Raw genomic sequence first — 54270 nt, 5'->3', positions numbered from 1 at the left:
CGCTGCGGCTCCACCACCGCGTAGTCGCGGCGGATCAGCACACTGAGTGCGTTCGGCTCCTCGGGACCGCTGTAGGGCGGCAGGGAGTCCTCCGCGCCCGGAATCTCGAAGGGGGTGACCTCGTCGTGGCGGTCGTAGAGGAGTTCGTCATAGACCTCCGCCGCAGCGGCCAGTGCGTTGAACGCGTCGTAAACAGCGGGGTCGTCGTCCCCGGACCGGCGTTCGACCGCGTCGAGGTGACGGTCGAGCGCGACCTTGACCGCATCGGCGGCGGCGCGTACCTCGGCAGCAGATGGCTGCGCAGCATCAGACATAGGGCAGACGCTATCCGTACAGGGGCTCTGCCCGCACAATAGATGCGATGCCGGAATACGAATTTGTCGACGTGTACGTGCCGCGCGGGGTGTCCCGGAAGGAGACGACCCGCCTGCTGACCGACCATGCGGAGTACGGGCACTGGGAGTTGGACCGGCTGTCGCTGCGTCGCGACGGCAGCCGCCGGGTCCGGCTGCGCCGGCGGATCATCCGCCAGCTACGGGCCACCTGGTGAAACGGAGCGGGCCCCGCTGCCGCGGGGCCCGCTCCCTTCGCCGTTGCCTGGTGCCGGTTCTGCTAGGCGGCCCTGCCGCGGCGGTAGAGCACCGTGCCCGCGCCCGCCAGCAGCAGACCCACGCTCGCCGGGATCAGCACGTCGAGGCCGCCCGATCCGGTGTGTGCGAGCTGCGGGGTGCCCTGGGGCATGCTCCGCGGCTCCGGCACGTTCGGGACGGTGCGCGGTCCGGGCGCCGGCGGTGCCTCATGGGTGACCGGGGTCACCGGAGGCGGGGCCGGAACGTCGACCTGCGGCGTGCTCTCGTTCTCGCACGTGTTGCCGAAGCTGGGGTTCAGCAGCCCGATGACGTCGATGCTGTTCCCGCAGGCGTTCACGGGGATGTCGATGGGGACCTGGACCTGGTTGCCCGAGAGCAGACCGGGTGAGCCCTGTGCGTACCCCTCCGCCGTCGCCCCGCCCCCGTTGCCGCCGCGGACGGCCCGGTGCTTGCCGGTGCCCGTCCGCGCCCCCTGGCCGCGGTCGTCCGACGCGCGATTGCCGGAGGTCCGGCTGTCCGACGCGTGGGCGCCCGACGTACCCGCGGTCGATCCGGTCCGGCCCGCGGCCGCACCTCCCGAACCGTTTTTGCAAGTGTTTCCCATGGCCGGGTTGAGTAGTCCGACGACGCTCACGGAGTTACCGCAGACGTTCACCGGAACCTCGACCGGGATCTGTACCGAATTCCCTGAAAGCACCCCCGGGGAATTCGATGCGCCGCCGGACGCTCCCGCGTCGGCGTGCGCGTAGCCGCCACTGAGCGCGAGAACGCCGCCCGCGGCCGCCATGGTGATCAGGCCTTTACGCGTGACCTGTCGCATAGGTTGTTTCCTGCCTTCTGCCTTCCGGAATACCCCCGGACTTGACCGTGCGGAGGCAAAGGACCCGGCGGCCCCGGAGCACGTGGCGCGCACTCCGGGGCCGACCGGGCTCAAACCCTTGCGGGTTGACGCACAACGTCAGGCGTTGACGCAGGTGTTGCCGAAGGTGGGGTTCAGCAGCCCGATCACGGAGACGCTGTTGCCGCACAGGTTCACGGGAACGTGAACCGGAACCTGGATGACGTTGCCCGAGAGCACGCCGGGGCTGCCGATAGCGGCACCCTGGGCGCCGGAGTCGGCGACGGCCATGCCGGCGCCCGCGAGCACCAGACCACCGGTGACAGCCGCAGCGGCGACGATCTTCTTGATCATTATTCCTCCTAGTTGGCCAATGCGGTCCCAGCCGCGGACCGCATCACCTGTAACGAGGAGAAGGCAATCGGGCTACGAGCAGGAAGCCCCTTTCACTCATTCCGGTCTGTACGCACACGCTGTCGATTAAGTCGGCGCGAGGGTTCAGCTGTTGTCGATGAAACGGTCAAGAACCCGGACACCGAACTTCAGGCCGTCGACCGGCACCCGCTCGTCCACACCGTGGAACATGCCCGCGAAATCGAGCTCCGGGGGGAGCTTCAGCGGGGCGAATCCGAAGCAGCGGATACCCAGGTCGTCGAAGGACTTGGCGTCCGTACCGCCCGAGAGCATGTACGGGACCGCGCGGGCGATCGGGTCCTCCGCCTTGAGCGCGATCTGCATCGCGTCCACCAGCGAACCGTCGAAATCGGTCTCCAGTGCCTTGTCGCCGTGCACGTCCTCGCGCTTGACGCGCGGGCCGAGGATCCGGTCGAGGTCGGCCAGGAACTCCTGCTCGTACCCCGGCAGGAAGCGGCCGTCGACATGGGCGGTGGCCTGCCCGGGGATCACGTTCACCTTGTAGCCCGCGCCCAGCATGGTGGGGGCGGCGGAGTTGCGCAGGGTGGCGCCGACCATTTTCGCGATGCCGCCCAGCTTGGCCAGCGTGGCGTCCATGTCCTCGGGGTCCAGCGGGGTGCCCAGCGCGTCGGACAGCTCGTCCAGGAAGGACCGCACCGTCTTGGTCACCCGCACCGGCCACGTGTGCCGGCCGAGCCGCCCGACCGCCTCGCACAACTCGGTGATCGCGTTGTCGTCGTTGGTCATGGAACCGTGGCCGGCCGTGCCGTCCACGGTCAGCCGCATCCAGTGCATGCCCTTCTGCGCGGTCTCCACGAGGTAGAGCCGCAGGTTCTCGTTGACCGTGAACGAGAAGCCGCCGACCTCGCCGATCGCCTCGGTGACGCCCTCGAACAGATCGGGGTGCTTGTCGACGAGATAGCGGGCCCCGTAGGTGCCGCCCGCCTCCTCGTCCGCGAGGAAGGCCAGCACGATGTCCCGCGGGGGCTTGCGGCCGCTGCGCATCCGCTCGCGCACGACCGCGAGGGTCATCGCGTCCATGTCCTTCATGTCGACCGCGCCGCGGCCCCACACGCAGCCGTCCGCGATCTCGCCCGAGAAGGGGTGGTGCGTCCAGTCGTCGGCGTTCGCCGGGACGACGTCGGTGTGGCCGTGGATCAGCAGGGCCGGCTTGGAGGAGTCCTCGCCCTCGATCCGCGCCACCGTGGAGGCACGGCCCTTGTGGGACTCGAAGATCTGCGGCTCCAGCCCGACCTCGGCGAGCTTCTCGGCCACGTACTCGGCGGCCAGCCGCTCGCCCGGCCCCGAATGGTCCCCGTAGTTGCTGGTGTCGATCCGGATCAGATCACGACAGAGGTCCACGACCTCGTTCTCGGCGCTCTCGCCCGAGCCGGTCCGGGCCGCTCTGGTCTCGCTCACGCTGGTTCCTTCCACTGTCGCTGCGGTGCTCCCCCTCATCTTCCCGCGCCCGCCCCGCACACCCAAGGCCCCCCACCTCTCGTCATGCGCCCTTCACACAGACCCGGGCGTGATCGAGCACCTCTCAATGTTTGCTATGGTTTTCCACGTCGGAACGGGCACGGCCCGCGAGACAGACACCTGGTCCGGGTGGCGGAATGGCAGACGCGCTAGCTTGAGGTGCTAGTGCCCTTTATCGGGCGTGGGGGTTCAAGTCCCCCCTCGGACACCAGCAGGAACCCCACTTCGTGTGGGGTTTTTCTGTTTCTCGGGCTGCGCCGTGCCCGCGCGCCCGGCGGTCAGGACGGCTGGACCTCGTCGAAGACTGCGAGGGCCTCGGCGGGGTCCGGGCCCACGAGGCGTTCCAGACCGGCCGCCGTCATCCTCGCCCACCTGGCGGCCCGTGCCCACATCTGCTCCTCGAAGGCGCGGACGGTCTCGTCCAGGTCTCCGGCGCCGGTGGCGACGGACTCGGCGAGTTCGGCGCCTTCCAGCATCGCGAGGTTCGCGCCCGCCCCCAGAGGGGGCATCAGATGGGCGGCGTCGCCCAGGAGTGTCACCCCGGGGACATGGGCCCAGGTGTGGGACACGGGCAGGACGTGGAGAGGGCGGTGGGCGAAGGCGGTGCCGCGGCGGAGGAGATCGAGGACGGGAGCGGCCCAGCCGTCGAACAGCGCCAGCAGACTCGATCGCACGGCCTCGACGTCGGCCAGGTCCAGGTTCTCGTACCGGTCCAGCGGTGCGCGGAACTGGGCGTACACCTTGACGTGGCCGCCGCTGTTGCGCTGGGCGACGAGGGCCCGGTTCACACCGAACACAGCCAGGGAACCGTCGCCGACCAGCTGGGCGAGATCGGGGTGGCGGGTGTCGACGTCGTCCAGGGAGGTCTCGACATAGGTGACGCCGGTGTAGTGCGGTGTCGCCGACGAGAGCGCCGGACGGATCCGGGACCAGGCACCGTCCGCGCCGACCACCAGGTCGAACGTCTCCCGCCGCCCGTCCGCGAAGTGGACCAGTGCGCCGCCCCTGGTCCCCGGCACCACCCGCGTCACGTCCCGGCCCCACTGGACGTCGAGGGGGCCGAGCAGCAGGTCACGGAGTTGCCCGCGGTCGATCTCGGGATTGGCCCGGTCATCCGGACCGGGCCGCCAGTCGCGCAGGACGGCTCCGTCCGTGTCCAGGATGCGCATGGCCTGCCCCTCGGGGCGGGACAGCTTATGGAACTCCGCCAGCAGCCCCGCCTTGTCCAGCGCGAGCTGGCCCAGCTCTTCCTGCAGGTCCAGGGTGCCGCCCGGGGGGCGGGCGTCGGGGGCGGGATCGCGTTCGAGGACGGCTACGGGGTAGCCATGGCGGTGCAGGACACGGGCGAAGGTGAGGCCGGCCGGACCGCTGCCGACCACGGCGATGCGATGTCTCATGTCGATACACTGTATTGCCGCGATGCAATGTCTCGCAAGCGTACGATGTGGCCATGACTGTGTGGGACCGGCCGGAGCCGCCGATGCGCCCCGTTCCGCTCGACCGGGAGCGGATCGTCGCCGCCGCCGTCGCGCTGGCCGACGAGGGCGGGCTGGAGGCTGTGTCGGTGCGCAAGGTCGCCGCCCGGCTGAACGCGGGCCCGATGCGGCTGTACGGATACATCTCCACCAAGGAGGAGCTGTTCGACCTCATGCTGGACGAGGTCCAGGCGGAGATCCTTCCCGAGGAGCAGCCCCGGGACTGGCGGGAGGCGCTGCACGTCCTCGCCCACCGCACCCGGCGGGCCGCTCTCCGTCATGAATGGCTGGCCGATCTGCTCGGCGGCCGCCCGGCCCTGGGACCGAACGGCCTCGCCGTGGGCGAGGCCACGCTGTCCGCCCTCGACGGCCTCGCCGACATCGACACCGTCATGCGCGCCGTGGAGACCGTCAGCGCCTACTTCAACGGCGCGATCAGACGGGAGGTCACGAACCTGCGGGCCGAGCGCGCCACGGGCCTGTCCAAGCACGACTGGCAGCGCGCCCGCGGCCCGCATCTGACGAGGATGCTGGCCACGGGCCGCTTCCCGGCGCTGTCCAAAGCCGTGCACGACGGCACCGACGTGGACGCCGAGGCATCCTTCGCCACCGGTCTGGACTGGGTCCTCGACGCCGTGGCCGCCAGGCTCACCCTGCCGCCGGCCTGACGCCCGTCTCACGGTGGCGGCCGGGTCCGCGCCGCCACCTCAGTCGGCCATCGGCCAGGGTGCGGCCCAGGAGGGGCAGCAGGCTGTCCCAGTGGCACCGCAGCCCGGAGGCGCTGAACGCGTCCGTGTCGGACATGGTGAAGCCGTGGACGGTACCGGGGTAGATCTCGGAGGCGTGGCCGACACCCGCCGCGTCCAGGGACCGGTTGAGCTCACGGAGCGCCTCGGGTGTCATGTCGCCCTCGGCGTGGCCGAGGTACACCTCGGCGGTGAGCCCGGCGAAGAGGCCGGGCCCGTCGGCGCCCACGGGGGCGTGGAATCCGGCGACGGCGGCCACCTGTCCGGAGTGGGCGGCAGCGGTGCGCATCGCCAGGAGGCCGCCGATGCAGTATCCGGTCACCGCGACCGGACCGGCGCCCACCTCGGGCCGGGTGGTGAGGAAACGAAGGTAGGCGCCGGCGTCACTCAGGACGCGTTCAGCGGTGTGCGCCTGGATCAGGGGCATCACCTGGGCCATGACCCGGGGCCGGTCCTCTTCCCCGATGTGCTCGGGGAGTTCGATCACCGGCACCGGACCGTGCCGGTGGAAGAGATGGGGGACGAGCACGTAGTACCCGTGTCCGGCCAGTCCGAGAGCCATCTCCCGCAGCGCGGGCCGGATACCGAAGCCGTCCGCGTACATCAGCACCCCTGGGTGCCGCTCGCCGCGGTCGGGGAAGGCGGCGAAGGCGTCGGCCTGGCCGTCCGCGGTGGGAATCCGCAGCGTCTTGCCGGGCATGAGTCTCTCCTGTCGTGGTTGACGTATGGATCTGTGGTCAGCACGACAGGAGGCGGAGCCCGCGCGGCAGCGCCGGACCCTCGGTCGGACAGCGGGCCGATTCCGGCCCGTACAGCGCTCAGTGGAGCGCCGGGTCGCCAATCCGTGTGTGGCGCAAGGCCGTCCCGGTAGTCATCGCCGCGCAGCATGGCCCACCGGCCCGGAGCGGTGCCGGCAGCCGGCTCCAACCCTCCTGCCTGCCACGGCCGGTGACGCCGTAGCATCGGCGGCCTGCTTGTCCGTCGCGGTTCGCAAGGGGGAAATGTCATGGTCAGCGGGGGAAGACGGCGGGCCACGGTCCTTGCCGGGGTGGTCACCGGGGCGGTGCTCGCGTCCGGCATCGGCCTCTGGGCCACCGATAGCTGGCCGTTCCGCGACTCCTACTGCTGGGGAGCGTGGGAGCAGGACAGCGGCGCGTCGTTCCTCGGCGACGAGGCGCTCGGCAAGTCCGGATCGGAGCGGCGGGCCACCGAGTCCGCGCCGCCCTCAGCCGCTCGGCCGCACGGCACCTGCACCCTGGCGGTGACCTCAGAGGTCGAGGACGACGACTCGGACCGGCCGCTCACCTTCAAGGAGCAGATCACCCTGGAGTACGGGCCGGTCCCCGCCGGCGCGAAGGAGCGCCGGGCCTGGATAGCCCAGTACTTCCACGGCTCGGCCTCGCCGCTCCCGGACGGGCTCGACGGGCTGGTCGCCGGTGACCGGGCCATGCTGGTGCTGCCTCAGGAGTGCGACGCGGACGGCAGGCCGTCGGCCGTGACGATCCGGAGCGACAGCTCGGGCGACGGCCATCTCGGCAAGGTGGCCATGCCGTTCGCGATCGGCAGCACCGCCGATGTCGGCCGGATGCTGCTCGACGCCGCCAACACCACGATGAGGAAAGCCGGTTGCGCACCCGGCAAGCCGCTGCGCACGGCCTCGCCCCTCGTGACGGTGGCCGAGGACGACGAGCGGGCGGGCAGTCCGCTGTGCCGGATACCCGGCATGACCTTCGACTTCGGCGAGGGTTCGCGCTACCAGCAGCAGGTGGGCGCGGTCACCGACCGGCTCCAGACGTGTTCGGTGGTGTGGCAGACCGCGCGCGCACCCGACGAACTGTCGGCACAGTATGTGATGGCGGGCCGGCCGCGCATGGTCGCACTGTTCGACGGCCTTCCCGCGGGCGCCGCGCACGGCCTGCTGCGCACGACCTGCGGTGGCCGTCCGACGGTGTTCTACGGAAACGTCGAGACCGGTCTGAAGGGCCGGGGCAGACCCGACGACCGGCGGGTGTTCGACCGCTTCGCGGAGTCCGTGGGCCGGCGCATCGGGTGCGGGGACGGTGAGAACGCGTGAGCGAGGACAAGTACCCCGAGAACGCCGGCCCCGACGGAACCGCGCCCACCCCTCCCGAGGGCCCCGGCCCCGACCGGGAGGAGTCCGCCGTCCCGGCGGGCGACCGCCCCTCCTTCGTGCGCCGCCTGCTGCGGAGCCGTACGGCCCGTGCCGTCACCGCCGCCGGTCTGGCCGGCGCGCTGCTCGGCGCCGGTGCCGTCGCCTGGCGCACCGACACCCTTCCGTTCCTCGGGCCCGCTCCCTGCTGGGACTCGCTCGGCGACGCCACCGTGACGGAGCTCTTCGGTGACCGCAGGACCGAGGTCGCCGAGCAGTCGCTGCAGAGCGGCCGGCAGGGTGACGGGCTGTCGTACGGGCAGTGCCGCATCACCAGTTTCAAGAACGACCGGGCCGTCCGTCAGGTGACCGTCGACGTGCACCAGCTGGACGGTCTGCGAGGGACCGACGGAAGGCAGTGGCCCCGGGAGTTCCTGGCGGCCGGCATGGTGTCGCTGGGCGAGGGGCTCCCCGGCATGGCGTCCGCGTCGCGCGGCTGGCTGGCGCTGCCGCAGGGCTGCACGGGGCGCGGCGAGTTCTCCGGACCCACCGTGGTGGACGTCAGCATGGGCATGGCGGGTCTGGACGTCACGTCGGAGCTCGCACGGGAGGACCGTGTGGCCCTCACCGACACCCTGGTGGAGGCGGCCAACGGGGTCATCCGGTCCTTCGGCTGCTCGGGCAGCTACCGGTCACCGCGGACCCTGCCGGCTGTCGTGGCCTGGCAGGACACCGACGTGGCCGCCCTCTGCGGCACCAAGGGGCTCGCCCTGCCGGCGGCGTACCGCAAGGAGTTGTCGCGCACCCGGGTCAGCGGTGGCGACGACGGCCCGGCCCGGGTCTGCGAGGTCGGGGGCGGCTCCCGCGAGCCGGTGCTGCGGATGACGACGGTGGTGGACCCGGCGCTGGCCGAGATCTTCTCCTGGGACGTGCTGCGCTCCGGCGTTCCCGTCAAGGGCACCAAGGGCTACGGGAGGCTGGCCGGGGACCGGGCGGTGTACCGGGCGTCCTGTCAGACCGGTCCCGTGGTGTTCGTGGTGGAGCAGCTGTCGCAGACGGACAAGGGCGAGTTCGGGCTCACCGATGATCTGCTGCCCGGCTATGTCGCGGCGGAGGCCGAGCGCATCGGCTGCGGCACCGAGAAGGTGACGCCGCCGCGCGCCTGACGGGTCCGGCGCGCGGGGCGCCGTTCCTGTGGAAGGATTCTCCGCACCATGAGAACCAGCACCCCGGGGCCGGGCAGAACAGCGGGCGGGCTCCGGTGAGGGGCCGCGCGAAGCCTCCCCCGTCGCCGCTGCCGCAGCGTGACGGGATCGATCCGGTCCGGGTGCGGCTCCCGGAGGATCCGGACGGGCAGTGGCCCACGGTCCGTGATCATCTGCTGGCGCGGTTCGGCGAGGCGATCGGGGCGGACCGGGTCGACGCCATGCTCGCGGGCGGCCTGTTCGTCTCGGTCCGGGGCGCGGTGACGGGCCGGGAGCCGTACGGGGCGGGGCGGTACCTCTGGTTCCACCGGGACTTCGCGCCGGAGGAGCCGGTGCCGTTCCCGGTCGGTGTCGTGTACCGGGACGAGCACCTGGTCGTCGCGGACAAGCCGCACTTCCTGGCGACGACACCGCGCGGCCGGCACATCACGGAGACGGCGGTGGCCCGGCTCCGCCGCGAGCTGGGCGCTCCCCTGCTCCAGCCGGCGCACCGGCTGGACCGGCTGACGGCGGGACTGGTGCTGTTCGTCGTCCGGCCCGAGGAGCGGGGCGCGTACCAGACGCTGTTCCGGGACCGCCTGGTGCGCAAGGAGTACGAGGCGGTGGCTCCGTACGACCCGCGGCTGGTCCTCCCGCGCACGGTGCGCAGCCGCATCGTGAAGGAGCGCGGGGTGATCGCCGCGCGCGAGGAGCCGGGCGAGCCGAACAGCGAGAGCCGGATCGAGCTGCTGGCGCACCGGGAGGGGCTCGGGCGGTACCGGCTGCTGCCCGCCACCGGGCGGACGCATCAGCTGCGGGTCCATATGAACAGCCTGGGGCTGCCGCTCGTCCATGACCCGGTCTATCCGGTGGTCGAGGCGGAGGGTGCGCCCGACGACTGGTCGCGCCCGCTCCAACTGCTGGCACGGGTGCTGGAGTTCACCGATCCGGTCACGGGAGGGCCGCGCCGCTTCGAGAGCGGGCTGCGGCTCTCCGCGTGGCCGGAGGGGTGAGCGCCGGCACCCGTGCCGTCGTCAGTGGCCGCGGGCGATCCATTCGTCCAGGTGCGGGGCCTCCGCGCCGATGGTCGTGGAGTCGCCGTGTCCGGTGCGGACGGCGGTGGCCGGGTCCAGGGCGAGCAGCCGGTCCCTGATCGAGGCGACGATCGTCGGGAAGTGGGAGAACGACCGGCCGGTGGCGCCGGGTCCGCCCTGGAAGAGCGTGTCACCGGTGAAGACGGTGGACAGCTCGGGGGCGTACAGGCAGACGGCGCCGGGCGCGTGGCCGGGGGTGTGCAGGACGGTGAGGCTCGTCCCGGCGATGCTCAGCTCCTGGCCGTCGGCCAGTTCGCCGTCGGGGGCCCGGTCCGGGTGGGTCTGCTTCCACAGCGGCAGGTCGTCGGGGTGCAGCAGGATCGGCGCGCCGGTGGCGTCGGCGAGCGCGGGTGCCGCGTCGATGTGGTCGTTGTGCGCGTGGGTGCAGATGATGGCGCGCAGCGTGCGGCCGCCGAGTGCGGCCTCGATGGCGGCGGCGTCGTGGGCGGCGTCGATGACGACCGCCTCGGTGTCGTCCCCGACGATCCACACGTTGTTGTCGACGTCCCATTCGCCGCCGTCGAGGGCGAAGGTGCCGGAGGTGACGAGGTGGTCGATGCGGGCGGTCATCAGAACACCACCACCGAGCGCAGGACGTCGCCGTCGTGCATCCGGGCGAAGGCCTGCTCGATGTCGCCGAGTCCGATGGTCTCGGTGACGAACGCGCCGAGGTCGATCCGGCCCTGCTGGTGCAGGTCGATGAGCATCGGGAAGTCGCGCGAGGGCAGGCAGTCGCCGTACCAGGAGGACTTGAGCGAGCCGCCGCGGCCGAAGACGTCCAGGAGCGGGAGCTCGATCTGCATCTCCGGGGTGGGGACGCCGACCAGGACGACGGTGCCGGCCAGGTCGCGGGCGTAGAACGCCTGCTTGTACGTCTCCGGGCGGCCGACCGCCTCGATGACGACGTCGGCGCCGTTACCGCCGGTGAGCGCGCGGATGGCCTCGACCGGGTCCTGGGTGCGGGAGTTGACGGTGTGCGTGGCACCCATCTTCTTCGCCGTCTCCAGCTTGCGGTCGTCGATGTCCACGGCGATGATCTTCGCCGCTCCGGCCAGCCGGGCGCCGGCGATCGCCGCGTCACCGACACCACCGCAGCCGATGACGGCGACGGAGTCGCCGCGGCCGACCTCGCCGGTGTTGATGGCGGCGCCGATGCCCGCCATGACGCCGCAGCCGAGGAGTCCGGCGACGGCCGGGGCGACCTCGGGGTCGACCTTGGTGCACTGGCCGGAGGCGACCAGGGTCTTCTCGGCGAACGCGCCGATGCCGAGTGCGGGCGACAGCTCCGTGCCGTCCAGCAGGGTCATCTTCTGCTTGGCGTTGTGGGTGTCGAAGCAGTACCAGGGGCGGCCGCGCAGACAGGCCCGGCACTGTCCGCACACCGCGCGCCAGTTGAGGACGACGAAGTCGCCCGGTGCCACGTCCGTGACGCCCTCGCCGACGGACTCCACGACCCCCGCGGCCTCGTGGCCGAGGAGGAAGGGGAACTCGTCGTTGATGCCGCCCTGCTTGTAGTGCAGGTCGGTGTGGCACACGCCGCACGCCTGGATCTTCACCACGGCCTCACCGGGGCCGGGGTCCGGGATGACAATCGTCTCGACCCGTACCGGCTCGTTCTTTCCCGGTGCGATGACCCCTTGTACCTGCTGCGCCATTCCCGTGGTCTCCCTTTCCCGACTTTTACTGAGATCGATCACGAACAACCGTACGCGGTGCGAGCGTGTCACGGCGGCGCGCCGCGTTGGCGCGAACCGGGTGCCGTTCCCCGGCACGAACGCACCCGTTTCGGACAGAGGGTACGCAGCACTGAACTGTGCCCGGTTCCCCGACGTCCTTCCCGGTGCAGAGGGAGCCCGGAGCCGGTACCTGCGGGGGCAGGGGCCCGGGTTGTGAAGCTGACGGATCACGGGGGAAGTACCTTGACCGAGACTGCCGTACGCATGGGCGTACACACGGAGAAGATCAGCGGGGAACACGAGGACATCGGGGCGCGGGTCGGCGGACTCGTCCCCTACACGGACGCGTTGACCGTACCGCCGGTGCTGCGTCCGCACAGCGGGAACGTGCTCACGGAGACGGAGATCGCGCTCACCCCGGCCTGGGTGCGGCTGCACGCGCAGCTGCCGCCGACCCTGATGTGGGGCTACAACGGCACGGTGCCCGGTCCGACGATCGAGGTGCGGCGCGGGCAGCGGATCAGGATCGCCTGGACCAACCGCATCCCGAAGGGGAGCGAGTACCCGGTCACCGCCGTGGAGGTGGGCCCGGTGAAGCCGGGTGAGCCGGCGCCGCACAACCGGCCGGGCCGGGACGGCGTCGAGCCGGACGCGGACGTCGCGGCGCTGCCCGCCTGGACGGTGACGCATCTGCACGGCGCGCAGACGGGCGGCGGCAACGACGGCTGGGCGGACAACGCGGTCGGCCACGGCGACGCGCAGCTCTCCGAGTACCCGAACGATCACCAGGCCGCGCAGTGGTGGTACCACGACCACGCGATGAACATCACCCGGTGGAACGTGTACGCCGGTCTCGTCGGCACCTATCTGATCCGGGACGACGAGGAGGACGCGCTCGGTCTGCCGTCGGGCGGCCGGGAGCTGCCGCTGATCCTCACGGACCGCAATCTGGACACCGACGAGGACGGCCGGCTCAACGGGCGGCTGCTGCACAAGACGACCACGGTCGTGGAGGCCGACCCGGAGACCGGGAAGCCGGTCTCGCTGCCGTTCCTGGGGCCGTACACCACGGTCAACGGCCGCATCTGGCCGTACCTGGACGTGGACGACGCCTGGTACCGCTTCCGGCTCGTCAACGCCTCCAACGCGCGGATCTACGATCTGGTGCTGGTCGACGACGAGAACAACCCGGTCCCCGGCGTCATCCGGCAGATCGGCAGCGACGGCGGGCTGCTGCCGCGCCCGGTGCCGGTCGATTTCGACGAGGTGCTGCCGACGCTGCGGATCGGCCCGGCCGAGCGGATGGACCTGCTGATCGACTTCTCGTCGCTGGCGGGCCGCCGGGTCCGCCTGGTCAACAAGGGGAAGCTCGCCCCCGGAGTGCCGGACCCGGCGGCGGACGTGCCGTTCCCGCAGGTGATGGAGTTCCGGGTACGGGAGACGGGGCGCCGGGACGGCTTCGAGCTGCCCGAGGTGCTGTCCGGTTCCTTCCGGCGGTACGAGCACGGCCAGGTGGAGCACGGGCATCGGCTCGTCGTGCTGACCGCGCCCGGCACGCTCGGGGGCGGCGGCCACCCGGAGATCTGGGAGATGACGGAGGTCGAGGACGCCGCCGGGGTGGTGGTGCCGTCGGACGGCGTGATCCAGGTGCGGGGCGAGGACGGCACCGTGCGCACGTACCGCAGGACCGCGCGGACCTTCAACGACGGTCTCGGGTTCACGGTCGGCGAGAGCACGTACGAGCAGTGGTCGTTCCTCAACCTGGGTGTGCCGACGCATCCGATGCACATCCATCTGACGGACTTCCAGGTGATGGGCCGGGAGGCGTACAGCCTGGACGGTTTCGACCCGGCGGTCGGCGGGACCCGTTCCCCGGTGGAGTTCGACCACGGCACCGCGGTCCCGACGCCGCCGAACGAGCGGGGGTGGAAGGACGTCTTCCTGGTCCCCCAGGGGCAGCTGGTGAAGGTGCTCGGCCTGTTCGACGGGGCGTACGGACGGTTCATGTACCACTGCCATCTGCTGGAGCACGAGGACATGGGCATGATGCGGCCGTTCGTCGTGATGCCGCCCGAGGCCATGAAGTTCGACCACGGCGCCGGGCACGGCGGTGGCCACGGCGGCCACGAGGGGCACACCGGCTGATCCTGCCGGAGCCACGGCATCCCTCCGCGTGGCCGCGCGGAGGGATGCCGGGTGTCAGTCCCCGTACACCCGGCGGCCGCCCACGTACGTGCCGATGACCCGTGCCTCGGCGATCTGCTCGACGGGGGCGGCGTACGGGTCACGGTCCAGGACCACCAGGTCGGCCAGGGCGCCGGCGCGGATGCTTCCGGTGTCGTCGAGGTGGTTCACGTACGCCGAGCCAGCCGTGTACGCGGCGAGGGCGTCCGTGAGGGAGATCCGTTCCCCCGGAAGGAAGGCCGGTCCGTCCCCCCGGGGTGCGACGCGGTTGACCGCGGTGTGGATGCCCTGGAGCGGATCGGCGCTGCTGACCGGCCAGTCCGAGCCGGCGGCCACGGTGGCGCCGGAGCGCAGGAGCGCGCCGAACGGGTACTGGAGCGCGGCGCGTTCCTCGCCGAGGAAGGGGATGGTCAGCTCGTCCATCTGCGGTTCGTGGGCGGCCCAGAGCGGCTGGATGTTGGCCGTGGCCCCGAGGGCGCGGAAGCGGGGGATGTCGTCGGGGTGGACGATCTGGAGGTGGGCGAGGTGCGGGCGGGTGCCGGTGTGCCCGTTGGCGGTGCGGGCGGCCTCGACGGCGTCCAGCGCCTCGCGCACCGCGCGGTCGCCCAGCGCGTGGAAGTGGGTCTGGAATCCTGCGGCGTCCAGTTCGGTGACGTAGCGGCGCAGTTCGACGGGGTCGACGAAGCTGGTGCCGCTGTTGGCGGTGGCGCAGCCGCAGGCGTCGAGGTAGGGGGCGAGGAGCGCCGCGGTGCCGGTCTCCGCGACGCCGTCCTGCATGATCTTCACCGATCCGGCGCGGAACCGCCGGCCGCTCAGCGCCTCGCGCCGGGCGACGAGGCCGGGCAGCTGCTCGGTGCCGCGCTCCCGGTCCCACCACAGGGCGCCGACGACGCGGGCGGTGAGCGAGCCGTCGCGGTCGGCCGTCAGATAGGCGTCGGAGGCGTCGTCCATCGCGCCGTACTCGCCGACGATGGCGTCCTGCCAGGCGGTGATGCCGTACGCGTGCAGCAGCCGTTGGGCGCGCAGCAGGGCGTCGATCCGGTCGGCGGCGCTGGAGCAGGGGGTGTGGCGGGCGACCAGGTCCATGGCGCCCTCCTGGAGGAGTCCGGTGGGTTCGCCGCGGGCGTCGCGTTCGATGCGGCCGTCGGCCGGGTCCTGGGTGTGCCGGTCGATCCCGGCGAGGGCGAGCGCCCGGGTGTTGACCCAGGCCCCGTGGTGGTCGCGGTTGAACAGGTAGGCGGGGCGGTCGGGCACGGCGGTGTCGAGCTGCTCCCTGGTGGGGGCGCCGCCCTCGAAGGCGTCCATGGACCAGCCGCCGCCGGTGATCCACTCCCGTGCCGGGTGCGCGTCGGCGTAGGCCCGTACCGCGGCGACGGTGGCGGTGGCGTCCCCGGCGTCCGTGAGGTCGCACTGCGCGAGTTCGAGGCCGGCGGTGACCGGGTGGACGTGTGCGTCCTGGAAGCCGGGCAGCAGGAGGCGTCCGGCGAGGTCGACCACCTCGGTGCGCGGGCCGATGAGTTCGCGTACCTCGTCGTGGCCGACGGCGGTGATCCGGTCGCCGCTGACGGCGACGGTGGTGGCGCGGGTGCGGGCGGCGTCCGTCGTGTGGACGGGACCGCCGGTGAACACGAGGTCGGCGTGGGCCATGGGGGTTCCGTTCGGTGTGGTGGTGCGGTCGGTATGCGGACGGGCGGGGTCAGGCCGGGCCGGCGACGGGCTCCGCGAGGGCGTCCGGCGGCACGGACCGGCCGGTGACGAAGTAGGGGGACTTCCTTGCCCACTTGGCCCAGGCGGCCGCGACGACACCGGTCAGCAGCATGACGGCCGGGCAGAAGAGCATGAACCACCCGTTGTCGGGGCTGACCTCGAAGTGGTCGGCCGAGCGGTAGAACGTCCAGCAGAGGTAGCCGCCGAGGCCGAGCAGCACGACGGCGCTGGCCACGGGGAGCACCACGGCCCGCAACGCCGGTACCCAGCCCTCCCGCAGGGCGCCGCGGAAGCGCGCCGCGGCCGCCAGCGCGGTGAGGGCGTAGTAGAGCGCGACGACGACGCCGATCGCGTTCACGGACGCCAGGATCAGGTCACCGACCTTCGGGATGAGGAGCGAGAGCACGGCGATGGCGGCGGCGACGCACCCGATGACGACGGTCCCGGCGGCGGGGGTGCCGTACCGCGGGCTGACCTTCGTCCACAGCGGTCCGAGCGTGCGGTCGCGGCTCATCGCGAACATGCCGCGCACGGTCGGTATCACCCCGGACTGGAGGGAGGCGACGGCGGAGAAGGTGAGGGCGGTCAACGGCAGGGCGGCGAGCGGCTGATCGGCCAGCCGGTCGCCGAAGTAGGTGAGCCCCTGGGCGCCGTGGCCGGTCAGCTCGTCGAGCGACAGGACGCGCTGGAAGGCGAAGGAGCCGAGCAGGAACAGGCCCAGCATGGTGAAGAGCGTGATGATCCCGGCCCTGGAGGCGTCCCGGGGGTCACGGATCTCCTCGGTGACGCTGAACGTGGACTCGAAGCCCCAGAAGCAGAAGACGGAGAGCAGGAGTCCCTGGGCGAGCTGCTGCGCGGAGGGGATGGTGAACGGGTTGATCCAGTCGAGGCTGAACGGGTGCGGGCCGGCGAACAGTCCGTATCCGCAGAAGCCGAGCAGGACGACGTACTCGAAGACGAGCAGGTACTTCTGGAGGTTGGCGGCCGACCGGATACCGGTGATCGCGGTGAAGGTGACGGCGACCAGGACGACGATGCCGAGGGCGGTCGACTGGGCGGTGGAGTCGGGGTCGAGCCGGAGACCGGCCAGCCGGTGCAGCCCGCCCTCCCCCGCGAGCTGGAGGAGCGCGGAGCCGGTGACCGTCGTGGTGTAGGCCAGGAAGACGACCGTGGAGACGATGCCGATCCAGCCGACGAGGAAGCCGAGCCAGGGGCTCAGCGAGCGGCCGACCCAGACGTATCCGCTGCCCATGTTCGGCTCGACCCTGTTGAGCCGGGAGTAGGCACTCGCGATGCCCAGGATCGGCAGGAACGCCAGCAGCATGATGATCGGCAGATGCAGGCCGACCGCGCCCGCGGTGACACCGAGTCCGATGCCGATGCTCGTGGTGGCGGCGGTCGACGAGGCCGCGATGACGACCCCGTCCACCAGGCCGAGGCTCTTGCGCAGGGCCGCGGGTGCGGGTGGTCCGTCACCGTGGGGAGTACGAGAGGGCGTCACGATCGCTCCTTCACCGGGGGGCGCGTTTCGGCCCCGATGGCGGCACATCGAACTCCCCGGGGGTTCCACAGGTCAACACTGTTGTCATAAGGTGCCCGGCATGAAGGCGAGCGAGCGGGTGGTACCGGAGGGCGCACGGCGCCGCAGGCGGCCCACCAAGCAGGGCACGGTGCTCTCGGAGCAGCTGATCGTGGAGACGGCGCTGCGGCTGATCGGCGAGCACGGGGCCGCGGCGCTGACCGTGCGCCGGCTCGGCGCGGCCCTGGGATGCGATCCGAGCGCGCTCTACCGGTACTTCCGGGACACCGACGAACTGCTGCTGGCGGTCGCCGACGAGCTGATCGGCCGGACCCTGCGCACCTGGCGGCCGACCGGCGACTGGCGGGCCGATCTGCAAACGCTGGGGCTGCGGATGCACGCGGACTACCTGGCTCATCCGCAGGCGGCGATGCTGACCTGTGCCCGGGTGACGGGCCGGACGCAGGAGGTCGGGTCGGTCGAGGCGATTCTCGGGGTGCTGCGGGGTGCGGGCTTCCCGGATGCCGAGGCGGTGCGGGTCTACCACGTCTTCGTCGACCTGACGCTGTCGTTCGCGGCGCTGGACGCCTCGACGCTGGTGCTCTCGGAGCGGTCGCGGGCCCTGGAGTCCCGGGCCTGGCCGGAGATCTACGCCCGGCAGCCGGCGCGGACCCACCCGAACATCGCGGCGACCGCGCCGGTGCTGGTCGCGGAGATGGGCCGCAGTGGGTATCCGGCGGCGCTGCGGATGGTGCTCGCGGCGGCCGCCGCGCGGCTGCAGCACGTGGGGCCGTAGGGACGGCAGGCCGAGGGCGGCCGGATCAGGGGGCGAGCACGTCGAGTTCGTGCAGGGCGCCCACCGCGATCTCCTTCGTCAGCCGCTCCGCCTCCGCGGCGTCGCCCTCGCGCACCGCTTCGGCGAGCCGGACATGGAGGGTGACGGCCGCCGGGTCGGGGTCCTCGAACATCACCTGGTGGTGGGTGCGCCCCGCCAGGACCTCGGCGACGACGTCGCCCAGGCGCGCGAACATCTCGTTGCCGGAGGCGTTGAGCACGATCCGGTGGAAGGCGATGTCGTGTTCGAGGTACCCCTCCAGCTGCTGGCCGCGCGAGGTGGCGACCATGCCCAGGGCCCGTTCGGTGAGCTGTGCGCACTGTTCCGGGGTGGCGTGGCGGGCGGCGAGCGAGGCGGCGACGGGCTCGATCGCCGAGCGAAGGACCGTCAGTGAGCGCAGCTGGCGCGGGCGGTCGGCGCCGGCCAGCCGCCACCGGATGACCTGCGGGTCGTAGACGTTCCACTCCTCGGCGGGCCGCACGGTCACGCCGACCCGGCGCCGGGACTCGACCAGGTGCATGGACTCCAGGACGCGGATCACTTCCCGTACGACCGTGCGCGAGACATCGAATCGCTGGGCCAGTTCATCAGTACGCAGCACCTGACGGGGCAGGTGTTCACCCGCTGCGATCTCCAGACCAAGGGTGTCCAGCACATGTGTATGCAGCCCCTGGCCCTGTGTGGTCATGAGCACAAGAGTACGGGGAGCCTCAGGAGCACATTAAGTACGACGTTTATGTCACAGCATCTTGAATAAGTCGTACGTATAGGTTTCAGTAGCGCGACGGACCGATGTCGAGGAAGACATCGAAGAGAACAGCGAGGCACCGTAATGAGCACCCCCCACGTCGTCGTGGTGATGGGCGTGGCAGGGACCGGCAAGACCACGATCGGTCCCCTGCTCGCCGCCGCACTGGGCGTTCCGTACGCCGAGGGCGACGACTTCCATCCGCCCGCGAACATCGCCAAGATGTCGGCCGGCACCCCGCTGGAGGACGCCGACCGGTGGCCCTGGCTCGACGCGATCGGGCAGTGGGCACACGGCCGGGCCGGGCTCGGCGGCGTGGTGAGCAGCTCCGCGCTGAAGCGGGTCTACCGTGACCGGCTGCGCGGCGAGGCCCCCGGTGCCCTGTTCCTGCATCTGACCGGCGAACGGTCCCTGATCGAGGAACGGATGGCGGACCGCAAGGGCCACTTCATGCCGGCCGCGCTCCTCGACTCGCAGTTCGCCACCCTTCAGCCCCTTGAGGACGACGAGGCCGGCGTCGCCGTGGATGTGTCCGGCACCCCCGAAGAGATAACCCAGCGAGCCGTCGCGGCACTGCGCCGGCTGGACAGCTAAGGATCATCACCGTGACCAGTCTCAGCGTCGAGACGCTGGCAGCGGACGCCGTCGAACCGATCACCTCGGCCGGCAACGCGCAGTTGGGCATCGCCGTACTGGCGGGCATCGCCGTCATCGTCCTGCTCATCACCAAGTTCAAGATGCACGCGTTCCTCGCGCTGACCATCGGCTCGCTGGCGCTCGGTTCGTTCGCCGGCGCGGCGCCGGCCAAGACGATCGCGAGCTTCACCGCGGGCCTCGGCTCGACCGTCGCGGGCGTCGGTGTCCTGATCGCGCTCGGCGCGATCCTGGGCAAGCTCCTCGCGGACTCCGGCGGCGCGGACCAGATCGTCGACACCATCCTCGCGCGGGCGAGCGGGCGGGCCATGCCCTGGGCGATGGTCCTGATCGCCTCGATCATCGGCCTGCCGCTGTTCTTCGAGGTCGGGATCGTGCTGATGATCCCGGTGGTGCTGCTGGTCGCCAAGCGCGGCAACTACTCCCTGATGCGGATCGGGATCCCGGCGCTGGCCGGCCTCTCCGTGATGCACGGACTCATTCCCCCGCACCCCGGCCCGCTGGTCGCGATCGACGCGCTCGACGCCAACCTGGGCGTCACACTGGCCCTCGGAGTGCTGGTCGCGATCCCGACGGTGATCCTCGCCGGTCCGGTCTTCTCCCGCTACGCCGCCCGCTGGGTGGACATCAAGGCGCCGGAGAAGATGATCCCGCAGCGCCCGTCCGAGGACCTGGACCGCCGGCCCGGCTTCGGTGCCACACTGGCCACGATTCTGCTGCCCGTCGTCCTCATGCTGATCAAGGCACTGGTCGACATCGTGGTGGACGACCCCGAGCAGGGTGTCCAGCGGGTCACCGATGTGATCGGCTCCCCGCTGATCGCGCTCCTCGCCGCCGTCGTCGTCGGCATGTTCACGCTGGGCCGGGCGGCCGGATTCACCAGGGGCCGGCTCGCCACCACCGTCGAGAAGTCCCTCGCCCCGATCGCGGGCGTGCTGCTGATCGTGGGCGCGGGCGGCGGGTTCAAGCAGACCCTCATCGACGCAGGTGTCGGCCGGATGATCCTGGAGTTCTCCGAGAACTGGTCGATACCCGCCCTGCTGCTCGGCTGGCTGATCGCCGTGGGGATCCGGCTCGCGACCGGCTCCGCGACCGTGGCGACCATCTCGGCCGCCGGTCTGGTCGCCCCGCTGGCGGCCGACATGTCGACTTCGCACGCCGCGCTGCTGGTCCTCGCCGTCGGCGCGGGCTCGCTCTTCTTCAGCCATGTCAACGACGCCGGGTTCTGGCTGGTGAAGGAGTACTTCGGAATGGACGTCGGCCAGACGGTGAAGACCTGGTCGGTGATGGAGACCATCATCTCGGTGGTCTCGCTGGCCTTCATCCTGCTGCTGTCGCTGATCCTCTAGGGCCTTCGGCAGGGCTGATCCTCCAGGGCCTTCAGCAGGCCGGAGGACCGGTGGCCGGATCGTCGGTCACCGGTCCTCCGGCGGTTCGGCCGGGTCCGCGGGGATCCGCCACAGCGCGTGCTCGCGACGGGCCCACCGCCGCTCGACCGACCCGGTGCGCATACCGCGGCGGGCCTCCGGGTCGGCGTACGCCATCGCGATGTGGCCGCCCAGCACGATGCCGATCGCCAGCGCCAGCCAGTCGTGGACGAACGTGGCGCCGGTCCGCCACATCAGCGGGGCCGGCCCGGTGAACCACATCAGCAGCCCGGTGCCGGCCATCACCGGCACCGCGCCCGCGATCCAGGCCGCGTAGAGCTTCTGCCCGGCGTTGAACTTCCCGGCCGGCCGGGAGCCGGGCCGGTGGTCGCGGTGGCGCACGGCCCGCAGCCACGTCCGGTCGTGCGGTCCGAAACGGTTGAGCCGCGAGACGTCGCCCCGCACGGCCCGCGAGAACAGCCCCGCCAGCAGCGGTACGGGGATCAGCAGACCGGACCACTCGTGCACGGTGACCACCAGATGGCGGCGCCCGACGAGTTCGGCGAGCTGCGGCACGTACAGGCAGGCGGCCGTGGCCACGCAGAGCAGCGTCAGTGCCGCCGTGCCGCGGTGCACCAGGCGCACCGGCCGGCCGAACCGCGGTACCCGGCCGCGCGCCTCAGGTCGTGGGGGCGTCGTCACGGCCGTTGGACCGGCCGACCCAGGCGTCGACGTCATATCCGAGCTCCTCCCAGTAACCGGGGCGCACGGAGTCCGTGACGGTGATCCCGGAGAGCCACTTCGCCGACTTGTAGAAGTACATCGGGGCCACGTAGAGCCGGACCGGGCCGCCGTGGGAGTGGGACACCGGCCGGTCCTGCATGCGCAGTGCGACCAGTACGTCGGCGCGGCGGGCCTGGGCGAGGGTGAGGCTCTCGCTGTAGGTGCCGTCGAAACAGGTGAAGCGGATCGCCTTCGCCCCCGGCCGGACACCCGCCGCGTCCAGCAGCGCCGAGAGCCGTACGCCCTCGAACGGGGTCTCGGGCACCCGCCAGCCGGTCACGCACTGCACGTCGCGGACCATCCGGGTCTGCGGCAGCGCCTTCAGGGCGTCCAGGGTGTACGTGGCCGGGCGGTCGACCAGCCCGTCGACGGTCAGCCGGTAGTCGGCCGCGCCCTTCGACGGTACGGACGAGGCCACGGAGTAGTACCGGAAGCCGCCGCCGTTGGGCAGCAGCCCGGTCAGCCCGGTGGGGTCCTTGTCGGCGAGCGCGCCCAGCCCCGATTCCATGGTCCGTTGCAGGACCGGGGCGGCGACGAGCCCGGCGGCGCCGAGGCCGAGCATCGTCAGGACCAGGCGGCGGCCGACGGGGGCGCCGACCGCGTCGGGATCGGGGCCCGGCTCCGCCGGTTCGGGTCCGGCGCCGGGAGGGGGACTGTTCACTCCTCGATTCGAGCACTCCGGGGCGCCGGATGCCAGGGGCGGCGGCGGTCCGTCACCGGCCCGTCAGATTCTCCCGGCCACGGACGGACCGCGAGTGCCAGACTTGCGCCATGCCGAACCGTGAAGCCCTCAAGCCCTTCCTCCTGGTCTTCCCGGGACCGCTGCGCGATCAGCTGGTCGCCGCGGTGCTCGACGGGCGGAAGGTGTCGACCACCGGACTGCTGGCGGAGTACGAGACGGAGAAGGAGGAGCCGCCCCCGGTGGGTGAGCGGTCCGCCCTGATCGATTCGGACGGCCGGGAGATCGCGGTCCTGGAGGTCACGGAGGTACGGATCCTGCGCCTCGGGGACGTCGACCTCCAGCATGTGCTGGACGAGGGCGAGGGCGACACGTCGGTGGCGCGGTGGCGGGCCGGCCACGAGCGGTTCTGGCACAGCGACGAGATGCGGGAGGGGCTCGGCGACCCTGAGTTCACGGTCGACGACGACACCCTGGTCGTCGCCGAACGCTTCCGGGTCGTGGAGCTGATCGGCCCGGCCTGAGCGGGAGGACGGGGCGGCGGGCAGCGCGGCGGGGCCGCGCGGCCCTCACCTTCCGCCCGCGGCGGCCTGCGCCTGGTTCGCGCGCCGGACGAGGTCCAGCCGCCGCCTGAGCGCGAGCAGGCGGGGATGGCGCTCGTGCATCTCCCCCGAGCGGCGGTCGAGCTCCTTGCCGAGGCGCTCCGTGCGCTTCTCGATGTCGAGCTCGTCCAGAATGCGATCGACCTCGGCGAGCAGCGCTCCGTGCAGCTGCCATTTCCTGGGGTGGTCCTGGACCGCCGCCAGCAGCAGGTCCGCCACCCGGTCCCGGGTCGTGCGGCTGACCGTGAGCGCGTCGGCCAGCCGTGCCTCCGCGCCTTCGGCGCTCGCGGCGACCGGGGTGGTGATCAGCATCGAGAAACTCTCGACGGCGTCCGCCAGTTGCCCGAACAGTTCCGTGAGCCCGGAGGCCACATCGCCGGGGAAGAGGGGTTCGTCGACCCGGTCCTTGGCCAGGTCGGTCAGCGTCCTGGCCAGCACCCGGAGCACCACCGCGCAGATCTCCAGGGTGTCCAGACCGGTGCGGAGCACGACGCGGTAGAGCAGCCCCTGCCGGACCCGGGGGTTGAGCATGAGGCTCTCCTCGGCCTGTCGCAGCGAGGCGTCCACGGCCACGATGTCGTGGTCGATGCGGCGGGCCCGGTGCAGCCGCTCGGCCGCCTGTCCGACGGTGACCCGGCCGCCCAGGTCGCCGCCCAGGTCACGGAGCATCTCGCCCATCTCCCGGGCGAGGCCGTCGATCGACGCCCCCGCCGACTGGACCCACACGGGCGGGGCGAAGAGCAGGTTGAACAGCAGCCCCACACCCGCGCCGATCAGCGTTTCGAACACGCGCTCCCAGGCGGTGTCGGCGACCTGCGCGACACCGAGCACCAGCATGGCGCTGATCGCCACCTCGGGGACGAACTCGTTCACCCGGACCAGCCGGCCGATGATCAGTGAGGTGAAGATCGTCAGCCCGAGGCTCCACCAGGTCAGCCCGACCAGGGAGCTGAATCCGCTCGCGATGAGCACCCCGACGACCACGGCGTTCACCCGCCGGATCCCGGTGGTGAGCGTGGCGTACAGGGTGACCTGGACGACGAGCAGCGCGGTGAGCGGAGCGGTCAGGGGGGCGGGCTGGGACAGCGTCGACGTCGCCACGACATAGGCGATCACCGCGGCACCCGTGGAACGCAGGGTCTGGACGCGCACGGACTCGGTGGTGCGCCGGACGAGGTTGATCACGGGTTCGGCTACTCCTGGCATCTCCTTCCTCTGCCCGCATCCGGTGCCCCCGTACGGTTTCCGGCGCCGAACCCCACCGGACGGACGCGTGATCCCCGCCCGTGATCGATGCGGCTATCCGACCGCTTCCGCCGCGGCCCGGCCCGCCGCCCGGCCGGAGAAGATGCAGCCGCCGAGGAACGTGCCCTCCAGCGAGCGGTAGCCGTGCACCCCGCCGCCGCCGAAACCGGCCGCCTCGCCGGCCGCGTACACCCCGGCCAGCGGGGTGCCGTCGGCGGTGAGCACCCGGGAGGACAGATCCGTCTCCAGGCCGCCGAGCGACTTGCGGGTCAGGATGTTCAGCCGGACGGCAATCAGCGGCCCGGCCTTGGGGTCGAGGATGCGGTGCGGTGCGGCCGTCCGGATCAGCTTGTCGCCCAGGTAGGTGCGGGCGCCCCGGATCGCGGTGATCTGGAGGTCCTTGGTGAAGGGGTTGGCGATCTCGCGGTCGCGGGCGGTGATCTCGCGGCGCAGTCCGGCCTCGTCGATGAGTGAGTCACCGGTGAGCGCGTTCATGCCGCGGACCAGCGCGCCGAGGTCGTTCTCGACGACGAAGTCCGCCCCGTTGTCCATGAACGCCTTCACCGGAGCGGGTACGTCCGCGCGTGCCCGGCCGATCACGCCGCGGACGGACTTGCCGGTCAGGTCGGGGTTCTGCTCGGAGCCGGAGAGCGCGAACTCCTTGCCGATGATCCTCTGGTCGAGCACGAACCAGGTGTAACCGTGGCCGCTGCGCATGATGTGGTCGAGGGTGCCGAGCGTGTCGAAGCCGGGGAAGAGCGGGACGGGCAGCCGCTTGCCGCGGGCGTCCAGCCAGAGCGAGGACGGTCCTGGCAGGATGCGGATGCCGTGCCTGGCCCAGATCGGGTTCCAGTTCTCGATGCCCTCGGTGTAGTGCCACATCCGGTCGCGGTTGATGTGGTGGGCGCCCGCCTCCTCCGTGATGCCGAGCATCAGCCCGTCCACATGGGCGGGGACGCCGGAGAGCATCTTGGCGGGCGGGGTGCCGAGCCGCTCCGGCCACTGCGCGCGCACGAGGTCGTGGTTGCCGCCGATGCCGCCGGAGGTGACGATCACCGCCTGGGCCCTCAGCTCGAAGTCGCCGGCCGTCTCCCGGCTGCTCGCGGTCCCGCGGGCCGCGCCGCTCGGCTCCAGGATCTCGCCGCTCACGGTGTCGACGGTGCCCCCGGTGCGGCCGAGAGCGGTGACCCGGTGGCGGAAGCGGAAGGTGACGAGGCCCTTGGCGACGCCCTCGCGCACCCGGCGCTCGAACGGGGCGACGATACCGGGGCCGGTGCCCCAGGTGATGTGGAAGCGGGGGACGGAGTTGCCGTGGCCGTTCGCGTCGTAGCCGCCGCGCTCGGCCCAGCCGACGACGGGGAAGAACCGCACTCCCCGCTCGTGCAGCCAGGAGCGCTTCTCACCGGCGGCGAAGTCGACGTAGGCCTCGGCCCACTTCGCCGGCCAGTGGTCCTCCTCGCGGTCGAAGCCCGCCGTGCCCAGCCAGTCCTGGAGGGCCAGCTCGTGGCTGTCCTTGATCCGCATCCGGCGCTGTTCGGGCGAGTCGACCAGGAAGAGGCCGCCGAAGGACCAGTGCGCCTGGCCGCCGAGCGACTGCTCGGGCTCCTGGTCGAGCAGGATCACCGAGCGGCCCGCGTCGACCAGCTCGGCCGTGGCGACCAGCCCGGCCAGTCCTGCCCCGATCACGATCACATCAGCGTCGTACGCCATGGGTTCCATCCTTGTCGGGGCGGTCCGGACCGGGTCCGGCGGAAGGACCGCACATCACCCGTGCGGCGCCTCCCGAAGTTACTGGTGCGTCAGATCTTCGGTACCGGCCGCCCCGGCGTCAACCGCCCGGTCGGCGGCACTCCGGCCGCACCCCTGGCATCCAGGCGCTATCGTCGAAAACAATTCACTCTCTTCCGGCCTGACTTGGGGTAGAGAAGCGTGTCGGTGCTGGTTCTCGTACTCGCCGTGGGCGCGGCCTGCTGTCTGGGGTTCGGCTTCGTGCTGCAGCAGGCCGCCGCCCGCCACGCCCCCAAGAGCGACTACCTGTCGTTCCGGCTGCTGCTGGACCTGATGCGGGTGCGGAGCTGGCTGGCCGGTATCGGTCTGATGGTCTGCGGCATGGTGCTGGGCGCGCTGGCCCTGGGCAAGGGCGAGGTCTCCGTCGTCGAGCCGCTCCTGGCCACCAATCTGCTCTTCGCGATGACCCTGTCCCGCCACCGCACCGGCCAGCGGCTGGGCCGGCAGGGCTGGGCCGGGCTCTGGCTGCTGGCGTGCGGGGTCGCGGCGTTCCTGGTGGCGGGCGAGCCCAAGGGCGGCACGGCGGTGTCGAGCCCGTTGCGGCACTGGCTGGTCATCGGCGTGGTGGCGGGCATCGCCCTGGCGCTCACCATGTTCGCCGCGCGCTCGCGGGCGACGGCGGCCCCGGCGCTCCTCGCGGTGGCGGCCGGACTGCTCTACGGGCTCCAGGACGCCCTGACCAGGGTCAGCGGCCAGCTCATCGGGGACAACGGCTGGGCGGCACTGGTGATGAACTGGCAGCCGTACGCAGTGCTGGTGCTGGGGGTGACCGGGCTGCTCCTGGTGCAGAGCGCGTTCGAGACCGGTCCGCTGCGGATGTCGCTGCCCGCGCTGACCGCGGCCCAGCCGCTGGCCGGGATCGCCTGCGGCATCGGGTTCCTCGGCGACCAGGTGCGCACCGACACCGGCGCACTGGCCTGGCAGGCGGCCGGGCTCGCGGCGATCGTGGTCGGGATCGTGCTGCTGGGGCTGCATCCGGCGATGCCGGAGGGGCCGGTGGGCGGGCGGCGCGCCAAGACCCTCGAACCGCGCTGAGGCGCCCGCACAGGCGAGTGTCCTCTTTCTCACAGGTGGCCGGCCGGTTTCTCACAGGTGGCCGGCCGGTCCGCCCTGGCAATTAATAATGGCCAGTATTACAGTGTCGGTATGGCGAGAACGTCAGGACAAGAGACCAGGGACAAGCTGATCCGCGCGGCCGAGGAGATCTTCGCCTCGCAGGGCACGGACGGCGCCCAGCTGCGGGACATCGTCCGGCTGGCGGGCCAGAGCAATCCGTCGGCGGTCCAGTACCACTTCGGCTCCCGTGCCGGGCTGCTCGACGCCGTAATGGCCGGGCGCCAGGCCCGTACCGAACAGGTGGTGGCACCGCTGCTCGACGCGCTCCCCGCCGACTGCGGCGTACGGGAGCTCCTCACCGCGCTGGTGACGGCGGAGGCGAGCCTGCTCGCCGACGACCGGGGCCGGCGCTGTCTGCGGATCTCGGCCCAGCTGAGCCACGAGACCGGTCTGCGGACCGGTCCGCTGCACCCGGCCCTGGACGGCACCGCCTACGGCCGGCTGATCGGCCGGATCGGGGACCGCCTGGACGCCCTGCCGGAGCCGGTACGCCTGGAGCGTCTCGATCTGGCGCTCACCCTGATCGGCGCGGCGATGGCGGACCGCGCCCGCCAGGGGCTCGACGGCACGGAGCCGCTGACCGGCCAGGGTCTCTTCCTCGCCGATCTCGTCGGCACCACCACCGCGTTCCTGCACGCCCCCGCGCCGCACAGCGCGTGAACCACCCGCACCACATGAAGGACATGTCATGACCGACAAGAACAACCTCAGTGACCGGACCGTCGTCATCACCGGCGCCGCCCGCGGCCTCGGTGCCGAGGCCGCGCGCCTCGCCGTGGCCGGCGGGGCGAACGTCGTGATCACCGACGTCCTGGACGAGGAGGGCGCGGCCACCGCGGCAGCGCTCGGCCCGAAGGCCCGCTTCCACCACCACGACGTGACCTCGGAGGACGACTGGAGCCGCGTGGCGGAGTTCGCCCTCGCCGAGTTCGGACGGATCGACGGCCTGGTCAACAACGCCGGCGTCTCCACCGGACAGCCGCTGGAGACCGAAACCGTCGAGCACTTCCGCAAGGTCATCGACATCAACCTGACGGCCGTCTTCATCGGCATGAAGACGGTGATCCCGCTGATGAAGGAGAACGGCGGCGGCTCGATCGTCAACATCTCCTCGGCCGCCGGACTGATGGGCCTGGCCCTGACCTCCAGCTACGGCGCGTCGAAGTGGGGCGTGCGGGGGCTGACGAAGGTCGGCGCGGTGGAGCTCGGCACGGCGAAGGTGCGGGTGAACTCGGTGCACCCCGGCATGGTCTACACGCCGATGACCGCCTCCGTCGGCATCCAGCAGGGCGACGGCAACTACCCCAACACCCCGATGGGCCGGGTCGGCGAGGCCGGCGAGATCGCCGAGGCCGTCGTCTTCCTGCTCTCGGACGCCGCCTCCTACCTCACCGGCGCCGAACTCGCCGTGGACGGCGGCTGGACCGCGGGACCGACCGTCAAGTACGTCATGGGGCAGTGATCCCTCCCGCGGGCCTGCTGTTGGATGAGGTGCATGACACCTTCTGACGAGATCCTGGACATCGTCGACGAGAACGACGAGGTGGTCGGGCAGGCCGCGCGCGGCGAGGCCACCGCGCGCGGCCTGCGCCACCGCTGCGTGTTCATCGAGGCCAGGGACGCCGACGGCCGGATCTTCGTGCACCGCAGGACCGCCACCAAGCTGGTCTTCCCCTCCCACTACGACATGTTCGTCGGCGGGGTGGTCGGCGCGGGCGAGACCTACGACGAGGCGGCCCTGCGGGAGGCCGAGGAGGAGCTGGGCGTCACGGGGCTCCCCCGCCCCGAGCCGCTCTTCAAGTTCCTCTACGAGAGCGACCGGCACAGCTGGTGGTCGTACGTCTACCGGGTGCGGTGCGAGCTGCCGGTGAGGCCGCAGGCGGAAGAGGTCGCCTGGCACACCTTCCTCGACGACGCGGAGCTGGCGGAGCGGCTGGACGACTGGCCGTGGGTGCCGGACGGGCTGGAGGGCTACCGGCGGCTGAAGGCCTTCCGTGCGGCGTCCTGAACCGGCCCGCACCACGTACCGAAGCGGCAGATAAGGTCCGGACGTGAACGAATTCGTACAGAGCCTGCGGCTGTGGTTCGCGCCGCAGCGGATCCGCGAAGAGGGCGACACCCCCGACTACCGCTTCTCGCTCGCCAACGAGCGGACCTTTCTCGCCTGGATCCGGACGGCTCTCGCGCTGATCGGCGGCGGATTCGCGGTCGATCAGTTCCTGCCGGGGCTCTCCTGGGGAATCCGGGCCGGTCTCGCGCTGGCGCTGCTCGCGGCCGGTGTGCTGTGTGCCCTGCGGGCGGTCAACCACTGGGTGCGCTGCGAGCGGGCCATGCGGCGGGGCGAGGACCTGCCGGTGTCCCGGTTCCCGACGCTGCTGGGTCTCGCGGTCGCCGTCGTCGCCGTCGCGATGGTGGTGGTGGTCCTCTTCGGCTGGGAGGGGCGGTGAGCGCCGCCGAGCGCGATCCCGGCCTGCAGCCGGAGCGGACCAGGCTGGCCTGGCGCCGCACCACGCTCTCCTGCACGGTGGTGGCGCTGCTGGCGGGCAGGCAGGCGTTGCACGGCGGGGCGGGTCCGGCCGGGATCGTCGCCCTGTCGCTGAGCGTGCTCGCCTGGCTGGGCTTCCTGCGGGTGGCGAACCGCCGGGTGCAGGGCATGGGCACCGCCCGTCCGCGCCGGCTCGGGGCGCGCGAGGCCATGACGGCGACGGCGTGCACCATCGCGCTGGCCGTGTTCGCGGCGGCCATGCTCTTCTGAGGGGCTGCTCGTGCGGGGCCTCGGAGAGCCCCCGGTGAGGCCCCGGCGGCCGGTCCCGTCAGCCGTCCCAGTCCACGGTGACGACGATCTTGCCGCGGGTGCGCCCCCGCTCGTTGAGCCGGTGCGCCTCCGCGGCCTCCGCCAGCGGGAGGACCCGGTCGACGTGGACCGTGACGATGCCCCGCTCGGCCAGTTCCGCCAGGTGCGCGAGGTCCTTGGCGTCGGGCCGCACGAAGGCGTACTTGCCGCCGTACGAGAAGACCTCGGCGTCCGTGATCGAGGTCAGCCGCCCGTCCGGTGCGAGCGTCTGCGCGGACACCCGCAGGGCCTCCCCGCCCACGGTGTCGAAGGCGGCGTCGATCCCGTCCGGGGCCAGGGCCCGCAGCCGGTCGGCGAGCCCGTCCCCGTACTCCACCGGTTCCGCGCCGAGCTGCCGCAGATGGTCGTGGTTGTGGGCGCTCGCGGTCCCGATGACCCGGCAGCCCGCGTGGCGGGCGAGCTGGACGGCCAGCGAGCCGACACCGCCCGCCGCCGCGTGGACGAGGACCGTGTCACCGTCGCGGATCCGCAGGGACCGGTGGAGCACCTGGTACGCGGTGAGGCCGGCCAGCGGCAGTCCCGCGGCCTCCTCGAAGCTCAGGCTCAGCGGCTTGCGGGCCAGGGTGCGCACCGGGGCGGCGACGTACTCGGCGAACGTGCCGCGGCTGAGGAAGTCCTCCCGCACGTACCCGATGACCTCGTCGCCCACCGCGAACTCCTCGACCGCGACACCGGGCTGCACCACCACCCCGGACACGTCCCAGCCGGGGATCACCGGGAACACGGCTTCCAGGGAGCTGTCGAGCAGTCCCTCGCGGGCCTTCCGGTCGACCGGGTTGACCGCCGCGGCCCGCACCTTCACCAGGACGGTGTCGGGGCCCACCTTGGGATCGGGCCGCTCGCCGTACTCCATGACGTCGGCCCCGCCGTACGCGCTGTAGCTGATCGCCTTCATCCTTCGACCATCCGCGCGGGCCGGGAGCGGCGCAACTCATGCCGCGGCGGCCCCGCCCGCCCGGCGCGCGGCTCTCACCAGCGCGGGATCGACGGCGTCCGCCACCGCGGCTCGGCCTTGCGCATCGCGGCGGCGTCGTCGCGTTCGCGCATCGTGCCGTCGTCGTCGAGCCAGCGGCGGTGCAGGACGGCCAGGCGCTCCCGGTCGAGCTCGACCCCGAGACCCGGCGCGTCGGAGACGGTGAGCCGGCCGTCCTCGAAGACATGGCGGGTGGTGATCACGTCCTCGGTCTGCCAGGGGTAGTGGCTGTCGCAGGCGTAGTCGAGGTTGGGGACGGTGGCCGCGACCTGCGTCATCGCGGCGAGGCTGATCCCGAGGTGGGTGTTGGAGTGCATGGAGAGCCCGACGCCGAAGGTGCGGCAGATCCCGGCCAGTTCACGGGTGCGGTGCAGCCCGCCCCAGTAGTGGTGGTCGGAGAGGATGACCTGGACGGCGTCCCTGGCGAAGGCCTCGGGGACCTCGGCGAGCGTGGTGACGCACATGTTGGTGGCCAGCGGTACGTCGGTGCCGGCCGCGACGGCGGCCATCAGCTCCGTGCCGCTCGCCGGGTCCTCCAGGTATTCGAGTACGCCCTTGAGCTGCTCGGCGACGTACAGCGAGGTCTCGACGGACCAGGCGCCGTTGGGGTCGAGGCGCAGCGGCCGGCCCGGGAACGCCTCGGCCAGCGCGCGGACCGCGGCGATCTCCTCGTCGGGCGGGAAGACGCCGCCCTTCAGCTTGAAGGAGGAGAAGCCGTAGTCGCGGGCGAAGCGCCGCGCCTGGGCGACGACGCCGGCCGGGTCGACCGCCGCTCCCCAGTCGTCCCGCTCGCCGCCCTCGGGGTGCTCCGCCCAGCGGTAAAAAAGATAGGCGCTGTACTCGACGGTGTCGCGGACCTTGCCGCCGAGCAGTGCGTGCACGGGCAGGCCGAGGGACTTGCCCAGCGCGTCCAGGCAGGCCACCTCGAAGCCGGACACCACCGAGAGCCGCAGCTTGTCCGCGGTCTGGACGCCGCGCAGCCCGCCCGCGTCGACCCGCTCGTCGGCGGCGCGTGAGTCCGCGCACACCTCGTCGGCGAGGGCGAAGAGGCCGTTCAGATCGCTGACCGGGCGCCCGACCAGGGCAGTGGCGAGCGGCTCCGCCAGTTCGAGGTACTTGCCGTCGCCGTACGTCTCCCCGATCCCGGTCACTCCGCCGCGTGTGACGACCTCCACGACGAGGCGCGGGGTGTACGGCTGGTGGACGCCCTGGGTGTTGAGGAGCGGCGGGTCGGCAATGAGGATCGGGGTCAGCCGGACTGCGTCGATCAACCATGCTGTATTCATACGTGAACTCTATTCAGAGATACGACTGAACACCAGGGGTCCGGCAGCCGTTCGGGCCGGACTGCCACATCCGGTTCCGGGAGTTCACTGGACGACATACCGACTGGTCGGCATCATGAACACCGACCGTTCATTCACCCCGGAGGTGCGCACGATGAGCCCAGTCCACCCGCCAGGTCTCGACCTCGACCGGCTGCGCGGACATCTCGACCGCGAACGGCCGGGTCTGGTGAACGGACCGCTCGACGCCCGGCTCATCGAGGGCGGCCGGTCGAACCTGACCTACGTCGTCACGGACGGCACCGGCCGCTGGGTGGTCCGCCGGCCGCCGCTGGGTCATGTGCTGGCCACCGCCCATGACATGAAGCGCGAGCACCGGGTGATCAGCGCACTGCACCCGACGGCCGTCCCGGTCCCCGAACCGCTGCTGCTCTGCGAGGACGACTCCGTCATCGGCTCGCCGTTCTACGTCATGGAGTACGTCGAGGGCACCCCGTACCGCACGGCCGAGCAGCTCGCCCCGCTGGGCGCGGAGCGCACCCGCGAGGCCGTGCTCGGCCTGGTGGACACCCTCGTCGAGCTGCACGCCGTGGACCCGGCGGCCGTCGGGCTGGGCGACTTCGGGCGCCCCGAGGGCTTCCTCGACCGGCAGCTGCGCCGCTGGGGCAAGCAGCTGGACGCCTCCCGCAACCGCGAACTGCCCGGCATCGATGAGCTGCACGCGGCGCTCGGCCGCGAACTGCCCGCCTCCCCCGCCCCGACGGTGGTGCACGGCGACTACCGCCTGGACAACGTCCTGATCGGCCCCGACGACCGGATCAGGGCCGTACTCGACTGGGAGATGTCGACGCTCGGCGACCCGCTGACCGACCTCGGCCTGCTGGTGATGTACAGCTCCGACCTCGGCCTGCCCGCGTCACCGGTCTCCACCACCAGCGGCGCGGCCGGCCACCCCTCCCCCGCCGAACTGATCGAGCGCTATGCCGCACGCTCCGGCCGGGACACCTCCGCCATCTCCTGGTACACGGCGTTCGCCTGGTTCAAGCTCGCCGTGATCCTGGAGGGCATCCACTACCGCTACACGCTGGGCCAGACCGTCGGCGGCGGCTTCGACCGCATCGGTGATCTCGTCCCCGTCTTCATCGCGCACGGCCTCACCACCCTCCAGGAAGGCTGATCAACCCCATGGACTTCGCATTCGACGCCCGTACAGAAGAGCTGCGCGCCAGGCTGCTCACCTTCATGGACGAGCACGTCCACCCGGCCGAACGGACCGCCGAGGAGCAGCGGGAGCTGCTCGCGTCGCCGTGGGACACCCCGCGGATCGTGGAGGACCTGAAGGCCGAGGCACGCAGGCAGGGGCTGTGGAACCTCTTCCTGCCGGACGCCGAACACGGCGCCGGGCTGACCAATCTCCAGTACGCCCCGCTGGCCGAGATCCTGGGCCGCTCCCCGCAGTTGGCGCCGACCGCGCTGAACTGCGCGGCGCCGGACACCGGGAACATGGAGGTGCTCGCCCAGTTCGGCACCGACGAGCAGAAGAAGCGGTGGCTGGAGCCGCTGCTCGCCGGTGAGATCCGGTCCGCGTTCGCGATGACGGAGCCGGAGGTGGCGTCGTCGGACGCGACCAACATCGAGACGCGGATCGCCCGGGACGGCGAGGACTACGTCATCAACGGCCGCAAGTGGTACATCTCCGGGGCGATGAACCCGGACTGCGCGATCTTCATCGTGATGGGCAAGACCGACCCGGACGCCGACGACCTCCGCCGCCAGCAGTCGCAGATCCTCGTCCCGCGCGACACCCCGGGGCTGACCGTGAAGCGCGCCATGAAGGTGTACGGCTACGAGGACCACTCCCACGGCGGTCACGCCGAGGTGCTCTTCGACGACGTGCGGGTGCCCGCGACGAACCTGGTCGGCGAGGAGGGCGGCGGTTTCGCCATCGCCCAGGCACGGCTGGGACCGGGCCGGATCCACCACTGCATGCGGCTGATCGGCATGGCCGAGCGCGCCATCGAGCTGATGTGCCGGCGCGCGGTGTCCCGCGACGCCTTCGGCAAGCCGCTCGCCCAGCAGGGCGTGGTGCAGAACTGGATCGCGGACGCCCGGGTCACGGTGGAGCAGCTGCGGCTGCTGGTGCTGAAGACGGCCTGGCTGATGGACACGGTGGGCAACCGCGGTGCGCACACCGAGATCCAGTCCATCAAGATCGCCACCCCGCGTGCGGTGGTCGCCATCCTCGACCAGGCGGTCCAGCTGCACGGTGCGGGCGGCGTCAGCCAGGACTTCCCGCTGGCCGAACTGTGGGCGGCGGCGCGGACGCTGCGCCTGGCGGACGGCCCGGACGAGGTGCACCAGCGGTCGCTGGCGCGGCGCGAGATCAAGAAGTACCTGTAGGGACCGTGCGGGCGGGCCCGTACCCCGGTACGGGTCCGCCCGGCGTCCGTCAGTAGCCGCCGTACGGTACGTGGTCGGCGAGCGCCAGTTCGCGGGCGAAGGCCCGCACCCGCAGCAGGCACCGCGCGAGGAGCCGGACGCCGCGGGGCCGGTGCGGCCCGTAGGCCACGGTCCACAGGGCGGGGACACGGGACGAAGCCTGGATGTGCGCCATGTATCCAGCTTCACCCCGTTCTCACGGTCGGTCCAACAGATGGATTGGCTGGCTGCCATCGATACGGTGGATGGATGGAGATACGTCAGCTCCGCCACTTCATGGCGGTGATCACGCACGGCAGTTTCACCGCGGCCGCCCGTGCCGAACTGATCGTGCAGTCGGCGCTGAGCACGTCGGTCCGCAATCTCGAACGGGAGCTGGGCGCCGCGCTGTTCGACCGGACGGGCCGCCGGGTGGTGCTGACCGAGGCGGGGCGGGCGCTGCTGCCGTCGGCCCGGACGGTGCTCGCGGGGACGGACGCCGCCCGTGACGCGGTGGCCGCCGTTTCCGCTCTGGCCACGGGGCGGGTGCGGATCGGCACGATCCAGACGCTGACCTGTGTGGATCTGGCCGCCGAGCTGGCCGCGTTCCACCGGCTCCGCCCCGGGGTGCAGATCTCCCTGCGTGAGGCGACGACGCCGGAGCTGCTGGCGGGGGTGCTCGCGGGTGAGCTGGACCTCGCCTATCTGGCGCCGGACGCCGCCGAACTCCCGTCCGGCGTCCTGGCGTTCGCGTCCTGGCAGGAGGATCTGGTACTGATCACCGCCCCCGGCCACCGGCTGGCGACGGCCGGGCGCACCCTGGTCAAGGACCTCGCCGACGAGCCGTTCGTGGACTTCCGGGCCGGTACCGGTCTGGAGACGGCGGTGCGGCGGCTGGCCGCGCACTGCGGTCTGGAGCGCCGGATCACCTGCGACGTCACCCAGATCCGGCTGCTCGTCGATCTCGTACGGGCGGGCATCGGCGTGGCGATCGTGCCGCGCCGGATCGGTGAGGACGCCGGGCTGCCGTGCGTGAGCATCCGGCAGCCGGAGCCGGGCCGGACGGTGGTGCTGGTGGGCCGGGCACCCCGGCCGCGCAACCCGGCGGCGGTGGCGCTGCTGGACCGGCTGGCCGGCGACGGGCCCCGAGCGCCCTCCGGGCAGGGCCCCGCGAGCCCAGCCTGATCCAAACGGAAGGCCTTACGGACGCAGGGCACGCAGCAGCAGGTCGGCGAGGTGGTCGGCGACCTCCTGCTGGGTGAGCGGGCCGTCCGGCCGGTACCAGGTGGACAGGTGGTGGACCGAGCCGAAGTGGTAGTCGACGATCAGGTCCGCCGGGGTGGCCGTGGAGAACACCCCGCTGCGCTGCCCCTCTTCCACCAGGGCCCGGAAACGCTCGTGGTAGCGGCGCCGCTCCATCCGTACCTGCTTGTTCTTCTCGGGGCTCAGATGGTGCATCGAGCGGAAGAAGATCGAGGCGTCGTCGAGGTTCTCGATGGTGGTGACGACCACGTCGGCCGCGGCGTCACGCAACCGCTGCTCGACGGGCGCGTCGGCGTCCGCGAAGGCGTCGAGGCGCTCCTGCTGGAGCCGCAGGACCCGGGCGTAGACCTCTTGGAGGAGATCCTCCTTGGAGCCGAAGTAGTGGTAGAGCGCGCCCTTGGTGACACCGGCCGCCTCGACGATCTCCTGGACCGAGGTGCGGTCGTACCCCTGCTCGGCGAAGAGCCGGGTGGCGGCGGCGAGCAGCCGCTGGGGAACGGGGGTACCGCTCCCGTCCGTCGCCTTGGCCATAGCCGCCACCTTCCTTACGTGCGGTGCGTGAACCGGTTCTAGCGGGGTGAACGCAGTTCCCGCCTCAGGATCTTCCCACTTGCCGTCTTGGGAAGTTCGGCCAGGATCTCGACTTCGCGCGGGTACTTGTACGCGGCGAGCCGTTCCTTGCAGTACGCACCCAATTCGTCCGGTTCCACCGCGGAGCCGGGCCGCAGGCTGACGTAGGCGCGGACCGTTTCGCCCCGGTAGGCGTCGGGGACGCCCACGACGGCCGCCTCGCGGACGGCGGGATGGGTGTAGAGGACGTCCTCGACCTCGCGCGGCCAGACCTTGAAGCCGGAGGCGTTGATCATGTCCTTCTTGCGGTCGACGACGTAGAGCCAGCCCTCGCGGTCCATGAAGCCGATGTCGCCGGTGCGCAGTTCGCCGTCCGGGAAGGCGGCGGTGGTGGCCTCGGGCAGCCGCCAGTAGCCGGAGACCACCTGCGGGCCGCGCACCGCTATCTCGCCCTGTTCCCCGAAGGGCACGTCCGCGCCGTTCTCGTCGATGATCCGCACGACCGTGTCCGGGCCGGGCACGCCGACCGAGAGGGTGCCGGAGACCGGGTCCACCGGGGCCTCGCGCTCGGGCGGTACGGAGGCGCAGGGCGCGGTGCACTCGGTGAGGCCGTAGCCGTTGCGGATGTACGGGCCGAAGCCGGTCCGGAACTTCTCGACGAGTGCGGGCGGCAGCGGTGCGCCGCCGGAGGAGATCACCTGGAAGGAGGCGAAGTGCTCGGGCGTGACGCCGGGGGTGGCGGCGAGCGCCATGAAGGCGGTCGAGGGGCCGACGGTGTAGGCGGGGCGGTGCTCGGCGAAGGCGTCGAGGACCACGCCGGGGTGGAAGCGGTACGCGAGGACGAGGGTGCCGGCGTTGGTGAGGCAGGCGGCCAGCTGGCACACCATGCCGGTGATGTGGAAGAGCGGGGCGAGGGCGAAGTAGGAGGAGCCCTCCGCGACGGGGTGGCCGGTGCGCTGGCGCTCGGCGTTGACCATGATGTTGCCGTGGGAGTTCATGGCGCCCTTGGGGGTGCCGCTGGTCCCGGAGGTGTAGCTGATCAGCGCCACGTCGGCGGCGGTGAGCTCGCGGCCCGCGGGGGCCGCGAGGCCCTGCCGGGCGACGGTCACCAGATCGTCGGCGTCGTCGGCGTCGGGCAGCCGGTCGAAGGTGAGCACCCGCTCGTCGTTCTCCGTCTGGAAGTCCAGCTCGCAGGCCGTGACGGCGATCCGGACGGCCGGGGCGGCTGCCGCGGTGTCCCGCAGGTAGGCCTGCCAGGCCCGGTCCGAGCAGATCAGCGCGGTGACGTCGGCGTCCTTCAGCACATGGCCGACCTCGCCGGACTTGTACATCGGGTTGAGGGGGACGACGGTCGCCCCGGCCTTCCAGGCGCCCAGCAGTGCGAGGACGAACTGCGGCGAGTTCTGCAGCATGATCGCGACCCGGTCGCCGCGCTCCAGCCCCCGGGCGGCGAGGTGGCCGGCCACGGAGTCGGAGAGCTCGTCGGTCTCCCGGTAGGTGAGGCGGCCGTCGAAGTAGGCGAGCGCGGGGTGTCCGGGGGTGCGGGCGACGGAGTCCCGGAAGGCGTGCACCAGGGTCTCGGCCGGGTGGACGGGGGCCCGCTGGGCCTCGCTGAGCAGCGGGAGCCAGGGCTTCGCCGCGTAGATCGACTCGGTCATGCGCCGGTCGCCTCCCACTTGCGCTGAAGGTGGTTCATGCTGCCGAGCCACTGGTCGGTGTCCTTGGCACGGGCCCGGTAGTACCCGGCGACCTCCGGGTGCGGCAGGACGAGGAAGCGGTCCTGCGCCATGGCGTCGAAGAGCGCGTCGGCGACCTCCTCCGGCTCGATGGCGCTGGGGGCGAGCACGAGCTCGCCGGCCGATCCGGCGGCGGTCAGCATGTCCGTACGGACGCCCTGCGGGCAGATCGCGTGGACCTTGACGCCGCGGTGGCCATAGGTGAGGGCGAGCCATTCGGCGAAGGCGACCACGCCGTGCTTGGTGACGCTGTACGGCGCCGCGCCGATCATCGTGAGCAGTCCGGCGGCCGAGGCGGTGGAGACGAACCTGCCGCTGCCGCGCTCCAGCCAGTCCGGGAGCAGCGCCCTGGCCGCGCGGACGTGGGCCATCACATTGACGTCCCAGGCGGCGGCCCAGACCTCCTCGTCGGCGAAGGCGTCACCGGGCGACGCCAGGCCGGCGTTGGCGCAGTAGACGTCGACCGTGCCGTCCAGGGCGTCCCTGGCGGCGTCGACGATCCGCGAGGCGTCACCGGCCACGGCGACGGCGCCGATCTCCTCGGCGAGGGGCTTGATCCTGGACTCGTCGAGGTCGTTGACCACGACCCGTGCGCCCTCGGCGGCGAATCTGCGGGCCAGCGCGGCGCCGATGCCGCCCCCGGCTCCCGTGACCACTACGCCCGCGCCCTGCACCGTACTCATCGGTCCCGCCTCTCTCAGCCGACTGCACCAGCAGACTAACCAGTCGGTATGTCGTCGCGGAAGGGGCTGGCACGACTCATGCGTCACTCCTGTCACATCAGTCCCGTCGCGCTCGTTCCCTGCGGCCCGTGTGCGCGCTAGCGTGCGTGACCATGACAGATGTCGCGATCATGGAGGTAGCCCAATGAGCCTGACCAGACGTGGTTTGCTGGCCGCCGGCGGTGCCGTCGGAGCCCTCGCGGCAACGGCCGCGTCGGCCGGACCCGCGGCCGCCGGTGCGCCGCACGGAAAAGGAAACGGGCACGGGGGCGGCGGGCACCGCGAGCTCCTCACCGGATTCGACCGGCTCTCGGCGGACGGCTACGCGTTGCTCAAGGGCCGCCGGGTCGGCATCGTCACCAACCCGACCGGGGTCACCTCCGACGTCCGCCACATCGTCGACGTGATGCACGCGGACCGGCGGGTGAACCTGACGGCCGTCTTCGGCCCGGAGCACGGCTTCCGCGGCACCGCGCAGGCGGGCGGCTCCGAGGGCCGGTACGACGACCCGGCGACCGGCCTGCCGGTCTACGACACGTACCTCAAGAGCGGGCAGCCGCTGGCCGACGTGTTCACGGCGTCCGGCGTCGACACGGTCGTGTTCGACATCCAGGACGCGGGCGCCCGCTTCTACACGTACATCTGGACGCTGTACGACTGCATGGAGGCGGCGGCCCTCGCGGGCAAGAAGTTCGTCGTCCTGGACCGGCCGAACCCGGTGTCCGGGCGGGCGGCTCTCGGGCCTGTCCTCGATCCGGCCTTCGGCACCTTCGTGGGCCGCCGGGAGATCGCCCAGGCGCACGGCATGACGGTCACCGAACTCGCCCTGCTGTTCAACGGGGAGTTCCTGGCGGACCGTCCGGCCGAGCTGGAGATCGTGAAGATGTCGGGGTGGTCGCGCTCGGACTTCTTCGACGCGAGCGGGCTGCCGTGGGTGCCGCCGAGCCCCAACATGCCGACGCCGGACACCGCGCTGGTCTACTCGGGCACCTGCCTCTTCGAGGGCACGAACCTCTCCGAGGGGCGCGGCACCACCCGGCCGTTCGAGCTGATCGGCGCGGAGGGGATCGACCACACCTGGGCGGCCGCCGCGAACGCGCTCGGCCTGCCCGGCGTGGCCTTCCGCGAGGCGTACTTCGCGCCGACGTTCTCGAAGTTCGAGGGCAGGACGGTGGGCGGGGTGCAGGTGCACGTCCAGGACCGGGAGGTCTTCGACCCGGTGCGCACCGGGATCGCGCTGCTGATCACGGCGAAGCAGACCTGGAGCGGGTTCGCCTGGCGGCCGGACAACTGGATCGACAAGCTCACCGGCAACACCCGGGTCCGCACGATGATCGACGCGGGTGCGGACACGGACGAGGTCGTGGGGGCGTGGGCGAAGGATCTCGCCGCGTTCCGTGCGGTGCGCAAGCGGTATCTGCAGTACCGGTGAGCCCGGCGGGGCGGGCCGCACATGCGTGCGGCCCGCCCGTCGGGAACAACCCAGTACAGGCCCTAGCGGTGCGCCGGGAACTCCACGACCTGCTGGTACGTGGGGCGGTTCTGCCAGTGGATCGCCTTCTGCCCGATCCCGCCCAGGGCCCGGTGGATGATCGAGTCGGTGCACCACTGCTCGCCGGCCTTGCAGGTGTCGTCGGCCGGGTAGACCTCGGCCGCCGGTGCCGCCGCCGCCTGCTTCAGCGAGGACAGCAGCGCCGCGCGGCAGCTGCTCAGATCGCCGTTGCCGCAGTACGTCCTGGCCAGCGGTCCCTTGACCGGCTGCCCCAGTACCTGGCGCAGGTCCTTGTCGGCGAAGCCCCACCAGCCGTACTGGAAGGCCGAACCGCTGTGCGCGCCGCTCGGCCCGTGGCTGGCCGCCGGGGACTCGTCGGTGGCGAGGTTGGCGGTCAGCGCGCCGTACAGGTCGTCGCCGAGCCCCGGCTTGAACTCCGCGTCGATCAGCTTCGGCCACCACGCGTCCATGATCCGTACCGCGTCGGCGTAGGTGTACGCGTGCGAACCCGGGCTGCTCTCCTTGCGCTGGGCGCCCGCCGCCCGCCAGGAGTCCAGCTGCTGGACCACCGCGTTCAGCTCCGGATCGGTGACCGGCTGGGAGCGGATCACCTTCAGCAGTTCGGGCAGCAGCTGCTCACCGCGCAGATCGGTGAGTGCGGCGTCGGCCATCGCCCGGGTGAGGGAGGCGCGGGTCACCCCGCCCTCCTCCACCAGCTTCGACACCCGCTCGTCGAGCAGATCGGCCCGGTGCACCGCGCTGAGCCCGAAGCCCGCGGAGGCGTACCCCTCGGCCTGCTTGTTGTTCCAGGACACGTAGTAGTCCTGGCCGCTGGAGTGCGGGTGCTCGGCGAACGGGGTGTACTCGGCGGTGTTGGCCGCCGGGTCGTACCCCTTCCACTCGTACGCCTTCTCGGCCTTGATCGGCAGCGACGGGTCGACGCCCGGGGCGCGCACCGGGTTCATGCCGCTGTTGTAGTAGGCGGCCGTGCGGGAGTCGGCGTAGAACCAGTTGAAGGCGTAGTCGATGTTGCTCGCCGCCTGCTGGAAGGAGGCGGCGTCGGTGACGTACGAGGGGTCGTTGAGCATCTGGAAGCCGATGATCGAGTCGGCCTCGTGCCGGTAGGTGGTGCGCAGCGAGGTGTACGCGACCGGCTTGCCGTCCACCGTGGCGCGGTGGGTGACGACGCCGTAGCCGGTGCGCCACACCTGCATCCGGTAGGAGCCCTTCGCCGTGGAGTCGGCGACGGTCGGGCTCCAGGAGTTGGTGCGCTCCAGCTTCTCCATGGCGGTGCAGTCGCCGTGGTCGAGGTAGTGCGTGGAGTTCTTGGTGGGCGCGGAGCCGTCGGGCTCGCACAGTTCGACGGTGTAGGTGTCGGTGATGTCCTGTCCGGCCGAGGTGGCGCTCCAGGCGTAGTCCTGGCCGCGGCCCATCTGGATGTACATGCCTACACCGGCGAAGGAGACTCCGCGGGCGCTGATGCCGGGGCCCTGGATCTCCTGGAGCATCATCAGCTGCGGGGCGAAGTAGCCCGTCTGCGGGCCGAACACGGCGATCGGGTTCCCGCTCGCGGTGCTCTTGCCGGAGACCAGCAGGGCGTTGGACATGCCGCGCTTCTGGGCGCCGGAGCCGGAGCCGGGGAGCGAGCCCTCCGGGATGACCCCGTCGTCGTAGATGCCCTGGGCCTTCTTGAGCTGGGCCGGGGCCTTGACCGGGGCCTTCGCATCGGTGCCCGCGGAGCCGGTGCGGTCGTAGATGATCGGCTCCGTGGTGACGGTGCCCGGATCGGGGAGCGCCGTCCCGACGGCCTTGTCGGGCTTGTTCGCGTACGGGAACGAGGTGCCGTCGTGGACGGTCAGCACGGCCTCGGGGTCGTTGCGCTGCCGGAACGACTCCCAGACCTTGGTGCCTTCGGCGACTCCGTACTTCTGCTGGGCGGAGAGCAGCGAGAGCGCCGCCTGCACCTCGCCGCCACCGCCGCCGCCGAACTGGCCGCCGACCACGGAGGCGATCGAGATCAGGTCGGTCAGCTCGAACGGCTGGATCTCACCGACGTTGGTGATGGCGTCGATCTTGCCGGTGAGGACGTACTCGCCGGGGAAGTAGCGGCCCTTCTTCGACTTGTCACGGTAGGAGTTGATGCCGTCCACATAGGCCTGGGCATCCGCCATGGCCTGTGCGCCGCGGGGGCCCTCGTGGGTCCTGATGTACTCGACCTGGGCCTGGAGATCGGCCTCCGTGTACGGGGCCTGCGGCCAGAACTGCTGCTCCAGGCCCTGGTTGGCGAGCGCGCCGCCGGCGAACGAGGTCAGCTGCCCGCGCCCGATGTGGCGGAAGAGGTCCATCAGCCAGAGCCGGTCCTGCCCGGCCGCGAATCCGGCGCCGAACTCGGTGCCGTAGCGGGTGGTGCCCTTGATGTGCGGGACGCCGGACACCTTGTCGCGGGTGATGGTGACGTCGCCGCGCGGCGAGGTGACGGACTCGACCTGGTCCTTCGGGACGCCGAACGAGGCGTCGTTGAAGAAGTCGGTCAGCTTCTGGTCGGTGAGGCCGGTGTGCCCGGCGACCAGCCCGTCGTAGCGGTCGAGCTGGTCGTCGCTGTGCGCGGGATGGGTGCCGAACGCCTTGTTGCCGAGGATGTCGACGAGGGTGGCGTTGCCGTTCTCGCCGGGCGGCAGGATGTCGTCGCACTGCCCCTGGCAGTAGTCGTTGACGGGTACGGGGTCAGGCTCGGCGGCGCCCGCGTGGGGCGCGGTGGCCAGCAGAGAGGCACCGAGTGCGAGAACGGCCGCGATCGTGGCGGCTCGGAACTTGCCGGTGCGGGCGGAAGTGCCGGTGCGTGGGGGCATGCATGCTCCTCGGAGAGGCCGATGCGCCGGAGGTTACCGGCGGTATGAAGCGCCGGTAAGGTGAACATCGGTCACCTTTTCCGAATCGTCACATGCGGTCGCATGACGATCGGTCATCTCACCAACTGGACGCCCGCACCCTTGGATGGAGCCGATCCGGGCAGTTGTACGTCCATTCAGTGACGCCGCATGTTCGGGCGACGGAGTACGAGCGAGGGAGGTGGCGGAGCAATGGCCGGTTTCCGGAGTCTTGCGAGACAGGTCCGCGATCCGCGGAGCGACCTGGCACTGCGGCGGTACTCGCTGCGCAAGTGTCTGGAGCGCTTCGCCCCTTACGGGCACCGGGCGACCTGGGATCACCTGTGTGCCCGGCACGGAATCGGGCCCGAGGACCGGGCCCCCGATCCGGTGCGCCTCATGCGCGCGCTGGAGGAGCTGGAGACGGCCCGCGCGGTCTGGCTGGGCTACGAGGCGGGGTTCGCCGAGCGCCGCCGGCGGGAGAAGCACGACGGACTGCGCCGGCCGGGCGCGTTCGACGACTGGCACCGGCGCACCTGGGGCGGGTACGGGGTCGCGCGGTGCGACGACCCGGCCGTCCACCCGGCGGCCCCGCTCGCGGAGGTCCTGGCGCGGCTGATCTCCGCCCTGGAGTCGGAGCCGGGCACCGGCTGCCCGGTGTGCGCGCAGGCCCGGATCGCCTGGCGGCAGGACCTGGACAGCGAACCGTGGTCCGGTCCGGTCTGCACCGGGTGCGGGATCGTGGTGCCGCAGCCCGTGCTCACCCGGGCGGCGCTGGCGAAGGCCCGGCGCACCCGGATGGACGACCTGGCATCGGTGGCCTGAGGAACGGAGCGGCCCGCCCGGCGCCCGACGCGACACGCGGCTGCCGGACGGGCAGTACACATACCCGGGGCCGCCGCCTCAGCAGCCTCCCGGCGCCCTCTTCGTGACCTTGCCCGGCATCAGGCGCGAGCCGCTGATCCGCTCGCCGGAGATGTCGTCCGGGTTGGAGAGCACACAGGTCTCCAACGACAGACAGCCGCAGCCGATGCAGTCGGTGAGGTGGTCGCGCAGCCGCGCCAGCTGTTCGATCCGCTCGTCCAGCTCGGAGCGCCACGCCTCGGAGAGCCGCGCCCAGTCGTCGCGGTTGGGGGTGCGCTCCTCCGGGAGTTCGGCGAGCGCGTCCCGGATGGTGGCGAGCGGGATACCGACCCGCTGCGCCGCGCGGACGAAGGCGACCCGGCGCAGCGCGTCCCTGGTGTAGCGGCGCTGGTTGCCACTGGTGCGACGGCTGCCGATCAGGCCCTTGGCCTCGTAGAAGTGCAGGGCCGAGACCGCGGCGCCGCTGCGCGCGGAGAGCTGGCCGACCGTGAGTTCATGGAGTGTCTGTGGGATCTGGGGCACTCCTCGAACCCTACGTGCCCGGTTCCCGGCCGGTCCGTCGTTGACAGGAACGCACCCGCGAACCATGCTGAGCAAGCGCTTAGACAGGCACTTGGACACGGCCTGGGACGGATGGCCGGGAGCGGAAGGCAGGGACCAGGAACATGGCAGAGCCGAGGATCTTCACGTCCGCGCAGGAGCTGCGTGACGGAGTGGGCGAGCAGCTGGGACACAGCGACTGGCTGGAGATCGAGCAGAAGAGGATCGACCTCTTCGCGGACGCCACCGGCGACCACCAGTGGATCCATGTGGACCCGGAGCGCGCCGCGACGGGGCCGTTCGGCACCACGATCGCGCACGGCTACCTGACGCTCTCACTGCTGCCGGCGCTCGTGCCGCAGGTCATGCGGGTCGAGGGCATGAAGATGGGCATCAACTACGGGACCAACAAGGTCCGCTTCCCCTCCACGGTGCCCGTGGGATCGCGGCTGCGGGCGACGGCCGTCCTGAAGAGCGTCGAGGAGGCGGGCGGCGGCGTGCAGGTCACCGCGGTCGTCACCGTGGAGCGCGAGGGCGGCGACAAGCCGGCCTGCGTGGCCGAGTCGGTGTCGCGCTACTACTTCTGACCGCCCCCGGGCGCGACCGCGTCAGCGTTCGGCCCCGACCATGCGCAGCACGAGGTCGGCGTACAGCTCGCCGACCTCGTCCGGCGTCCGGCTGCCCTGGGCGTTGAACCACCGCGCCACGTCGATGCAGAGCGAGAGCACGGCGAGCGTGGTGCCCGGCACGTCGGGGACGTCGAACTCCCCCGCCGCCACGCCCTCGCCGATGATCCGGCGCACCACCGCGTCGCTCCGGCGGCGGAGTTCGACGATCTCGGTGCGGTGGTCCGGGCCGAGGGCGTCGAGCTCGTACTGCACCACGCGTGCGGTGGTGTGCCGTTCGGCGTGCCACCGGACGAAGGACCGTACGGCGCGGGCGAGCCGCTCGGCGGCCGTGCCCTCGCTGTCGGCCGCCGCCTCCAGGACGGACAGGGCGCGGTCGTGACCGATCCTGCTGATCCGGTGGAGCAGCTCTTCCTTCGTCTTGTAGTGGATGTAGAGCGCGGCGGGGCTCATGCCGGCGCGGCCCGCGATGTCCCGGGTGGTGGTCGCGTGGTACCCGCGCTCGGCGAAGGCGTCGACGGCGGCGACGAGGAGCCGCCGGGCGGCCTCGGGCGTCACTTCGGCCCACGGCGTGTTCTCGCCGTCGGTCTCCTGCGCCGTGCTCATCGTCAATGGCCCCTCTCAGTCAGCAGGACGAACACCATACCCCGATCCTGAGCAAGCGCTTAGGGGTCCGGTGGCTGAGATCGTCAGAGCTTCTGGAAGGGGTCGTGCTCGGCGAGGATCTTCTCCAGCCTGGCCTGGTCGACCCTGCTGACCAGCTGGCCCGCCTCCTGCCGGTCCCTGACGACCTTGGCCAGGGTGAAGCAGGACGTGACCAGGTAGAGGACGCCGATGGCGAGAAACCCACGCACCCAGGCGTCCGCGTCGAGGAAGTAGATCCCGAGGGCCACCGCGCCCATCGCCACCCCGAAGGACGCGACGGCCTGGCCGTAGAAGGCGGCGGTGCTCTGCTGCTTGACCGATGTCGTCTCACTCATGCCGCTCAGCATCCGGCGGACCGGCGCGCACCGCATCCGTCCGGGTACTCAGCCCGGTACTCAGACGCCCGTTCGAGGCGCGCGGCGGCAGGACTCCTCAGAAGGCGGAGACCCCCGTCAGCGCCCGGCCGATGATCAGCTTCTGGATCTGGCTGGTGCCCTCGTAGAGCGTCATCACGCGGGCGTCGCGGAGCAGTTTGCCGACCGGGTACTCGTCGATGTAGCCGTAGCCGCCGAAGACCTGGAGGGCGTTGTTGGCGGCGCGGACGGCGGCCTCAGAGGCGAAGAGCTTGGCCTTGGACGCGGCGGTGGCGAAGTCCTCGCCGCGGTCGATCAGGTCGGCCACCCGCCAGGTGAGCAGCCGGGCGGCGTCGACGTCCACGGCGATGTCGCTGATGAGCTCCTGGACGAGCTGGTGGCCCGCGATGGACTTGCCGAACTGTTCGCGCTCGCCCGCGTATCCGACGGCCGCGTCCAGGGCGGCCTGGGCGATGCCGACACAGCCGGCCGCCACCGACATCCGGCCCTTGGTCAGGGCGGACATCGCGAGGGAGAAACCCTTGCCCTCGGGGCCCAGGAGCGTGGCGGCGGGGACGCGGACGTCCTCCAGCACCAGCTCGGCGGTCGCCTGGCCGCGCAGTCCGAGCTTGCCGTGGATGGTGCGGCGGGTGAGGCCGGGGGTGTCGGTGGGGACCAGGAAGGCTGATATGCCCTTGTGGCCGGGGGTGTCGTCGGTGCGGGCGAAGAGGAGCACCACGTCGGCCCAGGTGCCGTTGGTGATGAACATCTTGGAGCCGTTGATGACGTAGTCCCCGCCGTCCCGCACGGCCCTGGTCGTCAGACTCCCGGCGTCCGAGCCGGTGCCCGGTTCGGTGAGGCCGAAGCAGCCCACCGCGTCGCCCGAGGTCAGCCGCGGCAGCCACCGGCGCTTCTGCTCCTCGTCGCCCCGGGCGGCGATGGTCTTCGCGACCAGGCCCAGGGAGACCGAGACGATGCCGCGGACCGAGGAGTCGCCGCGGCCGAGCTCCTCGGTCACCAGGCAGTACGCGAGGTGGTCGCCGCCCGAGCCGCCGTACTCCTCGGGGACCGTCAGCCCGAGGAAGCCGAGCGAGCCCAGCTTCTTCACGATTGACTTGTCGACACTCTCGGCCCGGTCCCACTCGACGACGTGCGGGGCGATGTCACGGGCGACGAAGTCCTTGGCGAGCTGCCGGACGGCTTCCTGCTCCTCGCTGAGCTCCAGGTTCATCGGTCGACCCTCCAGGTTTAATTAGCACTGCTAGTTTTATGGCCTGGCCCTACTATGTGCCGCATGGCCCGCCCGCGCAAGCCCCTCCTCAGCAGAGACCGCATCGTCGCGACAGCGGGTGCCCTCGTGGACGCCGAGGGGCTCGACGCCGTCTCGACCCGCCGGCTGGCGGCGGAGCTCGGGGTCAGCGGGCCGTCGCTCTACAACCACTTCCGCAACAAGGACGAGATCCTGGACGCCGTCGCCGACGCGGTCTCCGCACAGGTCGATCTGTCGATGTTCGACGAGTCCGACAGCCGTGACTGGCGGGCCGCCCTGCACGACTGGGCGGTCTCCTACCGCGCGGCGCTCACCGAGCACCCGCACATCGTCCCGGTGCTGGCCCAGGGCCCCGGCCGCCGCCCGGCGGGCCTGCGGGTCGCGGACGCGGTGTTCGGCGCCATGGTCCGCGCGGGCTGGCCGCCCGCCCAGGCCACGTACATCGGCGCGCTGATGCGCTACTTCATCACCGGCTCGGCACTCGGCTCCTTCGCCCGGGGCTTCGTGGACGACGAGACCGCGTACGACCCCGCCGACTATCCGCACCTCGGCCAGGCCCACCTGCTGGCCGAGCGCCGCCAGCGGGTCGACGAGGGTGCGTTCGAGACGGGCCTGCGGGCACTGATCGACGGCCTCGGCCTCCAGTACGCGCCGCCCGCGGCGGCCGGGACCGTTCGGCCCGCGCCGAAGCGTTCCTGACGCATCCTGGAACACATGGCATACCCCGACCCGGCCGCGCCCCGGCTCGCCGCCCTGGCCGGCCTCCTCGCCGACGAGACCCGCGCCACCTTCTGTCTGGCCCTGCTCGACGGACGGGCCTGGACCGCGGGCGAGCTGGCCCGGCACGCCTCCGTGGCCCCGTCGACCGCCAGCGAGCATCTGGGCAAGCTCGTCGCGGGCGGGCTGCTGGCAGAGGAGCGGCAGGGCCGGCACCGCTATCTGCGGCTCGCCGGCGAACAGGCCGCGCACCTCGTCGAGGAGCTGGCGGGCCGGGAGGCCCCCGGCGCCGCCGCTGCGCCGCGCACGCTGGGCGCGGTGGGCGCCGACAGCGCGCTGGCCCGCGGCCGCACCTGCTACGACCATCTCGCCGGCCGCATCGGCCTCGCGATCACCGATGCCATGACCGGGCGGGGGCTGCTGCGGCAGGACACCGGCTTCGCGCTCACCGACGCGGGGCTCGACTGGTTCGGCGAACTGGGCATCGGCCTGGAGACCCGGTCGCGGCGTCCGCTCGTACGGAGCTGCCTCGACTGGACCGAGCGCAGGCCGCATCTCGCGGGGGCCGCGGGCGCCGCGCTGTGCCGCCACGTGCTGGCGGCAGGCTGGTGCGTACGGATCGGGTCAGGACGGGCGGTGCGGGCCACCCCGGACGGGGAACGGGCCCTGGCCGCGCGGCTCGGCATCGAGCCGGACACTATTCGGTAGGTGCCAAAGCATCGCGGCCTTACCGTCTGACCCATGACGACTCTCCCCGCCCCGCGCTCCGACTGGCGGGCCCCCGCCGCCGCCTGCACCACCGTGGTCCTGTGGGCCTCCGCATTCGTCTCCATCCGCAGTGCGGGCGAGGCCTACTCCCCCGGCGCGCTGGCCCTCGGGCGCCTGCTCACCGGCTCCCTGGCCCTGGGCGCGCTCCTGCTCGTACGGCGCGAGGGCCTTCCCTCACGGGCCGCCTGGCCGGGGATCCTCACCTCCGGGCTGCTGTGGTTCGGCCTGTACATGGTGGTGCTCAACTGGGGTGAGCAGCAGGTGGACGCGGGGACGGCCGCCATGGTCGTGAACATCGGGCCCCTCCTGATCGCGCTGCTCGGCGCCCGGCTGCTCGGCGAGGGACTGCCACGCCGGCTGGTGCTGGGCATGGCCGTGTCCTTCTCGGGCGCCGTGGTCGTGGGGCTCTCCATGTCGGGGAAGGGCAGTTCCTCGGTCCTGGGCGTGGGGCTCTGCCTGCTGGCCGCGGTGGCGTACGCGGCCGGGGTGGTCGGCCAGAAGCCCGCGCTGGGCCATGGTTCGGCGCTCCAGATCACCACGTTCGGCTGCCTGGTCGGCACGGTGGCGTGCCTGCCGTTCTCCGGTGCGCTGGTCTCGGACGCCGCCGACGCGCCGCTGTCCGCGACGCTGAACATGGTCTATCTCGGCCTCTTCCCGACCGCGCTGGCGTTCACCACCTGGGCCTACGCGCTGGCCCGCACCACCGCCGGGCGGATGGGCGCCACCACCTACGCGGTGCCCGCGCTCGTCGTGCTGATGGCGTGGCTGCTGCTGGACGAGGTGCCCGCGCTGCTCACCATCGGCGGCGGGCTGCTCTGCCTCGCCGGGGTGGCGGTGTCCCGGACGCGTCCGCAGACTGGTCCGACGCGGAGGAATCCGGCCCGGCCGATGGAGGGACCCCGTCATGACGCGGAGCGCCGAGCGGCGGAGCGGCCGTAGCCACGGCACGAAGAAGGCGAAGCGGCCGAGGAGTGCGGGGAAGCAGAAGCAGGCGGCCGCCCGGGGCGGCCTGCCCCTGGTGACGCCAGAGGGCCCCGCCCGCGACGCCTGGCGGGAGGACTACCCGTACGACAGAAAGCTGGGCCGCAAGGCGTACGACACGTCCAAGCGGGCCCTCCAGATCGAACTGCTCAAGCTCCAGCACTGGGTCAAGGAGCACGACGAGCGCCTCGTCATCCTCTTCGAGGGGCGCGACGCCGCGGGCAAGGGCGGCACGATCAAGCGGTTCACCGAGCACCTCAATCCGCGTGGCGCGCGGGTGGTGGCGCTGGAGAAGCCCTCGGAACGCGAGCGCACCCAGTGGTACTTCCAGCGGTACGTGGCCCATCTCCCGGCGGCCGGGGAGATCGTGCTCTTCGACCGGTCCTGGTACAACCGGGCCGGTGTGGAGCGGGTGATGGGGTTCTGCACGACCCCCGAGTACCTCGAATTCATGCACCAGGCGCCGGGGTTCGAGCGGATGCTCGCGCGTGACGGCATCCATCTGGTGAAGCTCTGGTTCTCCGTCTCGCGCAACGAGCAGCGCAGCCGGTTCCTGGCCCGGCAGACCGATCCGGTGCGGCAGTGGAAGCTGAGCCCGGTGGACCTCGCCTCGCTCGACAAGTGGGACGCGTACACGGAGGCGAAGGAGCTGATGCTCTTCCACACGGACACGGCGGACGCGCCCTGGACCGTGGTGAAGAGCAACGACAAGAAGCGGGCCCGGCTGGAGGCGATCCGGCACGTGCTGCACCGCTTCGACTACCCGGACAAGGACGCGTCGGTGGCCCGGGAGCCGGACCCGCTGATCGTGGGCCCGGCCTCCCGGCTGTTCGAGAAGGGCGAGACGTCGGCCCGGCCGCTGCCCACGGGCCGGTCGTGCGACAGCCTCTGACCCCTGCTCTAGAAGACCACCAGGGCCCGGCCGCCCTTGCCGGCGATCATGTTGTCGAAGGCCGCCGGGATACCGTCCAGCGCGATCCGTTCGGTGACCATCATGGAGAGGTCGAAGCGGCCCGCCCCGATGTGGTCGGCCAGTACCGGCAGATCGCGGGCCGGGTCGCTGTTCCCGTACACGCAGCCCGTCAGGGTCCGGCCCCAGTGGAAGATCTCCAGGGCGTTGAAGGTCACCTCCTGGTCCTTGCCGCCGATGCCGACGACCGTGGTGCGGCCGCCCCGGCGGGTGGACTCCCACGCGGTACGGATGGTGACGGCCCGGCCGACGCACTCGATGGCGACATCCGCGCCCTGGCCGCCGGTGAGGCCGCGGATCTCGCGCGGTGTGGTGGCGGAGGCGATGACGTAGTCGGTGGCGCCCGCCTGCCGGGCCAGCTCCTCCTTCTCCGGGGAGACGTCCACCGCGATGATCCGCGCGGCGCCCGCGATGCGGGCGGACTGGAGCACCGCGAGGCCCACTCCGCCGACGCCGAACACCACGACGGACTCACCCGCGCGGACCCGCGCGCTGTGGTGGACCGCGCCGTACCCGGTCAGCACCGCGCAGCCGAGCAGGGCGGCGTCGGTGAGCGGGATGCCGTCCGGGGCGGGCAGCACGCAGTTCGCGGCGACGACGGTCTCCTGCGCGAAGGCGGCGACGTTCAGCCCGGGGTGCAGCTCGGTGCCGTCGGCGGTGCGGGCGTGGATGTTCGCCGCCCCGGCCAGGGCGTTGGCGCAGAGCCAGACCTCGCCGATCCCGCAGTGGTGGCAGCTCCCGCAGGACGGGGCCCAGTTGAGCACCACGCCGTCGCCGGGCGCGACATGGGTGACGCCGTCGCCCACGGAGACGACGGTGCCCGCTCCCTCGTGGCCGAGGACGGCGGGCACCGGCACCCGCATGGTGCCGTTGGACAGCGAGAGGTCGGAGTGGCAGACCCCGGCGGCCGCGAGACGGACCCGGACCTGGCCGGGTCCTGGTTCCGGAAGGATGATGCCGGTGATCTCCAGCGGAGCTCCGACGGCGGGCAGTACGGCGGCGCGGACCACGGACTGGCTCCTTGCTGATCGGGGGTGCGGGCTCGGGCGGTGCGGGCTCGGGCGGTGCGGGCTGGTGCGGTGCGGTGCGGGCTGGTGCGGTAACTGGCTCAGAACTGGAGGGACTTGGTCTGGAGGTACTCCGCCAGGCCGTGGCGACCGAGCTCGCGGCCGACGCCGGACTGCTTGTACCCGCCGAAGGGGGCGAGCGGGTTGAAGCGGCCGCCGTTGATGTCGACCTGTCCGGTGTCCATCCGGCGGGCGAAGGCGACGGCCTCCGCGTCGTCGGCGGCCCAGACGGCGCCGGCGAGCCCGTACACGGTGCCGTTGGCGATCCGCAGGGCGTCGTCCTCGTCCTCGTACTTCAGGATCGAGATGACCGGGCCGAAGATCTCCTCCTGGGCGATGGTCATCTCCGGGGTGACATCGGCGAAGACGGTGGGGCTGACGTAGTAGCCGGTGCCGAGCGGCGCGCCGGGGCCGCCCGCGACGACGCGGGCGCCCTCCTCGATGCCCTTCTCGATGTAGCCGCGCACCCGGGCCTGCTGCTTGGCGTTGACGAGCGGGCCGACGCGCTCGCCGGGTACGTACTTCGCGACGGCCGCCGCGGCGAGGGCGACCGCCTCCTCGTACCGGTCGGCGTCCACCAGCATCCGGGTCCAGGCGCTGCACGTCTGGCCGGAGTTGGACATCACGTTGGCGACGCCGACGTTGACCGCCTTGGCGAGATCGGCGCCGGGCAGGATGACGTTGGCGGACTTCCCGCCGAGCTCCAGGGCGACGCGCTTGACCGCGCCGCCCGCGGTGGCACCGATCTGCTTCCCGACGGCGGTGGACCCGGTGAAGGAGACCAGGTCCACGTCCTCGTGCGCGGCGAGGGCCTGTCCGGCGACCGGGCCGAGGCCGGTCACCAGGTTGAAGACCCCGGCGGGCAGCCCGGCCTCCGCGGTGGCCTCGGCGAAGAGCTGAGCGGTGAGCGGGGTGTCCTCCGCGGGCTTGAGGACGACGGTGCAGCCCGCGGCGAGCGCGGGGGCGACCTTGGCGACGATCTGGTGCAGCGGGTAGTTCCACGGGGTGATCGCGCCGACGACGCCGACGGGCTCCAGGAGCACGGTGGAGTTGCCGTGCCGCTCCTCGAAGGCGTACGTCGCGGCCAGTTCGGCGTACGAGCCGGCGACCAGCACCGGCACGCCCGCGTGCACCATCTGCGACATCGGCAGCGGTGAGCCCAGTTCGGCGGTGACCGTCTCGGCGATCTCGTCCTTGCGGGCCGCCAGCACGTCGCGCAGCGCGCCGATCCGGGCGGCGCGCTCGGCCGGCGGGGTCGCGGCCCAGCCGGGGAAGGCGGCGCGCGCGGCCCGTACCGCGTCGTCGACGTCGGCCGCCGTTCCGGCCGGGACGTGGGCGATGACCCGCTCGTCCGCCGGATTCACGACCGCGATCGTGTCCGCCCCCGCGGGCTGCCGCCATTCGCCGCCGATGTACATACCGTCGTGGGCCTTCATGGTGTTCCTCCCGGGCACGGTGACGGACAGGGTCGTCCGCACCCCAAACTAGCGCTGTTAGTTTTCAGGCGCCAGAGACAAGGGTCACGTGCGGTCCGCCGTTTCACCCGGGAGTGCGCGAGTTCACCCGAACGTGCGCGGGGCGGCCTCCTTCGCCGTCGAACGGTCGAACGTTCGAGCCCGGCGCCCGGGTTACATGTCCAGCCCGGGGACGTCCTTCGGCAGCGGGCAGATCCGCCGCCCCTGGTGGTCGAAGACGTACAGGTGCGCCAGGTCCACCAGGAGCGGGACCTGGCCCCCGGTGCGCAGCCGCATGTCGGGGCCGGTGCGCACGACGAGGTCGCTGGCCGTGACCGCGGGGCGGTCGGGGCTGCGCACCTCCGGCGGCAGCGCCTCGGGACCCGGTTGGTCCAGGACGGCGACGGGACCGGTGACGTATCCGGTGGCGCGTTCCTTGAGTCGTTCCAGCACACCGGCTCCGCCTTCGGCGCGGCGCCTTCGCGGGATGCCGCGCTCCGGGCGGGCGGATTCCAGATCGGGCACCACGGCGGGCTGTGAACCGGTGTTGAGGTGGACCAGCGCCTCGTGCCCCTGGTACTCGACGTGCTCGACGATGCCGCTGAGCGCGACCTCCCCGGGGCGGGCCTGGCTGGGCGGGGCGATCCGGACCGCCTCCGAGCGCAGTCCGACGATGATCCGGCGGCCCTGCTGGATGCGGAGCAACTGGTGGTCGGGGCTGAGCGGTTCGGGCAGCGGGAGGCGCTGGCGGCCGAGGTCGATCGACATCCGGCCCTCCAGGGGCGCGTGGACGACCGCCTGGAGCAGATTGATCCGCGGGGTGCCGATGAACGCGGCGACGAACACGTTCTCCGGCAGCGCGTACACCTCGCGCGGCGGGCTGACCTGCTGGAGCACTCCCCCGCGCATCACGGCGACCCGGTGTCCCAGCGACATCGCCTCGGCCTGGTCGTGGGTCACGTAGACCGTGGTGACGCCGAGTTCCTTGGTGAGCTGGGATA

General features: G+C 71.8%; 55 protein-coding genes and 1 tRNA gene (2 of these 56 running past the window's edge). 27 read left to right on the top strand and 29 right to left on the bottom strand.

Features of this window, described 5'->3' with window-relative positions:
* Nucleotides 1-314, bottom strand: the beginning of a protein-coding gene (locus tag ACIO3R_RS33950) for a hypothetical protein (protein WP_385037253.1). It extends 346 nt beyond the left edge of the window; the window shows 314 of its 660 coding nt (coding positions 1-314); the start codon lies at nt 312-314; its stop codon lies beyond the left edge, outside the window.
* A gap of 47 nt (nt 315-361) precedes the next feature.
* Between ACIO3R_RS33950 and ACIO3R_RS33945 the strand changes: the two genes are divergently transcribed.
* Nucleotides 362-550, top strand: coding sequence for a DUF5703 family protein (locus ACIO3R_RS33945; protein WP_250970632.1), 189 nt, complete (start codon nt 362-364; stop codon nt 548-550).
* A gap of 62 nt (nt 551-612) precedes the next feature.
* On the opposite strand, the gene ACIO3R_RS33940 is transcribed toward ACIO3R_RS33945, so the two are convergent.
* From ACIO3R_RS33940 to ACIO3R_RS33930, 3 genes are all read right to left on the bottom strand, one after another.
* Nucleotides 613-1410: a chaplin gene (locus tag ACIO3R_RS33940; RefSeq protein ID WP_385037256.1), complete on the bottom strand. Its 798-nt coding sequence runs from the start codon at nt 1408-1410 to the stop codon at nt 613-615.
* Nucleotides 1411-1548: 138 nt separating this feature from the next.
* Nucleotides 1549-1782, bottom strand: a complete 234-nt coding sequence (locus ACIO3R_RS33935) for a chaplin (protein WP_362956332.1) — start codon at nt 1780-1782, stop codon at nt 1549-1551.
* Nucleotides 1783-1926: 144 nt separating this feature from the next.
* Nucleotides 1927-3261: a M20/M25/M40 family metallo-hydrolase gene (locus ACIO3R_RS33930; RefSeq protein WP_385037261.1), complete on the bottom strand. Its 1335-nt coding sequence runs from the start codon at nt 3259-3261 to the stop codon at nt 1927-1929.
* 183 nt (nt 3262-3444) lie between these two features.
* Here ACIO3R_RS33930 and ACIO3R_RS33925 point away from each other — a divergent pair.
* Nucleotides 3445-3532 (top strand) — tRNA-Leu (locus ACIO3R_RS33925).
* A gap of 67 nt (nt 3533-3599) precedes the next feature.
* On the opposite strand, the gene ACIO3R_RS33920 is transcribed toward ACIO3R_RS33925, so the two are convergent.
* On the bottom strand, nt 3600-4718 hold the full coding sequence (locus tag ACIO3R_RS33920) for an FAD-dependent oxidoreductase (RefSeq protein WP_402110868.1): 1119 nt from the start codon (nt 4716-4718) through the stop codon (nt 3600-3602).
* Between the two features lie 53 nt (nt 4719-4771).
* On the opposite strand from ACIO3R_RS33920, the gene ACIO3R_RS33915 reads away from it, so the two are divergent.
* Nucleotides 4772-5464, top strand: a complete 693-nt coding sequence (locus ACIO3R_RS33915; protein WP_402110866.1) for a TetR/AcrR family transcriptional regulator — start codon at nt 4772-4774, stop codon at nt 5462-5464.
* Here ACIO3R_RS33915 and ACIO3R_RS33910 read toward each other — a convergent pair.
* A complete protein-coding gene (locus ACIO3R_RS33910) occupies nt 5445-6242 on the bottom strand; it encodes a dienelactone hydrolase family protein (RefSeq protein WP_402110865.1) in 798 nt (265 codons plus the stop codon). The genes ACIO3R_RS33915 and ACIO3R_RS33910 overlap by 20 nt on opposite strands.
* A gap of 306 nt (nt 6243-6548) precedes the next feature.
* Here ACIO3R_RS33910 and ACIO3R_RS33905 point away from each other — a divergent pair, with 306 nt between their 5' ends.
* From ACIO3R_RS33905 to ACIO3R_RS33895, 3 genes are all read left to right on the top strand, one after another.
* Nucleotides 6549-7616, top strand: coding sequence for a hypothetical protein (locus ACIO3R_RS33905; RefSeq protein WP_402110863.1), 1068 nt, complete (start codon nt 6549-6551; stop codon nt 7614-7616).
* Nucleotides 7613-8818 carry a hypothetical protein gene (locus ACIO3R_RS33900; RefSeq protein WP_402110861.1) on the top strand — a complete coding sequence of 402 codons (1206 nt, stop codon included), beginning with the start codon at nt 7613-7615 and terminating at the stop codon, nt 8816-8818. The genes ACIO3R_RS33905 and ACIO3R_RS33900 overlap by 4 nt, the downstream gene beginning before the upstream one ends.
* A 95-nt stretch (nt 8819-8913) precedes the next feature.
* The gene (locus ACIO3R_RS33895) at nt 8914-9849 is read left to right on the top strand and encodes a pseudouridine synthase (protein WP_385037277.1); all 936 of its coding nucleotides are present in this window, start codon (nt 8914-8916) and stop codon (nt 9847-9849) included.
* Nucleotides 9850-9870: 21 nt separating this feature from the next.
* On the opposite strand, the gene ACIO3R_RS33890 is transcribed toward ACIO3R_RS33895, so the two are convergent.
* Nucleotides 9871-10500 (bottom strand): MBL fold metallo-hydrolase, encoded by a 630-nt coding sequence (locus ACIO3R_RS33890; RefSeq protein ID WP_385037280.1) that lies wholly within the window; start codon nt 10498-10500, stop codon nt 9871-9873.
* Nucleotides 10500-11585: an S-(hydroxymethyl)mycothiol dehydrogenase gene (locus tag ACIO3R_RS33885; protein ID WP_385037283.1), complete on the bottom strand. Its 1086-nt coding sequence runs from the start codon at nt 11583-11585 to the stop codon at nt 10500-10502. The genes ACIO3R_RS33890 and ACIO3R_RS33885 overlap by 1 nt, the downstream gene beginning before the upstream one ends.
* Before the next feature lie 285 nt (nt 11586-11870).
* Between ACIO3R_RS33885 and phsA the strand changes: the two genes are divergently transcribed.
* On the top strand, nt 11871-13751 hold the full coding sequence (gene phsA / locus ACIO3R_RS33880; protein ID WP_385037299.1) for an O-aminophenol oxidase PhsA: 1881 nt from the start codon (nt 11871-11873) through the stop codon (nt 13749-13751).
* A gap of 54 nt (nt 13752-13805) precedes the next feature.
* Here phsA and ACIO3R_RS33875 read toward each other — a convergent pair whose 3' ends face one another.
* A complete protein-coding gene (locus ACIO3R_RS33875) occupies nt 13806-15437 on the bottom strand; it encodes an amidohydrolase (RefSeq protein WP_402110859.1) in 1632 nt (543 codons plus the stop codon).
* A 49-nt stretch (nt 15438-15486) separates the two neighbouring features.
* The gene (locus tag ACIO3R_RS33870; RefSeq protein ID WP_385037289.1) at nt 15487-16998 is read right to left on the bottom strand and encodes an APC family permease; all 1512 of its coding nucleotides are present in this window, start codon (nt 16996-16998) and stop codon (nt 15487-15489) included.
* 100 nt (nt 16999-17098) lie between these two features.
* Between ACIO3R_RS33870 and ACIO3R_RS33865 the strand changes: the two genes are divergently transcribed.
* A complete protein-coding gene (locus ACIO3R_RS33865) occupies nt 17099-17812 on the top strand; it encodes a TetR/AcrR family transcriptional regulator (protein ID WP_402110856.1) in 714 nt (237 codons plus the stop codon).
* 25 nt (nt 17813-17837) lie between these two features.
* On the opposite strand, the gene ACIO3R_RS33860 is transcribed toward ACIO3R_RS33865, so the two are convergent.
* On the bottom strand, nt 17838-18539 hold the full coding sequence (locus tag ACIO3R_RS33860) for an FCD domain-containing protein (RefSeq protein WP_363025286.1): 702 nt from the start codon (nt 18537-18539) through the stop codon (nt 17838-17840).
* A gap of 144 nt (nt 18540-18683) precedes the next feature.
* Between ACIO3R_RS33860 and ACIO3R_RS33855 the strand changes: the two genes are divergently transcribed.
* Nucleotides 18684-19193 (top strand): gluconokinase, encoded by a 510-nt coding sequence (locus tag ACIO3R_RS33855; RefSeq protein ID WP_402110854.1) that lies wholly within the window; start codon nt 18684-18686, stop codon nt 19191-19193.
* A gap of 11 nt (nt 19194-19204) precedes the next feature.
* Complete coding sequence (locus tag ACIO3R_RS33850) at nt 19205-20602, top strand: GntP family permease (RefSeq protein ID WP_385037296.1); 1398 nt, start codon at nt 19205-19207, stop codon at nt 20600-20602.
* A 66-nt stretch (nt 20603-20668) separates the two neighbouring features.
* On the opposite strand, the gene ACIO3R_RS33845 is transcribed toward ACIO3R_RS33850, so the two are convergent.
* The gene (locus ACIO3R_RS33845; protein ID WP_402110853.1) at nt 20669-21358 is read right to left on the bottom strand and encodes a cytochrome b/b6 domain-containing protein; all 690 of its coding nucleotides are present in this window, start codon (nt 21356-21358) and stop codon (nt 20669-20671) included.
* Complete coding sequence (locus ACIO3R_RS33840) at nt 21300-22064, bottom strand: molybdopterin-dependent oxidoreductase (RefSeq protein WP_385033575.1); 765 nt, start codon at nt 22062-22064, stop codon at nt 21300-21302. The genes ACIO3R_RS33845 and ACIO3R_RS33840 overlap by 59 nt, the downstream gene beginning before the upstream one ends.
* A 110-nt stretch (nt 22065-22174) precedes the next feature.
* On the opposite strand from ACIO3R_RS33840, the gene ACIO3R_RS33835 reads away from it, so the two are divergent.
* Entirely contained in the window at nt 22175-22606 is a 432-nt protein-coding gene (locus ACIO3R_RS33835; RefSeq protein WP_385033572.1) for an ASCH domain-containing protein, read from the top strand.
* Between the two features lie 45 nt (nt 22607-22651).
* Here the strand turns inward: ACIO3R_RS33835 and ACIO3R_RS33830 are convergent, their stop codons facing one another.
* Together ACIO3R_RS33830 and ACIO3R_RS33825 are read right to left on the bottom strand one after the other, a co-directional pair.
* Nucleotides 22652-23890 carry an aromatic acid exporter family protein gene (locus tag ACIO3R_RS33830; protein WP_402110851.1) on the bottom strand — a complete coding sequence of 413 codons (1239 nt, stop codon included), beginning with the start codon at nt 23888-23890 and terminating at the stop codon, nt 22652-22654.
* Between the two features lie 93 nt (nt 23891-23983).
* Nucleotides 23984-25639: an FAD-binding dehydrogenase gene (locus ACIO3R_RS33825; RefSeq protein ID WP_402110849.1), complete on the bottom strand. Its 1656-nt coding sequence runs from the start codon at nt 25637-25639 to the stop codon at nt 23984-23986.
* 219 nt (nt 25640-25858) lie between these two features.
* Here ACIO3R_RS33825 and ACIO3R_RS33820 point away from each other — a divergent pair, with 219 nt between their 5' ends.
* The 6 genes from ACIO3R_RS33820 (at nt 25859) to ACIO3R_RS33795 (ending at nt 29588) form a co-directional block, all read left to right on the top strand.
* Complete coding sequence (locus tag ACIO3R_RS33820) at nt 25859-26752, top strand: DMT family transporter (protein ID WP_385033564.1); 894 nt, start codon at nt 25859-25861, stop codon at nt 26750-26752.
* Nucleotides 26753-26863: 111 nt separating this feature from the next.
* Entirely contained in the window at nt 26864-27493 is a 630-nt protein-coding gene (locus tag ACIO3R_RS33815; RefSeq protein ID WP_402110847.1) for a TetR/AcrR family transcriptional regulator, read from the top strand.
* 28 nt (nt 27494-27521) lie between these two features.
* Nucleotides 27522-28295: a glucose 1-dehydrogenase gene (locus ACIO3R_RS33810; protein ID WP_385033559.1), complete on the top strand. Its 774-nt coding sequence runs from the start codon at nt 27522-27524 to the stop codon at nt 28293-28295.
* A gap of 33 nt (nt 28296-28328) precedes the next feature.
* On the top strand, nt 28329-28841 hold the full coding sequence (locus tag ACIO3R_RS33805; protein ID WP_402110846.1) for an NUDIX domain-containing protein: 513 nt from the start codon (nt 28329-28331) through the stop codon (nt 28839-28841).
* Between the two features lie 43 nt (nt 28842-28884).
* Nucleotides 28885-29280 carry a YidH family protein gene (locus ACIO3R_RS33800; protein WP_385033556.1) on the top strand — a complete coding sequence of 132 codons (396 nt, stop codon included), beginning with the start codon at nt 28885-28887 and terminating at the stop codon, nt 29278-29280.
* Entirely contained in the window at nt 29277-29588 is a 312-nt protein-coding gene (locus ACIO3R_RS33795) for a DUF202 domain-containing protein (RefSeq protein ID WP_402110845.1), read from the top strand. The genes ACIO3R_RS33800 and ACIO3R_RS33795 overlap by 4 nt, the downstream gene beginning before the upstream one ends.
* Nucleotides 29589-29646: 58 nt before the next feature.
* Here ACIO3R_RS33795 and ACIO3R_RS33790 read toward each other — a convergent pair whose 3' ends face one another.
* Both ACIO3R_RS33790 and ACIO3R_RS33785 read right to left on the bottom strand, forming a co-directional pair.
* Entirely contained in the window at nt 29647-30582 is a 936-nt protein-coding gene (locus ACIO3R_RS33790; RefSeq protein ID WP_402110844.1) for an NADP-dependent oxidoreductase, read from the bottom strand.
* Between the two features lie 74 nt (nt 30583-30656).
* Nucleotides 30657-31946: a glucarate dehydratase family protein gene (locus ACIO3R_RS33785; RefSeq protein WP_402110843.1), complete on the bottom strand. Its 1290-nt coding sequence runs from the start codon at nt 31944-31946 to the stop codon at nt 30657-30659.
* Between the two features lie 154 nt (nt 31947-32100).
* Here ACIO3R_RS33785 and ACIO3R_RS33780 point away from each other — a divergent pair, with 154 nt between their 5' ends.
* A complete protein-coding gene (locus ACIO3R_RS33780; RefSeq protein WP_385033545.1) occupies nt 32101-33123 on the top strand; it encodes a phosphotransferase family protein in 1023 nt (340 codons plus the stop codon).
* An 8-nt stretch (nt 33124-33131) separates the two neighbouring features.
* Nucleotides 33132-34346: an acyl-CoA dehydrogenase family protein gene (locus ACIO3R_RS33775; RefSeq protein WP_385033542.1), complete on the top strand. Its 1215-nt coding sequence runs from the start codon at nt 33132-33134 to the stop codon at nt 34344-34346.
* Between the two features lie 49 nt (nt 34347-34395).
* Here the strand turns inward: ACIO3R_RS33775 and ACIO3R_RS33770 are convergent, their stop codons facing one another.
* Nucleotides 34396-34560 (bottom strand): hypothetical protein, encoded by a 165-nt coding sequence (locus ACIO3R_RS33770; RefSeq protein WP_363025315.1) that lies wholly within the window; start codon nt 34558-34560, stop codon nt 34396-34398.
* A 74-nt stretch (nt 34561-34634) separates the two neighbouring features.
* Between ACIO3R_RS33770 and ACIO3R_RS33765 the strand changes: the two genes are divergently transcribed.
* A complete protein-coding gene (locus ACIO3R_RS33765) occupies nt 34635-35549 on the top strand; it encodes a LysR family transcriptional regulator (RefSeq protein WP_402110840.1) in 915 nt (304 codons plus the stop codon).
* A 15-nt stretch (nt 35550-35564) separates the two neighbouring features.
* Here ACIO3R_RS33765 and ACIO3R_RS33760 read toward each other — a convergent pair whose 3' ends face one another.
* From ACIO3R_RS33760 to ACIO3R_RS33750, 3 genes are read right to left on the bottom strand one after another with little or no spacing between them, the layout of a single operon-like run.
* Nucleotides 35565-36158 carry a TetR/AcrR family transcriptional regulator gene (locus tag ACIO3R_RS33760; protein WP_123468809.1) on the bottom strand — a complete coding sequence of 198 codons (594 nt, stop codon included), beginning with the start codon at nt 36156-36158 and terminating at the stop codon, nt 35565-35567.
* Nucleotides 36159-36196: 38 nt separating this feature from the next.
* Nucleotides 36197-37855, bottom strand: a complete 1659-nt coding sequence (locus tag ACIO3R_RS33755; protein WP_402110837.1) for a class I adenylate-forming enzyme family protein — start codon at nt 37853-37855, stop codon at nt 36197-36199.
* A complete protein-coding gene (locus ACIO3R_RS33750) occupies nt 37852-38616 on the bottom strand; it encodes an SDR family oxidoreductase (protein WP_385033533.1) in 765 nt (254 codons plus the stop codon). Before ACIO3R_RS33750 ends, ACIO3R_RS33755 begins: the two co-directional genes overlap by 4 nt.
* 184 nt (nt 38617-38800) lie before the next feature.
* Between ACIO3R_RS33750 and ACIO3R_RS33745 the strand changes: the two genes are divergently transcribed.
* Nucleotides 38801-40087, top strand: a complete 1287-nt coding sequence (locus ACIO3R_RS33745) for an exo-beta-N-acetylmuramidase NamZ domain-containing protein (RefSeq protein ID WP_402110835.1) — start codon at nt 38801-38803, stop codon at nt 40085-40087.
* A 62-nt stretch (nt 40088-40149) separates the two neighbouring features.
* On the opposite strand, the gene ACIO3R_RS33740 is transcribed toward ACIO3R_RS33745, so the two are convergent.
* The gene (locus tag ACIO3R_RS33740; RefSeq protein WP_385033527.1) at nt 40150-42996 is read right to left on the bottom strand and encodes a penicillin acylase family protein; all 2847 of its coding nucleotides are present in this window, start codon (nt 42994-42996) and stop codon (nt 40150-40152) included.
* Between the two features lie 231 nt (nt 42997-43227).
* On the opposite strand from ACIO3R_RS33740, the gene ACIO3R_RS33735 reads away from it, so the two are divergent.
* Nucleotides 43228-43839: a hypothetical protein gene (locus ACIO3R_RS33735; RefSeq protein WP_385033524.1), complete on the top strand. Its 612-nt coding sequence runs from the start codon at nt 43228-43230 to the stop codon at nt 43837-43839.
* A gap of 78 nt (nt 43840-43917) precedes the next feature.
* Here the strand turns inward: ACIO3R_RS33735 and soxR are convergent, their stop codons facing one another.
* Complete coding sequence (gene soxR, locus ACIO3R_RS33730) at nt 43918-44400, bottom strand: redox-sensitive transcriptional activator SoxR (protein WP_385033521.1); 483 nt, start codon at nt 44398-44400, stop codon at nt 43918-43920.
* A gap of 143 nt (nt 44401-44543) precedes the next feature.
* Between soxR and ACIO3R_RS33725 the strand changes: the two genes are divergently transcribed.
* Nucleotides 44544-45005 carry a MaoC family dehydratase gene (locus ACIO3R_RS33725; RefSeq protein ID WP_362956430.1) on the top strand — a complete coding sequence of 154 codons (462 nt, stop codon included), beginning with the start codon at nt 44544-44546 and terminating at the stop codon, nt 45003-45005.
* A 21-nt stretch (nt 45006-45026) separates the two neighbouring features.
* On the opposite strand, the gene ACIO3R_RS33720 is transcribed toward ACIO3R_RS33725, so the two are convergent.
* The 3 genes from ACIO3R_RS33720 to ACIO3R_RS33710 all read right to left on the bottom strand — a co-directional run bounded on the left by ACIO3R_RS33720 (nt 45027) and on the right by ACIO3R_RS33710 (nt 47273).
* Entirely contained in the window at nt 45027-45650 is a 624-nt protein-coding gene (locus tag ACIO3R_RS33720; RefSeq protein WP_385033518.1) for a TetR/AcrR family transcriptional regulator, read from the bottom strand.
* 83 nt (nt 45651-45733) lie between these two features.
* Nucleotides 45734-46024, bottom strand: coding sequence for a YiaA/YiaB family inner membrane protein (locus ACIO3R_RS33715; RefSeq protein ID WP_402110832.1), 291 nt, complete (start codon nt 46022-46024; stop codon nt 45734-45736).
* Between the two features lie 97 nt (nt 46025-46121).
* Entirely contained in the window at nt 46122-47273 is a 1152-nt protein-coding gene (locus ACIO3R_RS33710; protein WP_402110830.1) for an acyl-CoA dehydrogenase family protein, read from the bottom strand.
* A 63-nt stretch (nt 47274-47336) separates the two neighbouring features.
* Between ACIO3R_RS33710 and ACIO3R_RS33705 the strand changes: the two genes are divergently transcribed.
* From ACIO3R_RS33705 to ppk2, 4 genes are read left to right on the top strand one after another with little or no spacing between them, the layout of a single operon-like run.
* Nucleotides 47337-48011 (top strand): TetR/AcrR family transcriptional regulator, encoded by a 675-nt coding sequence (locus ACIO3R_RS33705; RefSeq protein WP_385033511.1) that lies wholly within the window; start codon nt 47337-47339, stop codon nt 48009-48011.
* A 15-nt stretch (nt 48012-48026) separates the two neighbouring features.
* Complete coding sequence (locus tag ACIO3R_RS33700) at nt 48027-48737, top strand: ArsR/SmtB family transcription factor (protein ID WP_385033508.1); 711 nt, start codon at nt 48027-48029, stop codon at nt 48735-48737.
* A 33-nt stretch (nt 48738-48770) separates the two neighbouring features.
* The gene (locus ACIO3R_RS33695; protein WP_385033505.1) at nt 48771-49736 is read left to right on the top strand and encodes a DMT family transporter; all 966 of its coding nucleotides are present in this window, start codon (nt 48771-48773) and stop codon (nt 49734-49736) included.
* Entirely contained in the window at nt 49702-50670 is a 969-nt protein-coding gene (gene ppk2 / locus ACIO3R_RS33690) for a polyphosphate kinase 2 (protein ID WP_402110827.1), read from the top strand. Before ACIO3R_RS33695 ends, ppk2 begins: the two co-directional genes overlap by 35 nt.
* Before the next feature lie 8 nt (nt 50671-50678).
* Here the strand turns inward: ppk2 and ACIO3R_RS33685 are convergent, their stop codons facing one another.
* The 3 genes from ACIO3R_RS33685 to ACIO3R_RS33675 form a co-directional block, all read right to left on the bottom strand.
* Nucleotides 50679-51758 (bottom strand): Zn-dependent alcohol dehydrogenase, encoded by a 1080-nt coding sequence (locus ACIO3R_RS33685; RefSeq protein WP_402110825.1) that lies wholly within the window; start codon nt 51756-51758, stop codon nt 50679-50681.
* A gap of 98 nt (nt 51759-51856) precedes the next feature.
* Entirely contained in the window at nt 51857-53251 is a 1395-nt protein-coding gene (locus ACIO3R_RS33680) for an aldehyde dehydrogenase family protein (RefSeq protein ID WP_385033496.1), read from the bottom strand.
* Between the two features lie 192 nt (nt 53252-53443).
* Nucleotides 53444-54270, bottom strand: the 3' portion of a protein-coding gene (locus tag ACIO3R_RS33675; RefSeq protein ID WP_385033493.1) for an ABC transporter ATP-binding protein. Its footprint extends 529 nt past the window's final position; 827 of the gene's 1356 nt are visible here — the last part of the coding sequence; its start codon lies beyond the right edge, outside the window — the gene reads right to left on this strand; its stop codon occupies nt 53444-53446.

It is taken from the genome of Streptomyces sp. NPDC087428, assembly GCF_044744085.1.
GTDB lineage: Bacteria > Actinomycetota > Actinomycetes > Streptomycetales > Streptomycetaceae > Streptomyces.
This window is presented reverse-complemented; position numbering and strand designations above follow the sequence as displayed.

What these genes read in the sequence shown, in the direction of transcription:
- ACIO3R_RS33805 (WP_402110846.1), top strand. Translation starts at nt 28,329, where the DNA reads ATGACACCTTCTGACGAGATCCTGGACATCGTCGACGAGAACGACGAG.
- ACIO3R_RS33700 (WP_385033508.1), top strand. Translation starts at nt 48,027, where the DNA reads ATGGCATACCCCGACCCGGCCGCGCCCCGGCTCGCCGCCCTGGCCGGC.
- ACIO3R_RS33715 (WP_402110832.1), bottom strand. Translation starts at nt 46,024, where the DNA reads ATGAGTGAGACGACATCGGTCAAGCAGCAGAGCACCGCCGCCTTCTAC.
- ACIO3R_RS33910 (WP_402110865.1), bottom strand. Translation starts at nt 6,242, where the DNA reads ATGCCCGGCAAGACGCTGCGGATTCCCACCGCGGACGGCCAGGCCGAC.
- ACIO3R_RS33765 (WP_402110840.1), top strand. Translation starts at nt 34,635, where the DNA reads ATGGAGATACGTCAGCTCCGCCACTTCATGGCGGTGATCACGCACGGC.
- phsA (WP_385037299.1), top strand. Translation starts at nt 11,871, where the DNA reads ATGGGCGTACACACGGAGAAGATCAGCGGGGAACACGAGGACATCGGG.
- ACIO3R_RS33695 (WP_385033505.1), top strand. Translation starts at nt 48,771, where the DNA reads ATGACGACTCTCCCCGCCCCGCGCTCCGACTGGCGGGCCCCCGCCGCC.
- ACIO3R_RS33770 (WP_363025315.1), bottom strand. Translation starts at nt 34,560, where the DNA reads ATGGCGCACATCCAGGCTTCGTCCCGTGTCCCCGCCCTGTGGACCGTG.
- ACIO3R_RS33785 (WP_402110843.1), bottom strand. Translation starts at nt 31,946, where the DNA reads ATGAATACAGCATGGTTGATCGACGCAGTCCGGCTGACCCCGATCCTC.
- ACIO3R_RS33830 (WP_402110851.1), bottom strand. Translation starts at nt 23,890, where the DNA reads ATGCCAGGAGTAGCCGAACCCGTGATCAACCTCGTCCGGCGCACCACC.
- ACIO3R_RS33875 (WP_402110859.1), bottom strand. Translation starts at nt 15,437, where the DNA reads ATGGCCCACGCCGACCTCGTGTTCACCGGCGGTCCCGTCCACACGACG.
- ACIO3R_RS33905 (WP_402110863.1), top strand. Translation starts at nt 6,549, where the DNA reads ATGGTCAGCGGGGGAAGACGGCGGGCCACGGTCCTTGCCGGGGTGGTC.
- ACIO3R_RS33920 (WP_402110868.1), bottom strand. Translation starts at nt 4,718, where the DNA reads ATGAGACATCGCATCGCCGTGGTCGGCAGCGGTCCGGCCGGCCTCACC.
- ACIO3R_RS33735 (WP_385033524.1), top strand. Translation starts at nt 43,228, where the DNA reads ATGGCCGGTTTCCGGAGTCTTGCGAGACAGGTCCGCGATCCGCGGAGC.
- ACIO3R_RS33680 (WP_385033496.1), bottom strand. Translation starts at nt 53,251, where the DNA reads ATGAAGGCCCACGACGGTATGTACATCGGCGGCGAATGGCGGCAGCCC.
- ACIO3R_RS33710 (WP_402110830.1), bottom strand. Translation starts at nt 47,273, where the DNA reads ATGAACCTGGAGCTCAGCGAGGAGCAGGAAGCCGTCCGGCAGCTCGCC.
- ppk2 (WP_402110827.1), top strand. Translation starts at nt 49,702, where the DNA reads ATGACGCGGAGCGCCGAGCGGCGGAGCGGCCGTAGCCACGGCACGAAG.
- ACIO3R_RS33915 (WP_402110866.1), top strand. Translation starts at nt 4,772, where the DNA reads ATGACTGTGTGGGACCGGCCGGAGCCGCCGATGCGCCCCGTTCCGCTC.
- ACIO3R_RS33725 (WP_362956430.1), top strand. Translation starts at nt 44,544, where the DNA reads ATGGCAGAGCCGAGGATCTTCACGTCCGCGCAGGAGCTGCGTGACGGA.
- ACIO3R_RS33775 (WP_385033542.1), top strand. Translation starts at nt 33,132, where the DNA reads ATGGACTTCGCATTCGACGCCCGTACAGAAGAGCTGCGCGCCAGGCTG.
- ACIO3R_RS33760 (WP_123468809.1), bottom strand. Translation starts at nt 36,158, where the DNA reads ATGGCCAAGGCGACGGACGGGAGCGGTACCCCCGTTCCCCAGCGGCTG.
- ACIO3R_RS33945 (WP_250970632.1), top strand. Translation starts at nt 362, where the DNA reads ATGCCGGAATACGAATTTGTCGACGTGTACGTGCCGCGCGGGGTGTCC.
- ACIO3R_RS33940 (WP_385037256.1), bottom strand. Translation starts at nt 1,410, where the DNA reads ATGCGACAGGTCACGCGTAAAGGCCTGATCACCATGGCGGCCGCGGGC.
- ACIO3R_RS33935 (WP_362956332.1), bottom strand. Translation starts at nt 1,782, where the DNA reads ATGATCAAGAAGATCGTCGCCGCTGCGGCTGTCACCGGTGGTCTGGTG.
- ACIO3R_RS33815 (WP_402110847.1), top strand. Translation starts at nt 26,864, where the DNA reads ATGGCGAGAACGTCAGGACAAGAGACCAGGGACAAGCTGATCCGCGCG.
- ACIO3R_RS33835 (WP_385033572.1), top strand. Translation starts at nt 22,175, where the DNA reads ATGCCGAACCGTGAAGCCCTCAAGCCCTTCCTCCTGGTCTTCCCGGGA.
- ACIO3R_RS33890 (WP_385037280.1), bottom strand. Translation starts at nt 10,500, where the DNA reads ATGACCGCCCGCATCGACCACCTCGTCACCTCCGGCACCTTCGCCCTC.
- ACIO3R_RS33865 (WP_402110856.1), top strand. Translation starts at nt 17,099, where the DNA reads ATGAAGGCGAGCGAGCGGGTGGTACCGGAGGGCGCACGGCGCCGCAGG.
- ACIO3R_RS33845 (WP_402110853.1), bottom strand. Translation starts at nt 21,358, where the DNA reads ATGACGTCGACGCCTGGGTCGGCCGGTCCAACGGCCGTGACGACGCCC.
- ACIO3R_RS33855 (WP_402110854.1), top strand. Translation starts at nt 18,684, where the DNA reads ATGAGCACCCCCCACGTCGTCGTGGTGATGGGCGTGGCAGGGACCGGC.
- ACIO3R_RS33825 (WP_402110849.1), bottom strand. Translation starts at nt 25,639, where the DNA reads ATGGCGTACGACGCTGATGTGATCGTGATCGGGGCAGGACTGGCCGGG.
- ACIO3R_RS33720 (WP_385033518.1), bottom strand. Translation starts at nt 45,650, where the DNA reads ATGAGCACGGCGCAGGAGACCGACGGCGAGAACACGCCGTGGGCCGAA.
- ACIO3R_RS33750 (WP_385033533.1), bottom strand. Translation starts at nt 38,616, where the DNA reads ATGAGTACGGTGCAGGGCGCGGGCGTAGTGGTCACGGGAGCCGGGGGC.
- ACIO3R_RS33745 (WP_402110835.1), top strand. Translation starts at nt 38,801, where the DNA reads ATGAGCCTGACCAGACGTGGTTTGCTGGCCGCCGGCGGTGCCGTCGGA.
- ACIO3R_RS33885 (WP_385037283.1), bottom strand. Translation starts at nt 11,585, where the DNA reads ATGGCGCAGCAGGTACAAGGGGTCATCGCACCGGGAAAGAACGAGCCG.
- ACIO3R_RS33860 (WP_363025286.1), bottom strand. Translation starts at nt 18,539, where the DNA reads ATGACCACACAGGGCCAGGGGCTGCATACACATGTGCTGGACACCCTT.
- ACIO3R_RS33810 (WP_385033559.1), top strand. Translation starts at nt 27,522, where the DNA reads ATGACCGACAAGAACAACCTCAGTGACCGGACCGTCGTCATCACCGGC.
- ACIO3R_RS33755 (WP_402110837.1), bottom strand. Translation starts at nt 37,855, where the DNA reads ATGACCGAGTCGATCTACGCGGCGAAGCCCTGGCTCCCGCTGCTCAGC.
- ACIO3R_RS33705 (WP_385033511.1), top strand. Translation starts at nt 47,337, where the DNA reads ATGGCCCGCCCGCGCAAGCCCCTCCTCAGCAGAGACCGCATCGTCGCG.
- ACIO3R_RS33740 (WP_385033527.1), bottom strand. Translation starts at nt 42,996, where the DNA reads ATGCCCCCACGCACCGGCACTTCCGCCCGCACCGGCAAGTTCCGAGCC.
- ACIO3R_RS33780 (WP_385033545.1), top strand. Translation starts at nt 32,101, where the DNA reads ATGAGCCCAGTCCACCCGCCAGGTCTCGACCTCGACCGGCTGCGCGGA.
- ACIO3R_RS33790 (WP_402110844.1), bottom strand. Translation starts at nt 30,582, where the DNA reads ATGAAGGCGATCAGCTACAGCGCGTACGGCGGGGCCGACGTCATGGAG.